Genomic DNA, 57671 nt, shown 5'->3' with positions numbered 1-57671 from the left:
CACGACTTCGCGCGTTGTACGGTCCAGCAACCGTACGCCCATTTCGGCTTCCAGCTCTTTCATACTGTGGCTGACAGCCGACTGGCTTAAACCAATGGACTCACCAGCCCGGCTGAAGCTGCCGTAGCGTGAAACGGTCACAAATACGCGAAGTTGCCTGAGCGAATAATTCATGAATTTTCTGCATTAATGGATTAAATAAATCAATTTTTTAATTGTATCGCAAAGACTCAGAATAGCCGCATTCAGAAACAACAAATCCGAGACTTGTTATGCGCTTCTTACCCGATCGCTTTACCCTGACACTCATCGCTACGGTTTTGCTGGCGACGTTCTTCCCGGCCAGCGGCATATTTGTGGCTTTCTTCAATAATCTGACCATTTTCGCCATCGGCCTGCTGTTTTTCATGCATGGCGCAAAACTCTCGCGCGAAGCTATTTTTCAGGGCAGCAATAACTGGCGTCTGCATTTGTGGGTGATGTTCAGTACCTTCATTTTATTCCCGATCCTCGGGCTGCTTTTCCAGTGGTGGCATCCGGTAGACGTCAGTCCGCAAATTTACAGCGGCTTTGTCTATCTGTGTATTTTGCCTGCGACGGTGCAGTCGGCGATTGCATTTACCTCACTGGCAGACGGGAACGTAGCGGCAGCGGTGTGCAGCGCCTCCGCATCAAGCCTGCTGGGGATTTTTGTTTCGCCGTTGCTGGTCAGCCTGCTGATGCATGTACAGGGGGAAACGGGGAATGGTTTAGAACAGGTCTGGCATATTGTGCTGCAACTGCTGGTGCCGTTTGTCGCCGGGCATTTACTCCGTCCGCTGATTGGCGGCTTTGTCGAACGTCACCGTAAAATGATCGGCAAAACCGACCAGACATCGATTTTGCTGGTGGTGTATTCCGCTTTCAGCGAAGCCGTGACGCAGGGGATCTGGCATCAGGTCGGCATCGGTTCACTGCTGTTTATCGTGGTGTTCAGTCTGGTACTGCTGGCCTTTATCCTGGTGATCAATACCTATATGGCGCGCTGGATGGGCTTTAGCAAACCCGATGAAATTACCATCGTGTTCTGCGGCTCGAAGAAAAGCCTGGCGAACGGTATTCCGATGGCGAACATTCTGTTCCCGGTCAGCGCGATTGGCATGATGGTGCTGCCGCTGATGATTTTCCATCAGGTACAGTTGATGACCTGCGCGGTGCTGGCAAAACGTTATCAGAAAAAACAACAGGAAGCGGCGCTGAAACACGCGCCTGTTACTGAATAAGCTGGCTAAATAGCAGGCAGAAAAAAGGCGCTGAATTCAGCGCCTTTGTTTTATGAGTTGACCCGTTCTCAACAGCGTTTACTCGTCAGTGCCGTCCAGTCCCGGACCATTGCGGCGCAGCGGATTGATCAGGCTTTGCAGCCCTTCGCTTTTAATCGTCAGCGTCAGCTGCATCAGTTCACCCAGTTTTCCTTGCGGAAATTCGTCCTTACGGGCGAACCACAGCAAATATTCTTCCGGCAAGTCGATCAGCACCCGTCCGGCATATTTACCGAACGGCATCACCGTATTGGCTATCTGGATCAGATCTTCTTTTTCCATGATTTATTCACCCAGCAGACGGATCATTTCCGCCTCGTCGATCACCTCAATGCCCAGTTCCTGCGCTTTCGCCAGCTTGGAACCCGCCGCTTCACCGGCAATCACCAGATCGGTTTTCTTCGACACGCTGCCGGAGACTTTCGCGCCCAGCGCAGTCAGACGATCTTTGGCGTCATCGCGGGAAAGAATCGACAGCGAACCGGTCAGCACCACAGTTTTGCCGGCAAACGGACTGTCGATTTCTTCCGGTACAATGACCTGCACTTCCGGCCAGTGAATATTGATTTCAGGGCTTAACAACTCGTCGATGACCTGCTGGTTATGTTCTTCCGACAGGAAATTCACCACGTGTTTCGCCACTACATCGCCAACATCCTGAACGCCTTTCAGCGATTCAATATCTGCCGCTTTAAGCGCCTCAACCGAGCCGTAATGCGCGGCAAGGTTAGCCGCCGTGGCTTCGCCCACTTCACGAATGCCCAGCGCATACAGGAATCTCGCCAGCGTGGTTTCTTTGGCTTTTTCCAGCGCACTGACCACGTTCTGCGCCGATTTCGGCCCCATGCGGTCCAGACCGGTAAGTTTGCCCGCCGTCAGACGGAACAGATCTGCCGGCGTTTTGACATATTCTTTCTCGACCAGTTGATCGATGATTTTGTCGCCCATGCCGTCAACGTCCAGCGCCCGGCGGGAGACGAAATGCTTCAGCGCCTCTTTGCGCTGTGCACCACAAATCAGACCCGCCGTACAACGCGCTACCGCTTCGCCTTCGACACGTTCGACATCAGAATGACAGACCGGGCACTGCGTCGGGAAAACCACTTCACGGGCATCTTCAGGCCGCTCATCCAGCACCACGCCCACCACCTGCGGGATAACATCTCCGGCACGACGGACAATCACGGTATCGCCGATACGCAAGCCAAGACGCTCGATTTCATCTGCGTTATGCAGCGTGGCATTGCTGACCATCACGCCCGCAACCAGAACCGGCTCCAGACGTGCGACCGGCGTGATCGCACCAGTACGCCCGACCTGGAACTCGACGTCTTTCACCAGCGTGATTTGTTCCTGCGCCGGGAATTTGAAGGCTGTTGCCCAGCGCGGCGCACGTGCCACAAAGCCCAGCGTTTCCTGAATATCCAGCGAGTCAATTTTCACTACCACGCCGTCAATATCAAAGCCCAGTGACGGACGGTCGGCTTCAACCTGACGGTAAAATGCCAGCACTTCTTCGCTGCCGGTACACAGGCGGACGCGATCACTGACCGGTAAACCCCAGGCTTTAAACTGTTGCAGGCGGGCGAAGTGGCTGCGCGGCAGTTCACCCCCTTCCAGCAGGCCAACGCCGTAGCAGAAGAAGGTCAGCGGACGTTTGGCGGTGATACGCGGATCGAGCTGACGTAACGAACCGGCGGCGGCATTACGCGGGTTAGCGAACACTTTCCCGCCGGTGCGGCGCGCTTCGTCATTCATCGCCTCAAAGCCCGGCTGTGGCATAAAGACTTCACCACGCACTTCAAGGCGCGCAGGAATGTTGTCGCCATGCAGACGCAGGGGAATGGCGCGGATGGTCCGTACGTTGGCGGTGATGTTCTCGCCGGTGGTGCCATCGCCACGCGTGGCCGCCTGCACCAGTTCGCCATTCTCATACAGCAGGCTTACCGCCAGACCATCAAGTTTCAGCTCGCAGCAGAACGTCAGTGGTTCAGCGGTTTTCAGGCGATCCTGCACGCGTTTATAAAATGCCAGATAGCTTTCTTCATCAAATACGTTGTCCAGCGATAACATCGGTACCCGATGCCTGACCTGTTCAAATGCAGAAAGCGGTGCCGCCCCCACGCGCTGCGTCGGGGAATCCGCGGTGACCAGCTCAGGATGCGCGGTTTCCAGCTCGCGCAATTCGCGCATTAAGCGGTCATACTCGGCATCTGGCACTTCCGGTGCATCCAGAACGTGATACTGATATTCGTGATGGCGCAACTGAGTGCGTAATTGACTGATTTGTTCTTCGATAGTGGCCATGACTCACCGTGGAGATAAAAAACCCCCGGCAAGCGGGGGTCAGGGAAGTGGGTGTTTCACGAACGCCGGACTCAGGCGATCGCCTCGAGGACCTCGCGGATCCGCGCTTTGTACGTTTCGAGCTTCTGCGGCGTAATCATACGACGCTCATCGTCAAGCACCATCGCACCGACATCATCGGCAATACGCTGGGCGGACTGCAGCAACAGTTTGAAGTTCTGATGCGCATCACCGTAGCAAGGTACCATCATAAACAACGTAACGCCTGGGGTGGAGAAGTCAGACATATTGTCAGGGTCGAAGGAACCCGGTTTGACCATATTTGCCAGACTGAACAACACCGGACCACTGCCCGCAGGGCTGACGTGACGATGGAAAATATTCATGGCACCAAACTGGAAACCGGCCTGAAGCACGCTGTTGAGCAACACTTCACCACCGATGACACCGCCCTGATGCGCAGCAACGTGCAATACCAGAACCGTCTCTTTCAGTTTCGCTTTCTCAGCCGGTGCTTCTTCTGCTGGAGCAAAAGGTGCAGCCTGAGGTTCTGCTTTCGCAGCAGGCGCGGCATCAGCATGAATTTCCTGCGGCGGAACCGGTGCGTGCGGTTTAGCTTCAGGCGTGTATTCCTGATGCGCAAAATCTGCGGCAGGTTCGCGACGCGGTGCAGTGACGGGTTCAGCAGCTGAATAACCACTCAGCAAGGGATCAGCATGTTGCTGCGGCTGAGCCGGTTGCTGAGGACGAGCAACAGATGCTGGCGCTGGCTGCGCAGGGGAAACCTGCGGCTGACGTGGCGGTGCAGTCTGTTCGGGCTCGTCATACTGACCTAAAGTCGGTTCATCCTGAGGATAAGCAGGACGCACGCGCACTTCCCCCACTCCATCGACAAAATCTTCGGACGGAGATTGTTCCCGTTCTTTTTTCACACGTTTAGCTGGACGATCGCGGAAAAGCGAAGAGCGTTCTTTACGGCTGGTCCACAAACCGTGTAACAACAACGCTATTATGGCGATCGCGCCAACAACGATTAATATCAGACGCAAATCCTGCATCATTGCTATCTCTGTTGTTCTAATACATTGCCACCACGGCAAACATTCACATGATTAACTCTATTTGCCCACGTAGATAAGTGCAAGTCTCGACTCTACTTTCTGCTAATAAATAGGGCAGTTGCACCTTTTTTTGCTGTTTTTTCAGCCAATCCACCGCTAGCCAGTGGAAAATCATACCGATATGATAGCCCATGTCATTCAACTCAGAGAGAAAATTTCGTTTATGACCTCCTCGCACAGCACCAGACAACAAAATGGTGTGCATTATTTCAAACAAGGCTGGACGCTCATTTCCTTGCCGGGGATACGACGTTTTGTGATTTTACCCCTCGCCGTCAACGTGCTGTTGATGGGCGGCGCATTCTGGTGGCTGTTCACCAAACTGGGTGAATGGATCCCGGCGATGATGAGCAAGGTGCCGTCGTGGCTCAGTTGGCTGGATTATCTGATCTGGCCGGTCGCAGTGCTTTCTGTCGTGCTGGTGTTCAGCTATCTCTTCAGCACCCTCGCCAACTGGATAGCCGCCCCCTTCAGCGGGTTGCTCGCCGAACAACTCGAAGCGCGCCTGACAGGTAAAACGCTGCCTGATACCGGCATCTGGGACATCATGAAAGATTTACCGCGTATCATGAAACGTGAATGGCAGAAACTGGCGTATTACCTGCCGCGCGCCCTGCTGCTGTTCGCGCTGTACTTTATTCCGGTGATCGGCCAGACCGTGGCCCCGGTGCTGTGGTTCTTCTTCAGCGCGTGGATGGTCGTCATTCAATATTGCGATTATCCGTTCGATAACCACAAAGTCAGCTTTGCCGATATGCGCCGTTCACTCGGCAGCAACAAAATCGACAACATGCAGTTTGGTTCGCTGGTCAGCCTGTTTACGATGATCCCGTTGCTGAATCTGGTGATCCTGCCGGTTGCCGTGTGCGGCGCGACGGCCATGTGGTGTGATCGTTATCGCAATATTTACGTTAAAAGCGATGTTTATAACAATAGTATCGACGTGAATTCCAGCCGCAAATAACGCTTTTTATTCACAGCCGCCTGCGGGCGGCTGCCTGCTATGCTTGACTTTTCTCCCTCAAACTTATTTCTTAATAACGTATCGATATAGCAAATACCAAAACCTTACTTCACTGGGAAAGCGGTTCGCGTATGCTTTCCTGATTCCCACTAATTTCATAGTGTTGAAAGCTTCACACCGTGAATATTTCATACAGTTAAAGGACGGGTTATGAGCAAGATCTATGAAGACAATTCATTAACAATTGGCCACACGCCACTGGTTCGCCTGAACCGTATCGGTAATGGTCGAATTCTGGCTAAGGTCGAGTCACGTAACCCGAGCTTCAGCGTAAAATGCCGTATCGGTGCCAACATGATCTGGGATGCTGAAAAGAAAGGCATTCTGACCAAAGATATCGAACTGGTTGAACCTACCAGCGGTAACACGGGTATCGCACTGGCCTATGTGGCTGCTGCGCGCGGTTACAAGCTGACACTGACTATGCCGGAAACCATGAGCGTTGAACGCCGTAAGCTACTCAAAGCGCTCGGCGCCAATCTGGTGTTAACCGAAGGCGCCAAAGGCATGAAAGGTGCGATTGCCAAAGCCGAAGAAATTCAGGCCAGTGATCCGCAGCGCTATCTTATTCTTCAGCAGTTCAGCAACCCGGCCAACCCGGCTATCCACGAGCAAACCACCGGCCCGGAAATCTGGGAAGATACCGATGGCGCAGTGGATGTGCTGATTGCAGGCGTGGGTACCGGCGGGACTATCACCGGAACGGGCCGTTATCTGAAAAGTAAAAAAAGCAGCGTGAAACTGGTGGCCGTTGAGCCAACAGACTCCCCGGTTATCACCCAGACGCTCAACGGTGAAGAAGTGAAGCCGGGCCCGCATAAAATCCAGGGTATCGGCGCAGGCTTTATTCCGGGTAACCTGGATCTGGCATTGCTGGATCGTGTCACGTTAATCACCAACGACGAATCCATTCAGATGGCACGCCGTCTGATGGAAGAAGAAGGCATTCTGGCCGGGATTTCTTCCGGTGCTGCGGTTGAAGCTGCGGTGAAATTATCCAAAGAACCCGAGTTTGCGGATAAAACCATCGTGGTTATCCTGCCTTCTTCCGGTGAACGCTATCTGAGTACCGCATTGTTTGCAGATTTATTCACTGAGAAAGAATTGCAACAATAATGCCACATCCTTAAAAGCGGCTAAAAAAGCACCTCGAGGGGTGCTTTTTTGTGGCCTGCGTCAAACTTTACACCACTTCGTCATTGATTTTACCCGCCAGGTTTAGTATTTAACCGGACAATTATTTCGATGCTCGAAATTAATCGCTTCCACGAGTCTTCCCCGCTGAATCGATTTACTGATTTGTTACACGAGGGGAAAAGACGGCATAATGGAGGAATAACAGAAAAAGCCTGGATCCAGGGCAAAGAGTTTTATCGCTGAGTGCGTTATTTTCTCTTTTCTGTTGCATCTGAACCTGCCCCTGAACCATAGTCAGGCGCGAATCTCTACAGGCTAAAGTGAAGGCCATAAGCTAAACTTTAGCTCCACAACATTACTTTAATAAGTTGGGGAAACAACAATGTTCCAGCAAGAAGTTACTATTACCGCTCCTAATGGTCTGCACACTCGCCCTGCTGCACAGTTCGTGAAAGAAGCTAAAGGTTTCGCTTCTGACATCACCGTGACTTCAAACGGTAAAAGCGCCAGTGCTAAAAGCCTTTTCAAACTGCAAACTCTGGGCCTGACCCAAGGTACCGTTGTGACCCTCTCAGCTGAAGGTGAAGACGAGCAGAAAGCCGTTGAACACTTGGTAAAACTGATGGCAGAGCTCGAGTAATACACAGCCGCTCTTATAAAGTTTAAACCAGTCAAGAGAAAGGTAGGGTTATGATTTCAGGCATTTTAGTATCTCCCGGTATCGCTTTCGGCAAAGCACTTCTGTTGAAAGAAGATGAAATTGTCATCAACCGGAAAAAAATCTCTCCAGATCACGTTGATCAGGAAGTTGAACGTTTCCTGACGGGCCGTGCGAAAGCGTCTGCTCAACTGGAAGTGATCAAGACCAAAGCCGGTGAGACCTTCGGTGAAGAGAAAGAAGCCATCTTCGAAGGCCACATCATGTTGTTGGAAGACGAAGAGCTTGAACAGGAAATCATAGCCCTCATCAAAGACGAGCACGCTTCTGCTGACGCTGCAGCTTTCTCTGTCATTGAAGGCCAGGCGAAAGCCCTGGAAGAGCTTGATGACGAATACCTGAAAGAACGTGCGGCTGACGTGCGTGACATCGGTAAACGCCTGCTGCGCAACATTCTGAACATGACCATCGTTGATCTGAGCTCCATCCAGGACGAAGTTATCCTGGTTGCGACCGATCTGACGCCATCAGAAACAGCGCAGCTGAACCTGAACAAGGTTCTGGGCTTTATCACTGATTTGGGTGGTCGTACTTCCCACACCTCAATCATGGCCCGCTCCCTGGAACTGCCTGCTATCGTGGGTACCAGCGATGTGACCAAACAAGTTAAAAATGATGACTATCTGATCCTCGATGCTGTTAACAATAAAATCTATGTCAACCCGACAGCAGACGTTATTGACGAGCTGAAAGCCGTTCAGAACCAGTACATCACTGAAAAAGACGAACTGACTAAACTGAAAGACTTGCCGGCTATCACGCTTGATGGTCATCAGGTTGAAGTTTGTGCCAACATCGGTACCGTGCGCGACGTCGCCGGTGCAGAGCGCAATGGCGCTGAAGGTGTCGGCCTGTATCGTACAGAATTCCTGTTCATGGATCGTGACAGTCTGCCTACCGAAGAAGAGCAATTCCAGGCGTATAAAGCCGTTGCTGAAGCGATGGGGTCACAGGCGGTTATCGTACGCACCATGGACATCGGCGGTGACAAAGACCTGCCGTACATGAACCTGCCGAAAGAAGAAAACCCGTTCCTGGGCTGGCGCGCAATCCGTATCTGTCTGGATCGCAAAGAAATTCTTCACGATCAGCTGAAAGGTATTCTGCGTGCTTCTGCGTTCGGTAAACTGCGCATCATGTTCCCGATGATCATTTCTGTTGAAGAAGTGCGTGAACTGAAAGCAGAACTCGAAATGCTGAAAGTGCAGCTTCGTGAAAAAGGCCAGGCATTCGATGAGACTATCGAAGTCGGCGTGATGGTGGAAACACCCGCAGCGGCTGTGATTGCGCATCACCTGGCGAAAGAAGTCGATTTCTTCAGTATTGGTACAAACGATCTTACCCAGTATACTTTGGCGGTGGATCGCGGTAACGAGCTGATTTCTCATCTGTACAACCCAATGTCTCCGTCTGTACTTGGTTTAATTAAACAAGTTATTGACGCATCTCATGCTGCCGGTAAATGGACAGGGATGTGCGGCGAGCTAGCCGGTGACGAACGTGCTACACTTCTTCTATTGGGCATGGGGTTAGATGAGTTCAGCATGAGCGCTATCTCTATCCCACGCATCAAGAAAATTATTCGCAATACAAACTTCGAAGATGTGAAAGCGCTGGCAGACCAGGCCCTGGCCCAACCTACGGCGCAAGAGTTGATGAACCTGGTTAACAAGTTCATTGAAGAAAAAACACTCTGCTAATTGCGCGATGCTGGTAAAGCTGCCCAAATTAATGCTTAGGAGAAGATCATGGGTTTGTTCGATAAACTGAAATCATTGGTTTCTGATGATAAAAAAGACGTTGGCACTATTGAAATCGTAGCGCCAATCTCTGGTGAAATTGTCAACATTGAAGATGTGCCAGACGTTGTTTTCGCTGAGAAAATCGTTGGTGACGGTATTGCTATCAAACCATCTGGCAACAAAATGGTTGCTCCGGTTGACGGCACTATCGGTAAAATCTTCGAAACTAACCATGCTTTCTCAATCGAATCCGACAGTGGCATTGAGTTGTTCGTGCACTTCGGTATCGACACCGTTGAACTGAAAGGCGAAGGCTTCAAACGCATCGCTGAAGAAGGTCAACGTGTTAAGAAAGGCGATTTGGTTATCGAGTTTGATCTGGCTCTGCTGGAAGAGAAAGCGAAGTCTACTTTGACTCCGGTTGTCATCTCTAACATGGACGAGATCAAAGAGCTGATTAAACTGACTGGTAGCGTGACTGTGGGCGAAACCCCAATCATCCGTATCAGGAAGTAATTTGCTCAGCGAGAAGTAAAAAAAACGGCGCCTAATCAGCGCCGTTTTTTATTGCCTCACATTTGCCAGTGCGGGACTTGAAGGCTGATGATCAGGCCATGAGGCTGCGCGTTACGGGCATCTACTTTCCCCTCATGCGCCAACATCACTTTGCGGGTGATCGCAAGCCCCAGGCCGTAGCCTTTGCCTGACAGCGGCGATTTCACGCGCACGAACGGGTCAAAGATACTCGACAGCTTATCTTCCTCCACGCCCGGCCCCTGATCGGCCACTTCAATTTGCAAATACTGTTCAACCTGAGCCAGTGAAACACTGATAGTTTGGCCGCGGGCCGAAAAACGCAGGGCATTACGCACCACATTATCCACCGCACGACGCATCAGCTCAGCATTACCCTTCACGGTGTAATCCATATTATCCGGAGACTCGGGGTACATCGCGATTTCGACCTCCGGCAACTGCGCTTCATAGCGGGCATCATTAACGACCGCCTCCACCAATCCGTAGAGATCGAAATACTCTTCATCAGGGATTTCACTGCTTTCAGTACGTGACAACGCCAGCAGTTCGCCAATCATTTTATCCAGCCTGCCCGCTTCGTGTTCTATGCGACTCAGGGAGCTTTCGACATTCGACGGATTCTGCCGCGCCAGACCGATTGCCAGTTGCAAACGCGCCAGCGGAGAACGCAGTTCATGCGAGACATCATGCAACAGCTCTTCGCGCGCTTTGACCAGCACCTGCAGGCGTTCAGCCATAGAGTCAAAATCACGCGCCACTTCAGACAGCTCATCGTGCCGCTTACCCATACTGGTAAACAGGCGGACTGATAAATCCCCCTGCGCCACCCGTCCGAAGGCTTTACGCATTTGCAACATTGGCCGCGTCAGGTTCCATGCCAGTACGGCGCTGAACAGTAAACCGCCCAGTCCACCCAGCCACAACAGTGGCGGCGGCATATTCAGCCAGTCCCTGTGACGTTTCGGGCGATATTCATGCATCAGCCCGTCAACATCATATTTCAGCCGGTAACCCTGCCCGTCCGGTCCCTGCACAAACTGCACGACTTCATGCGGAATTTTACCGGGTTCCAGATCCTTAATCGTATTGCCTTTAGCAGGCAGCAACGACGGCGACACTGAGAAGAATTGTCGGTCATCTTGCGGCCAGTCGGCCATCATGGCGTTAAGAGCAGGCAGACCGCCGTAATGCAGCGTGGAAACAGCCGAGGTAATTTGCAGTTTCACAAACCGGCGGGCAATTCCGCTTTCCGGCGGTTCATGTGGATTGTAGAAAGCAAAAACCACCCACAGGCCCTGAGTGATCGCCACGAAAGTAAACCAGAATCCCAGCAGTATTTTCCAGAACAGTCTGCCGCGCAGTCGTTTAGCGGATTCGATAGCCAATGCTGCGCACCGTTTCAATAGTCAGAATATCGCCACCTTCCAGTGACCCCAGTTTCTGACGGATGTTACTGATATGCACATCAATACTGCGGTCATAAGCTTCGCGCGGACGCCCAAGACCTTTTTCCGACAACTCATCTTTCGATACCACGCGTTCAGGAGAACGTAACAGTAACTCCAGCAGGTTGAACTCAGAAGCCGTCAGATCGAATGGCACGCCGCGCCATTCACTGCTGCGGGTCGCCGGATTGAGCGTCAGATCGCCATAGTTGACCGAGGAATTATCAGAGTGTGATTCCTGCTGCTCTTCCACACGACGCAGCACAGCACGCAGACGCGCCACCAGTTCGCGCGGATAGCACGGCTTTGGCATGTAATCATCTGCGCCCATTTCCAGACCGATGACACGATCAATGTTGTCACCCTTCGCGGTCAGCATGATGATCGGCAGACGGCTGTTTTTACGCACCTGACGCAATACATCAATACCGCTCATGTCCGGCAGCATAATGTCGAGGATCATTGCGGTATATTCGCCAGACATCGCACCTTCCACACCCGCTTTACCGGTCAGCACCAGAGAAGCATCAAAGCCTTCTGCGATCAGGTATTCGCTGAGCATGGTGCCTAATTCAAGATCGTCATCGACTAATAAAATTTTCATTCTTCATTTCCGCCTGGCTAAAATTTTGGTCATTTTTACCACTAAGCCAGCCTTTAGCAGCCGCTTTTACTCTAATTTTACATTCAACAGATGAATATAGGATCAAACATTAAACACACCTGTGGATAAATAACGGTCACCACGATCACAAATAATCGCCACAATCACGCTACCCGGATGATTTCTGGCGACGCGTAAAGCGCCCGCTACCGCCCCCCCGGAACTCACCCCACAGAAGATACCTTCCCTACGCGCCAGCGCCCGCATGGTGTCTTCTGCTTCGCCCTGCCCCATATCCATCACTTCATCGACCAGTTCAGGATTGAAAATGCCCGGCAGATATTCTTCCGGCCAGCGGCGGATACCTGGAATGCTGCTGCCTTCTGACGGTTGCAGCCCGACAATTTTCACGCCAGCATGCTGGCTGCGCAGATAACGACTGACTCCGGTTATCGTGCCAGTAGTGCCCATGCTGGAGACAAAATGGGTGATGCGCCCGTGTGTCTGTTGCCAGATTTCAGGGCCTGTCGTCGTAAAATGTGCGAGCGGATTGTCAGGATTGTTAAACTGATCCAGCACTTTCCCCAGTCCCTGTTTTTCCATTTCCAGAGCGAGATCACGTGCGCCTTCCATTCCCTGCGCGCGGCTGACCAGCAACAGTTCAGCACCATACGCCCGCATTGATGCCTGACGCTCAAGGCTCATATTTTCGGGCATCAGCAATTTAAGCCTGTAGCCTTTCAGCGCCGCAATCATCGCCAGCGCAATGCCGGTATTGCCGCTTGTGGCTTCAATCAGCGTATCCCCCGGATGAATTTCACCCCGTTTTTCCGCCTGCTCAATCATAAACAGCGCGGCGCGATCTTTAACCGAACCGGCGGGGTTATTGCCTTCCAGCTTGACCCAAATCTCGCTGTCCAGCCCCTGCGTCAGACGCTGTAATCTCACCAGAGGGGTATTGCCGATGTAATGTTCGAGCGTACTCACGGGCTTGCCTTATATTAAAAAGGTATATTGACTGATAAAAAACACATAAACAGGTATCAGGCGATAAAAAGGGCGGCCCGATGACCGCCCTGAGAAAAATGCTGATTAAAAAATATCAGGCACTCTTCGCTAACGCAACGGGTTGTAACGGCTGGTCGCCAGCATACAGGCGGCCATTCAGTCCGCCGACATAGAAACGATCGCCGCGCTGAGGTGCGCTATTACCGTGGATTTCGGAAAGCACCACCGAAAGCGGTTCGTCGTGCCAACCCTCGGCCTGCACGATAAGCTGCCAGAAATGGCCACGCGGGCTGACTTCCAGCACCTTCACCGGCAACGGGCAGCGTGCCGTACTGTGCGGCGTAATTTCCATTTCCCAGGGACGCAGGAATAAATCGACCACACCCTGATGCAGTGGCGGGTTATCCAGCGGCCAGTGATATGCACCGACGTACAGCTGAGATCCCCGGATTTCGCCATGAATTTTATTAACTTCACCCATGAATTCCAGCACGAAACGGGTTGCCGGTTCACGCCAGATTTCCTGCGGGGCGCCGACCTGTTCGATATTACCCTGGCTCATGACCACCACGCGGTCAGCGACTTCCATCGCTTCTTCCTGATCGTGAGTCACGAACACGCTGGTGAATTTCAGTTCTTCATGCAACTGACGCAGCCAGCGGCGCAGCTCTTTACGCACCTGTGCGTCCAGCGCGCCAAAAGGTTCATCCAGCAGCAGAATTTGCGGTTCAACCGCCAGCGCACGGGCCAGCGCCACACGCTGTTTCTGACCGCCGGAAAGCTGTGCCGGATAACGGTTTGCCAGATGGCCAAGTTGCACCATCTCCAGCAATTTAGTGACTTTCTGTTTGATGGCTTCAGCATTCGGACGCTCACGGCGCGGCAGCACCGTCAGGCCAAACGCGATATTGTCGAACACCGTCATATGGCGGAACAGTGCGTAATGCTGGAAAACGAAACCGACCTGACGATCACGGGCATGCAGGCGCGTCACGTCTTTACCGTGAAAACTCAGGTGTCCGGCGCTTTGATTTTCCAGTCCGGCGATAATACGCAGCAACGTGGTTTTACCTGAGCCGGAAGGCCCGAGCAACGCCACCATCTCTCCGGAAGCAATATCGAGCGAGATATCATTGAGCACCTTAGTGCGGCCAAAATATTTGTTGATACCGTTAATTTCAATGCTCATGACTTTCCTCCCGCTCAAGACGGTCGTTGTGGCGCTTCAGACGCCATTGCAGGCCGCTTTTCAGAAACAGTGTGACAATTGCCATCAGGGTTAACAGCGCAGCGGCAGTAAACGCGCCTGCGGTGTTGTAGTCCTGATGCAGTAATTCGACTTGTAATGGCAGCGTGTAGGTTTCTCCGCGGATAGAACCGGACACCACCGATACCGCCCCGAATTCCCCAATCGCGCGGGCGTTGGTCAGCACCACGCCATACAGTAATGCCCAGCGGATATTCGGCAGGGTCACACGGCGGAACATCTGCCAGCCGGACGCCCCCAGTAACACCGCGGCTTCATCTTCATGACTGCCCTGACTCAACATCACCGGCACCAGCTCACGGATGACAAACGGACAGGTGACGAATACTGTCACCATCACCATGCCCGGCCAGGCGAACATAAACTGAATATTGTGCGCATCCAGCCAGCCGCCAATCGGGCCGTTGGTGCCGTAAAACAGCAAATACAGTAAACCAGCAACCACCGGTGAAACCGCAAACGGGATGTCGATCAGCGTCAGTAATAACTGACGTCCCGGGAAATTAAAGCGCGCGACCAGCCAGGCCAGCAACGTGCCGAAAATCAGGTTCACCGGCACAGTGATCAGCGCCATCAGCACGGTCAGCCAGATAGAATGCAACATGTCGGAGTCCGACAGGTTCTTCCACACCGCTGCAATGCCGTCGGAAAATGCCAGCACAAAAATGCTGATCATCGGGATCACCAGCAGCAGAATACAAATCAGCACCCCCGTGCCGATCAATGACCATTTCACCCAGTCAATACGCTGACGTCTTTCGCCCACAAAAGCCGGAATATCAGACATTACTGGCCTCCCAGACGACGGCCATAACGGCTCTGTAAGGTGTTAATCGCAAACAGCAGCAGCAGCGATGCGGCGAGGATCACCGAAGCAATAGCGCTGGCTGCCGGGTAATCAAACTCCTGTAAGCGGATAAAAATCATCAGCGAGGTCACTTCGGTTTTCCAGGCAATGTTACCGGCGATGAAAATCACTGCGCCGAATTCGCCCAGGCTGCGGGTGAAGGACAACGCCGTACCCGCCAGCAAGGAAGGCATCACTTCCGGCAACACCACGCGACGAAAACTCTGCCAGCGCGAAGCGCCCAGTGTTTCAGCCGCTTCTTCATATTCCGGCCCTAATTCTTCCAGCACCGGCTGCACGGTACGCACCACAAACGGGATGCTGGTAAATGCCATCGCCACCGCAATACCAAGCCAGGTGTACGCCACTTTGATATCAAAATGCGCCAGCCACTGACCGTAAAAACCGGTGGTAGAAAACAATCCTGCCAGCGTTAAACCGGCGACTGCCGTCGGCAGGGCAAACGGCAAATCCATCAGACCATCGATCAGACTTTTACCCGGGAATTCATAACGGGTCAGGATCCACGCCATCAGCATGCCGAAGAAACAGTTAAAAATACTCGCCACGCCCGCCGCCAGCAGCGTCACTTTATAGGCCGCCACCACCTGACCGTTGGTGATCACATCCCAATATTGCGCCAGTGTCATTTGTGACAACTGCATCACCAGTGCACTCAGCGGCAGCAACAGCACCAGGCACACGAACAACAAACTGCTGCCGAGGCTCAGGGTGAATCCGGGTAATACGCGTTTGCTCGACAACAACATTACTTGTGACCTTGCTCTAACAGTTTATCCAGCTCACCGCCGGTACTGAAATGGGTTTCCATCACTTGTGGCCAGCCACCGAACTGCTCTTCAACTTTGAACAGTTGGGTCTCCGGGAACTGCTCTTTCGCCGCCGCCATCGCCGTTTTGTCATACACGCGGTAGTTAAAACTGGTGATGATTTTCTGCGCCTGCGGGCTCCACAAATAATTCAGATAATCTTTTGCGGCTTTCTCTGTGCCATTTTTCTCAACGTTTTTGTCCACCCAGGCGACCGGGAACTCCGCCAGAATATCCACCTTCGGAACAATCACTTCATATTTATCATCACCGTACTGCTTACGGATGTTGTTCACTTCCGATTCAAAGCTGATCAACACATCGCCCAGTCCACGTTCGACAAATGTGGTGGTTGCGCCACGACCGCCGGTATCAAAGACCTGGACGTTTTTCAGGAAACTCGCCATCTTTTCGCGGGTCTGCGTCTGGTTTTTATTGTCTTCCAGATTGAATGCGCCCCAGGCACCGAGATAGGTATAACGACCATTGCCGGAGGTTTTTGGATTCGGGAACACCAGACTCACGCCCGGACGTGCTAAATCGTCCCAGCTGTGAATGTTTTTTGGATTGCCCTTACGTACCAGGAAGGCCATGGTGGAATAGAATGGCGAACTGTTATTAGGCAGACGGCTTTGCCAGTTGGCCGGGATCAGGTTGCCGCGGTCATGCAAAATCTGCACATCGGTCACCTGATTATACGTCACCACATCCGCTTTCAGGCCCTGCAAAATCGCCAGCGCTTGCTTAGAGGAACCGGCATGCGACTGTTTAATATCGAGTTTATCGCCATTATTTTGATCAGCCCACTGTTTCTGGAATGGCGGATTCAGCGCGGCAAAAAGTTCACGGGACACATCATAAGAGCTGTTGAGCAATTCGGTTGCCGAAACCGCCCCGCTGGCCAGCAACAATGCCGCCACAGAACTTTTCAGCACATTGCCGGTAAATCCGAGTGTTTTCATGCTTAGCCTTAGGTGAGTGAACCGATATGCGACGCTGATATATGTCGCTCAATATCACACAGTGTATTTATAACTGAGGGTCAGGCTGTAACGGTTTTATATACCATTTGGTGATTTTCAAGCATGAAAAGCTATAAGGCATTAACAAGCGATGGGGGAATAACAAAAAGGAAAGAAGCAGGCGCGTCCGCGACGGAACGCGCCGGAAGAACTTAAAGCGCTAACAGCCGGGTCAGTGAAGGGGCGAAATAATAACTGCCGGTCACCGGACGGGTGAAGCGCAGCATGGCATCGCGTTTGCCATCAAGATCGCCAAACATACTCAGCAGCTGTTTCTCAATGTTCCACAAACGGGCGCAATAGCTAATGAAATACAAACCGTGCTCACCGCTGGCCGTACCGTAAGGCAGGCTCTGACGCAGAATTTTCAGGCCTTTGCCGTCTTCTTTCAGGTCAACACGACTGACGTGGGAAGTGTCCGGGCGAGTTTCTGAATCCAGCTCTTCGTCGGTTTCTTTTGTACGCCCGATAACATCTTCCTGCTGCTGCACAGAGAAGCGTTCCCATTGCACCAGATTATGTTTCCAGCGCTGAACCATCACGTAACTGCCACCTGCATCAACACTGCCTTCAGGAATAATCGCCACCTGAGCGCGGGCTTCTGCTTTCGGGTTTTCAGTTCCGTCGATAAAACCGCTGAGGTCACGTTCTTCCAGCGCACGGAACCCGTGGGTTTCTTCTTCGACAGTGATTGAACTGCCGAAGGCTTTCAATGCCGCCTGTGCCAGCGCAAAGTTCACGTCATGACGCAGGGACTGAATGTGCAACAACATATCGCGCTGCGTCGCCGGTGCCAGACCTTTACCCAGCGGCTCGAAAGATTTCAGCTCAGCGGCACCCTGATTTCCGGATAAATCACGCCATACATCGTTGCCAAAGGCCACGACCGCACCAAGATGTTCGGTGGGAAATTTTTTCTGCATGTCTTCCAGTACGGCCAAAAATGCACGGCAGCCGTGCCGGAGCGCATCCAGGTCACCCTGCGCTTTCGCTTCAATGTAAATCGCGAAACGGCAATGTTCGGGTAAAATGCCGCTCTGAACCTGAGTCATTTTCTCATCCTCGTTAATTTGACCGGCGATATCATACCGGATGTCAATAAAAATGCCTTGCGCGAAGGCAAGGCATTGAGGGCTTTTTAAGCGGAGAAACCCGTTTATTGCGCGGCAGCGGCCTGCGCAGGATTAGCACGCCAGATAATTTTGCTGACCTTCCAGTCTTTCAGGGCATCATCCGAAGGCATCAGCGAATCCGGGCCATGCCAGATACCGCTGAACACATACGTCACGTGAGCACTTTGCGGCGCTTTACACTCGACGTTTTCAGCATCGTCCCCTTCGCCCTTCACGCACACATCGAAAGCCTTGCTGTAGAGATCGCTGAAGGGCGTACCGATTTTAACGCCCCATTCACTTTCAACTTTCGTATCAACAACATCGACGCGCTGGACGTTACCTTTCGGCTCACCGCTGATCGACATCTTCACGTCTTTACCGTCCATCGCCTGGAAGAAGCTCAGCATTTTGCCGTTGCTCATCGACATACCGCTGCGCAGGGTATAGTCGCCGTCCAGCGCATCTTTAATGGCCGTTTCTGTCAGCGGGGTGCTGGCCGTAATATCACCCACCCCTTTGTCGCTGACCGTCAGGCTGCTGCCAAACCAGTTAAGCGGATTCATGGCCGACCAGGACACGCCCGGCCATGACATAGATGACATCGACGAACAGCCGGTCAGGATCAGCGGCAGCACCAGTAACATCGGGCGAACCCGCAGGCGAACAGTCATTCGGTACACTCCTATACTCCCCGTTCCCGTTGGCCGGTGCGGCCTGACGGATAAACCGGCAGTGAAATTATTATTTATTTACGCATTATTGTTCAGCGCCAGTTCGAGTACTTTTCTGGTAAAAAAGTTCAGCCTCGAATGGAATATGCATCAGGCCAGACGCCGCGCGGCATCAAAACAAGCGCGCAGACGGCGGCTCAGTAACCAGTAAGCCAGCGCGGCGGCATCCAGCAAGGCCAGCACGATATCCACGCCGGAAATCGTATCTGTGCTTTGCCACAGCCCCAGCCCCTGCAATGCGAAAGTGATAAACATCCCTGCCAGGAGTAACCAGTAACCGGCCTGCCAGATACGCGGCCACAGATGGCGACGGCCACTAAGCAGAAAAACCAGCGCGGGCGGCAACCCGAGCAGCATGCCAGACCAGAAACTTTGCTGATCAGGATAAAACAACGCCAGCAGATCACTCCCCTGCTGGCGCGATGCGCCGGCCATCACAAACAATAACCAGGTCCTCGCCTGCAAAATCAAAATAGTCCAGAACCACAGCGGCAATCGCAACATACCGTGGTCGTTATAATCATCCGGGTTCATAAAAAGGACAACATTCCTGCAAATAAGGTGAAAGTTAACCATCACTCAAGGACATACCCAAAATAATTCATAATCTGCAATTTAAAGTATGCCGGGTATGCGCTTAAGAAACTGTTAAGAACTGTCTGTTTTAATGGTCTCCAGCACGGCAAGACATGCGAAACGATGTCATAGTTGCCGGTACCCGGAAACGTTAAATTAAGGACGACCTATTATGATGAAGAAGATCACTCTGGCAACCCTGATTGCACTTTGTTCAGCGACTGCATTTGCCCAACAGACCGGTGGCTTTAACGGCCCGTCAGCGCAGGAGTCGCAGACCCAGCCAGCAGCACAGGGCGGTTTCACTGGCACCACGGCGCTGAGTACAGTAAAAGACGCGCAAACCATGAAAGATGATCAGTGGGTTATGCTGGAAGGGTTTATCGATCAGCGTATCGACCACGATAAATACATTTTCCGCGACAATACCGGCACACTCAATGTCGAAATTGACGGCAAACGCTGGCAGGGACAGAACGTGTCGCCGAAGGACAAAATCCGCATTGAAGGTAAAGTCGATAAAGACTGGAACTCTGTGGAAGTGGATGTCAAAAGCGTAAAATTGATTAAGTAAATCAGAAAACTAAAAGCCCCGGCAAAGTCATACTTGCCGGGGCTTTTTATTGAGGAAACGACTTCAGTACTCCTGATCTTCGATCAAACGTTTGCCAAGCAAAAGAGTATCCGAAATTTCATAACCCAGTTTTTCATACATACTGACCACTGCATCGTTTTCAGCACGCACCATTAAATTCATCTTCGGGCAGCCGCGGGCGATTAACTTCTTCTCCAGACGGTTAACCAGCGCATTGGCAATGCCACGCCCGCGATAATCCGGATGCACACCCAGATAATTCGCCGAACCACGATGACCGTCATACCCCCCCATCAGCGTGCCTACCACTTCACCACCGACTTCCGCCACCAGGAAAAACTCCGGGCTGTGGTTAATTTTACGTTCAATATCCAGCTCAGGATCATTCCACGGGCGCAATAAATCGCAGCGCTCCCATAAGGTCAGTACTTCTTCAAAATCTTCTTGACGGTATACGCGAATTTCCATCACTGTTCGCCGCTGTTGATAGGGGTTTATATGATTATCGCGTGATCTGTTTGATACGCAACATCAAAATCACAAATTGAGGAGTTTACAAACCATTTTGAACGATAAAATCTTCACATAAAACAACACGACGCCTTTCCTGCAACGGATATTTATTCGGTCATGACATCATTCACGACACAATATTCATAAAAAGTAATAGTTCTCAGATCGAAACTATAAAAAAGATACTCTATAACATAGAGCATTCTGCACTTTTCTGACGGTAACGGACTGATGTTAAACCCTCTGAACAAATTTCTGCATTTCCAGCCTTTGCCTGCCACCGCCACACGTCGCCAGCTATTATTGTCCGGGCTGGGATTAGCGATTGCCGCATTCGGTTCGCGCTCTGCCAGCGCTGCGCAGCAGGAACACATCACCAAATCAGCCCCGGCGCCTAAACCGGCGGGCGCAAAAAAACTGGTGATGATTGACCCCGGCCATGGCGGCATCGATTCCGGTGCGGTCGGTCATGAAGGCTCGGAAGAAAAACACGTCGTGCTGGAAATCGCCAACTATGTGCGGGAATTCCTCGGTGAACAAAGTCATATTGAAGTTAAACTGACCCGTGACTCTGATCACTTTATTCCGCTTTATCAGCGCGTTGAACTGGCGCATCAGCATCAGGCCGATTTGTTTGTCTCGATTCATGCCGATGGTTACACCAGCCCCACCGCTTCCGGCGCGTCTGTTTTCGCCCTCTCTAATCGCGGTGCCAGCAGCACAATGGCGCGGTATATGTCAAAAAAAGAAAACGATGCCGATCTGGTCGCGGGCGCGAAATATGCCAAAGAAGACAACAATTATCTGCAACAGGTTTTGTTCGATCTGGTGCAAACCGACACCATCAAAAACAGTCTGACATTAGGGCATCACGTGCTCGACAGGATCCGCCCGATCCACCATCTGCACAGCCAGCAGACCGAACAGGCGGCGTTTGCTGTTCTGAAATCTCCGTCGATCCCGTCGATTCTGGTGGAAACTTCGTTTATCACCAATCACCAGGAAGAACAGTTGCTCAGCACCACAGCGTTCCGTCGCGAGATCGCACAGGCGATTTCTCAGGGTATTGTGAATTTCTTCAGTTACTTCGATGCCAATGAACGCAAGCCACGGTAAAGTTCTTCCGCCACCAAAAGCAGACGCATCTGGGCGACCCGGATGATTTTGGGTATATAATCACTTCCTCTTTCTGATTCAGCGCCTGCAAAGCGCTGAATGTCTTTTCAGTCAACGTCTGCGAGTTTGCCCGTGAGCCAATCCATTCCCGACATCCAGCAAGTTAAAACTTTCCTGCTTAAGCTCCAGGATCATATTTGCCAGCAACTGGCCGCCGCTGATGGCAACGGCCAGTTCTCTGAAGATCAATGGGTACGGGAAGAAGGTGGCGGCGGCCAGAGCCGGGTGCTGACCCATGGCGCAGTGTTTGAACAGGCGGGTGTAAACTTCTCGCATGTTGCCGGTGCCACCCTGCCTGCCTCAGCAACCGCGCATCGCCCCGAGCTGGCTGGTCGCAGTTTTCAGGCGATGGGCGTTTCACTGGTTATTCATCCGCTGAATCCTTATGTGCCAACCAGCCACGCCAACGTACGCTTTTTCATTGCGGAAAAGCCCGGCGAAGCACCGGTCTGGTGGTTTGGCGGTGGCTTTGACCTCACGCCTTATTACGGTTTTGAAGAAGATGCCCGCCACTGGCACCTGACAGCACAACAACTTTGCCAGCCGTTTGGCGATGATGTGTACCCGAAATACAAAAAGTGGTGCGACGATTACTTCTTTATCAAACACCGCAACGAAGCACGCGGTATCGGCGGCTTATTCTTTGATGACCTGAATTCGCCGGATTTCGACACCAGCTTCAACTTTATGCAGGCCGTGGGCAATGGCTTTACCGACGCTTATCTGCCCATAGTGGAAAAACGTAAAGCCCTGCCGTGGGGCGAACGCGAGCGCCAGTTCCAGCTTTACCGCCGTGGCCGCTACGTCGAATTTAATCTGGTGTGGGATCGCGGAACACTGTTTGGCCTGCAAACCGGTGGCCGTACAGAATCCATTTTAATGTCGATGCCGCCGCTGGTGCGCTGGGAATACGGCTATCAACCTGAAGAAGGCAGCCCGGAAGCCGCGCTTTACAGCGATTTCCTGCCAGTTCGCGACTGGCTGGCTGAAAAGGGCTTATCTGAAAACGGAGCGCCAAACTGATGCAAATCTGGGTTGATGCAGACGCCTGTCCGAACGTCATTAAAGAAGTGCTGTTCCGCGCTGCGGAACGCACCGGCATGATGGTGACACTGGTTGCCAACCAGATCATCCGCACACCGCCGTCAAAATTCCTGCGCACCTTACGCGTAGAAGCGGGTTTTGACGTTGCGGATAACGAAATTGTGAAACGCACCGAACCCGGCGATCTGGTGATCACCGCCGATATTCCACTGGCAGCGGAAGTGATTGAAAAAGGTGGTGTTGCGCTCAACCCACGCGGCGAGCGTTACACCACTGAAACCATTAAAGAACGTCTGAATATGCGTGATTTCATGGACACCATGCGCGCCAGCGGCGTACAGACCGGCGGACCACCCGCGCTTAATCAGCGCGACCGCCAGCAATTTGCCAATGAACTGGATAAATGGCTGCAACACGCTAAAAAATAATCCGATCTGGCTGACGAAACCGACGTACCACTACATTAATTAAAGGAATAAAAAATGGTCAAAAAGATCATCCTTGATTGCGATCCGGGGCACGACGACGCTATCGCGATGTTACTGGCTCACGGTAACCCGGAAATTGAGTTGCTGGCCGTTACTACGGTCGTCGGCAATCAAACGCTGGAGAAAGTCACCCGCAATGCCCTCGCTGTGGCGCGTGTTATTAATCTGACCGGCGTGCCGTTTGCGGCGGGCGCAACCCGTCCGTTAGTGCGCCAGGTGGAAGTCGCTGACGAAATCCACGGTGAGTCCGGCCTGGATGGTTCGGTGCTGCCGGAGGCGGCCATCACCCTTGAACCTGTTCACGCCATCGATCTGATCATTGATTTGATCATGTCACACCCGCCAAAAACTATCACGCTGGTACCCACCGGCGGGCTGACCAACATAGCCATGGCGGTGCGCAAAGAACCGCGCATTGCTGAACGCGTGAAGGAAGTCGTGCTGATGGGCGGCGGTTATCACGTGGGTAACTGGAGTGCGGTCGCAGAATTCAATATCAAGATTGACCCTGAAGCCGCACATATCGTGTTCAACGAAAAATGGCCGCTGACCATGGTCGGACTGGATTTAACCCATCAGGCGCTGGCGACACCAGAAGTCGCCGCGCGCATTGCCGCTGTGGGTACCCGGCCCGCTAAATTTGTCGGTGAGTTGCTGGATTTCTTTGGTCTGAGCTACAAAGACCGTCAGGGCTTTGATTCACCGCCAGTTCATGATCCTTGTGCTGTGGCTTACGTGATTGATCCGAACGTAATGACCGTGAAAAAAGTGCCAGTGGATATCGAACTGACCGGCACTTTAACGCTGGGCATGACAGTAGCCGATTTCCGCGTCCCAGCTCCGCCGGATTGCCATACACAAGTGGCAGTTAAACTTGATCATCAGCGTTTCTGGGATCTGATCGTCGATGCGCTGGAGCGTATCGGCGAAGTAAAATACTGAGCCAGCGATTGAGAAAAACGGGCCTCGCTATGAGGCCCGTTTTTTTCACTATACGGTGTTTATAAAGGCTCTGTTTGTGCTTCAACGACAGCCAGCGCCACCATATTGACTATTCGCCTGACCGATGCAATTGGCGTCAGAATATGTACCGGTTTCGACACCCCCATCAGCACCGGTCCGACGGTCACTCCTTCCGAACACGACACCCGCAGCAGGTTGTAACTGATACGCGCTGATTCCATGTTCGGCATGATCAGGATATTTGCTGAACCTTTCAGCGGGCTGTCCGGCATGATGTCCTGGCGGATGCTTTCGACCAGCGCCGCGTCGCCGTGCATCTCACCGTCAATTTCCAGATCAGGAGCACGCTCATTAATCAGCTCCAGCGTACGCCGCATTTTCAGCGCAGCCGGGCTGTCTGATGTACCAAAACTGGAATGCGACAACAGCGCCACTTTCGGCTCAATGCCAAACCGCCTCACCGTTTCTGCCGCCATCAGCGTGATTTCCGTCAGTTGTTCCGGCGTCGGGTCATCATTGACGTAGGTATCCGCAATAAAAGTGTTGCCGCTCGGCAGCAACAGCGCGTTCATCGCCCCGGCAACATGTGTACCTTTGCGAAACCCGAATACATTCTCCACGATATCGTAATGCTCATGATAGGTGCCAACCGTGCCGCAAATCATCGCATCGGCTTCTCCGCGCAGCAGCATGATGGCAGAAATCAGTGTCGGATTGCCGATCACTGCCCGACGCGCCTGCTCCTGCGATACACCGCGCCGTTTCATCAGCTCATAATATTCACGCCAGTATTCATTAAAACGCGGATCAGATTCGTTGTTCACCACTTCAAAGTCCCGTCCCGCTTCCAGTTGCAGGCCGAGCTTTTTGATGCGCATAGCGATGACACTGGGACGCCCGACCAGAATTGGCTTCGCCAGCCCGAGGGAAATCAGCTCCTGCGTGGCATGCAGTACGCGCTCCTCTTCTCCTTCCGCCATCACCACCCGTTTAGCGTCTTTCTTCGCCTGCGAGAAAATGGGTTTCATGAACAGATTGGTTTTGTAGACGAACTCGGCGAGTTTTTCGGTATACGCTTCCAGATCCTCAATCGGGCGCATGGCCACACCGGAATCCATTGCAGCTTTCGCCACCGCAGGCGCAATTTTCACGATCAAACGCGGGTCAAAAGGCTTAGGAATAATATATTCGGGGCCGAAAGACAGCTCTTCTTCACCGTAAGCGGAAGCCACCACATCACTTTGTTCGGCCATCGCCAGATCCGCGATAGCATGAACGCAGGCCAGTTTCATTTCTTCATTAATAGTGGTCGCCCCGACGTCCAGCGCGCCGCGGAAAATGAACGGGAAACACAGCACATTGTTCACCTGATTCGGGTAATCCGAGCGTCCGGTGCAGATAATGGCATCCGGCCGGACGGCTTTTGCCAGCGGCGGTAAAATCTCCGGCTCCGGATTGGCCAGCGCCAGAATCAGCGGATCTTTGGCCATGGTTTTCACCATCTCCTGCGTCAGCACGCCGGGGCCGGAACAGCCCAGGAAAATGTCCGCATCCGGGATTGCATCGGCCAGCGTACGCTGGCCGTTATCTGCAATGGCATACGCCGCTTTGGTTTCGGCCATATTTTCTTCACGACCCTGATAAATCACACCACGGGAATCGCAGGCCGTGATGTTGTGGCGTTTCAGCCCCAGCGCCACCAGCAAATTCAGGCAGGCGATGGCGGAAGCCCCTGCGCCGGAAACGACCAGCCGCACATCGGAAATGCTTTTCCCAACCACGCGCAAACCATTTAATACTGCGGCAGTACAGATAATGGCGGTGCCGTGCTGATCGTCATGAAACACCGGGATTTTCATGCGTTCCCGAAGCTTTTTTTCAATGTAGAAACATTCCGGCGCTTTGATATCTTCAAGATTGATGCCACCGAATGTCGGCTCTAGTGCGGCAATCACATCGATCAGTTTATCGGGATCGTTCTCATCCACTTCGATATCAAAAACATCGATACCGGCGAATTTTTTGAACAATACGCCCTTGCCTTCCATCACCGGTTTCCCCGCCAGTGCACCGATATTCCCCAGTCCGAGAACGGCAGTACCATTGGAAATCACCGCCACCAGATTGCCGCGTGCGGTGTATTTGTATGCCGCCAGTGGATCTTTAGCGATCTCCAGACACGGGGCAGCAACGCCCGGAGAATAGGCCAGCGCCAGATCACGTTGTGTCGCAAGAGGCTTGGTGGGCGAAACCTGAATTTTTCCGGGCACCGGAAACTCATGGAAATCGAGCGCACTTTGCTTGAGTTGTTCGTCCATTGCAGGATCCTTTTCTTGTTTTTGTAGGGTACGGGGAAATATCAGCATCTGGTTTTCCCGCTGACCAGTATAGATAACCCTGCCACGACTAAACGCGGATCACGACCAAAAATTAGCGGTTACATTGATTACTTTTCATTCATGGAAGACGTCTCGTAAAAATGCACTAAGCTTAAAGTTTGTCCTTGCGCTTTTCTCGCCAGACGCTCAGTTTGACGGGCAACAGGGGCCGCCATTGTTGAGACCCATTGCAGTAATCAGAAAAAGCGCATTCAGTTTGTTAACCGGATGATGCAGGGTAGGAGCCCTACGAAAGAGAGTCGTTCGACCTTATTGCTGTATCGTTTTTTCTCGCCAAGGAGCTAAGAGATGAACCAGTTAGACGCACTAAAAAAAATCACCACCGTCGTTGCCGACAGCGGTGACATTGAATCTATCCGTCATTTCGAGCCTCAGGATGCGACGACCAATCCTTCGCTGATCCTCAAAGCAGCCGACCTGCCACAATACCAAAACCTGATTAAAGACGCGCTGGACTATGCCCGCAAGCAAGGCGGCAGCAAAGAAACTCAGGTGATCAATGCCACAGATAAACTGGCCGTCAATATCGGGGCCGAAATTCTGAAAAGTGTACCAGGGCGCGTCTCGACAGAAGTGGATGCCCGCCTGTCATTTAACCGGGATTTGTGTATCGAAAAAGCCCGCAAACTGATTGGTTTATATCAGGATCATGGCATTGATAAATCGCGAATTCTGATCAAACTGGCGTCTACGTGGGAAGGCATTCAGGCCGCCAAAGAACTGGAAAAAGAAGGCATCAACTGTAACCTGACCCTGCTGTTCTCCTTTGCTCAGGCACGCGCCTGCGCCGAAGCCGGTGTCTACCTGATTTCTCCCTTCGTTGGCCGTATCTACGACTGGTACAAAGCCAAAGAGCCCAATGCCACTTACGACGTTGAAAAAGATCCGGGCGTGAAATCTGTCCGGGATATCTACGAATACTACAAATCCCACGGTTACGAGACCGTCATCATGGGTGCCAGTTTCCGCAAAGTGGAACAAATTCTGGCACTGGCAGGCTGTGACCGCCTGACCCTTTCTCCAAACCTGCTGGAAGAGCTAAAAGCCAGTGACGCGCCGGTTGAACGCAAACTGCAACCGTCCTCTCAGGCGGGTAAAAAGCCTGCACCGCTGACTCAGGCTGAATTCCTCTGGGAACATCATCAGGATGCGATGGCGGTAGATAAACTGGCCGAAGGTATCCGCCAGTTCGCCGTCGATCAGAAAAAACTCGAAGATATGCTGTCAGCACAACTTTAGTTTTAACTCAATTTAAGCGCTGAACTTTAGCTTTGAAAAAAACAGATGGAGTGAATATGCCCTCTCGTAAAGAACTTGCGAATGCGATCCGTGCCCTGAGCATGGATGCCGTTCAAAAAGCGAACTCAGGCCATCCCGGCGCACCAATGGGAATGGCGGATATCGCTGAAGTGCTGTGGCGTGATTACATGAATCACAACCCGACCAACCCGAAATGGGCCGATCGCGACCGCTTCCTGATGTCTAACGGACACGGATCAATGCTGCAATACAGCCTGCTGCACCTGACGGGTTACGATCTGCCGATGAAAGAGCTGGAAAACTTCCGCCAGTTGCATTCGAAAACGCCTGGGCACCCGGAATTCGGCTATACACCAGGCGTTGAAACCACCACCGGCCCGCTGGGTCAGGGTATCGCTAACGCCGTAGGTTTCGCGATTGCCGAGCGCACGCTTGCAGCTCAGTTTAACCGTGAAAATCACGACATCGTGAACCACTACACCTACGCCTTTTTAGGCGACGGCTGCATGATGGAAGGCATCTCACACGAAGCCTGTTCGCTCGCCGGCACCATGAAGCTCGGCAAGCTGATTGCGTTTTATGATGACAACGGGATCTCCATCGACGGCCATGTGGAAGGCTGGTTCACCGATGACACCGCCAAACGCTTTGAAGCCTATCACTGGCATGTGATCCGCGGTATTGACGGGCATGATCCTGACGCGGTGAAAGCGGCTATCGAAGAAGCCCGCACAGTCACCGACAAACCGTCGCTGTTGCTATGCAAAACCGTGATTGCATTCGGCTCACCGAACAAAGCCGGCACCCACGGCGCGCATGGTGCCGCGCTGGGTGACGATGAAGTCGCTGCCACCCGCAAACACATTGGCTGGAACTATCCGCCTTTCGAAATCCCGCAGGATATCTACGCCCAGTGGGATGCCAAAGAAGCCGGTAAAGCGAAAGAGAAAGCCTGGAACGAGAAATTTGCGGCTTACGCAAAAGCCTATCCGGAACTGGCCGCAGAATTTGAGCGCCGTGTGAGCGGCAAACTTCCCGCTCACTGGCAAAACGAAGCTCAGAAATATATCGAAGAATTGCAGGCGAAACCGGCCAATATTGCCAGCCGTAAAGCCTCGCAAAACGCGCTGGAATCCTTCGGTAAAATCCTGCCTGAATTCCTCGGCGGTTCTGCTGACCTTGCGCCAAGTAACCTGACCATGTGGTCTGGTTCAAAATCCATCGGTGACGATAAAGCGGGTAACTACATTCACTACGGTGTCCGTGAATTTGGCATGACCGCCATCACTAACGGTATCGCCCTGCACGGCGGTTTCCTGCCGTATTCGGCGACATTCCTGATGTTCGTGGAATATGCCCGTAACGCCGTTCGTCTGGCGGCACTGATGAAAATCCGCAACGTGTTCGTGTATACCCATGACTCTATCGGTCTGGGTGAAGACGGCCCGACGCACCAGCCGGTAGAACAAATGGCCAGCCTGCGTGTGACGCCAAACATGAACACATGGCGTCCGGGCGATCAGGTAGAATCAGCTATCGCCTGGAAATACGCCATCGAACGTACTGACGGTCCTTCTGCACTTATCTTCTCGCGCCAGAACCTGACTCAGCAGCCCCGTACGGCTGAGCAACTGGCTAACGTAGCTCGCGGCGGTTATGTACTGAAAGATTCTGACGGCACACCGGACGTTATCCTGATTGCCACCGGCTCTGAAGTCGGCATCACGGTGGAAGCCGCAGAGAAACTGACCGCGTTGGGTACCAGGGTTCGCGTGGTGTCCATGCCGTCCACCGATGTCTTCGATCAACAGGACGCAGCGTACCGTGAGTCTGTTCTGCCGAAAACGGTGACCGCACGCGTCGCTGTTGAAGCCGGTATCGCCGATTACTGGTACAAGTATGTAGGCCTTAACGGTGCCATTGTCGGCATGACAACCTTCGGGGAATCCGCACCCGCAGAGCAACTGTTTAAAGAGTTCGGCTTTACCGCTGATAATGTCGTTGCGAAAGCACAGGGGCTATTGAAGTGATAGAAATGAAGTAATTCTCCGCCCTTTGTTCCCTCTCCGCCCCGGGAGAGGGACTTCCTCAGAATTGTACCGCCCATCTGACTTGATGAATCTCGCTCTCTCCGGTAAAGTCCCGTCCCTTCTTTGGCATGGGGAACAATGATGTTTATTGGATTTGACTACGGTACAGCGAATTGCTCCGTTGCGGTGATGCGTGACAATAACGCTCACCTTCTGGCGCTCGAAAATAACGATCCTTACTTACCCTCCATGCTTTGTGCGCCGACACGTGAAGCGGTCAGCGAATGGCTGAACCGTCACGGACAGGTTCCGGCAGGCAGTGATGAAAATCTGGCGCTGCTGCGTCGCAGTATCAGCTTTAACCGCGAGGAAGATATTCCGGTCAATGCCAACAGCGTAAACTTCGGTTTGCAGGCGCTTTCGACCTATATGGAAGATCCGGAAGAAGTGTACTTTGTGCGTTCACCAAAATCGTTCCTTGGCGCAAATGGCCTGAAACCCCAGCAGATCGCTCTGTTCGAAGATCTGGTTTGCGCGATGATGTTCCACATCAAACGCCAGGCTGAATCCGTCTTGCAGGAAAGTATTGAACAGACCGTTATCGGCCGCCCGATTAACTTTCAGGGTATGGGGGGTGAAGAGGCCAATGCCCAGGCGCAGGGGATTTTGCAGCGTGCGGCTGAACGCGCAGGTTTCCGCGATATCGCTTTCCAGTTTGAACCGGTGGCGGCAGGTCTGGATTTCGAAGCCACACTCACCGAAGAGAAAACGGTTTTGGTTGTCGATATCGGCGGCGGTACCACCGACTGCTCGGTGCTGCTGATGGGGCCACAATGGCGTGATAAAGCAGAGCGTCAGAACAGCCTGCTCGGCCATAGTGGTTGCCGCGTCGGCGGTAATGATCTGGATATCATGACCGCATTCAAGCAACTGACACCACAATTTGGTATGGGCAGTGAAACCCAGAAAGGTATCGCTATTCCGGCCCTGCCTTACTGGAATGCCGTCGCGACCAACGACGTTCCGGCACAACTGGATTTCTATAGTGTGGCGAATGGCCGCATGTTGCGTGATCTGATCCGCGATGCAGCGCAGCCTGATTTGATCAAACGCCTGCTGAAAATTCAGCAACAACGTCTGAGCTACCGTCTGGTTCGTGCAGCGGAAGAAAGTAAGATTGCACTGTCTGAACATGAAAGCGTAACGGCGGCAATGGACTTCATTGAATCGGGTCTGGCAGAAACGATCAGCCAGCAACAACTGAGCGAAGCGATTTCTCAGCCACTGGAACGTATTCAGGAGCAGGTCAGTCTGGCACTTGCCAGCAGCGAAATTAAACCGGATGTAATTTACCTGACCGGTGGCAGTGCGCGTTCACCGTTATTGCGTGCTGCGTTGCAGGCTCAGTTACCGGGTATCCCGCTGGTCGGAGGGAATGATTTTGGCTCGGTCACCGCTGGTCTGGCGCGCTGGGCACAAACGTTGTTCCGTTAAGATTTAAAGATGCAGATAAACGCAAACCGCCTGAATCAGGCGGTTTTTTTATATCTCAGATCCCGGATTTACCAGGCACTGGCGTCATTTAAGGTCCTGATATCGGTATCATCGAGTTTCAGGGTTGCGGCCTGCGCCAGTTCATTGAGCTGTTGCAGGGAGGTCGCACTGACGATCGGTGAGGTAATGCCCGGGCGGGCAATCTGCCAGGCCAGTGCAACCTGCCCCGGTTGTGCGCCATGCTTCTCAGCCACCTGATCCAGTCCGGCCAATACTTTCAGGCCGCGCTCATTCAGGCAACGCGCAATCACGTTTTCGCCGCGTTTACTCTTACCGGCATCGGCTTTGGTTCGATATTTCCCGGTCAGAAAGCCGGCGGCCAGGCCATAGAAGTTGATGACGCCCAGACCATTATCTGTCACGACTTTTTCCAGCGCTTCCTCATACACTTTGCGGTCATACAAATTGTATTGTGGTTGCAGCGTTTCATAACGCGCCAGCCCGTTTTCCTGGCTGACTTTAAGCGCTTCTGCCAGACGCGGCGCACTGTAGTTAGATGCCCCGACGGCGCGCACTTTCCCTTCTTTGATTAACGCGTCAAATGCCGCCATAGTTTCGGCCAGCGGTGTATCCGCATCGTCATCATGTGACTGATACAAATCGATATAATCTGTTTGCAGACGTTTCAGAGAGGCTTCTACCGCTTCTTTAATATAGCGCGGCGACAAACCGACTTTACCTTCGCCCATCGGCTTACCGACTTTGGTGGCGAGAATGATCTGGTCACGCTTACCGGCTTTTTTCAGCCAGTTGCCGATGATGGTTTCCGATTCTCCCCCTTTGTTGCCTTCAACCCAGCTCGAGTACACATCTGCCGTATCGATGAAATTCAGTTTATGATCCAGCAAGGCATCCAGCAGGTTAAACGAGGCAGCCTGATCGACAGTCCAGCCAAATACATTGCCACCAAAGGTTAACAGCGGCACCTGAATACCTGAACGACCCAGTTCTCTTTTGCTCATCATTCTCTCCCTTTATAAGTTCAGATTAGACTTACTTTGCGTGCGAACGGTTCATGGTCAAAGGTCAACCTTAGCATTTTGATATAAAATGTCAGGCTGAAAGCTATTCTTTATTGTCAGAGGAATTGTCAAAAAATGGGAAAGACTCTCCTTATTTCCTCCATTTTCTGCTGAAACATTCTGGCTACACTGTGAGCCGGTCTGCAGGTGAATTCCCTCCTGAAATGCCACAAAAATGATTGTGCTGATGCGATGACTCATGAAATCTGAAAACACTGACACCTTATCGCCTTCCACGCCGCTGCCACCTTCGGTTCGCTGGCAATTGTGGATCGTCGCCTTTGGCTTCTTTATGCAGGCCCTCGACACCACGATCGTCAATACTGCCCTGCCGTCCATGGCCCGCAGTCTGGGCGAAAACCCGCTGCACATGCATTCGGTTATTGTCGCTTATGTGCTGACGGTTGCGGTGATGTTACCAGCGAGCGGCTGGCTGGCGGATAAAGTCGGTGTGAAGTGGGTATTCTTTTCAGCCATTGTGCTGTTCACGCTCGGCTCGCTGCTGTGCGCGCAATCGGAAAGCCTGCGTGAACTGGTGATGTCGCGCATAGTTCAGGGGATTGGCGGCGCGATGATGGTGCCGGTCGGACGGCTGACGGTGCTGAAAATTGTCCCGCGCAGCGAATACATGGCAGCGATGACGATGGTGACACTGCCCGGTCAGGTCGGTCCGTTACTGGGTCCGGCGCTGGGGGGTTTTCTGGTACAATATGCCAGCTGGCACTGGATTTTTCTGATCAATCTGCCGGTCGGTCTGGCCGGTTGCATCGCCACATTAATGATCATGCCAAATTATAAAATGCAGACCCGGCGCTTTGATATCAGCGGGTTTGTCATGCTGGCCGTGTGTATGGCGACGCTGACGCTGGCACTGGAAGGCAGCCGCAGCATGGGGCTGACGGCGCTGGAAATCGTATTGCTGGTGGTGGCCGGTGGCGGCGCGCTGGGCATTTACTGGATGCATGCGCGCGGCAATCTCTCGGCACTGTTTTCCCTGCGCCTGTTCCATACACCAACCTTTAAGATCGGTCTGATTGGCAGCCTGCTGGGACGTATCGGCAGCGGCATGTTGCCATTTATGACGCCGGTCTTTCTGCAACTCGGGATGGGCTTTACGCCCTTCCACGCCGGGCTGATGATGATCCCGATGGTGCTGGGCAGCATGGGGATGAAACGCGTGGTGGTCCGGCTGGTAAATCAGCTGGGTTACCGTTCTGCACTGGTCAGCGCCACCTTGCTGCTGGCACTGATTACGCTTATCTTCCCGCTGGTGGCGATTTATGGCGCCATGTGGATGATCCCGATTGTGCTTTTCTTCCAGGGAATGGTGAACTCCCTGCGCTTCTCGTCGATGAATACTCTTACGCTCAAAGATCTGCCGCCGCGCCTTGCCAGCAGCGGCAACAGCTTACTGTCGATGATCATGCAATTGTCGATGAGCCTCGGTGTCAGCGTCGCCGGGTTGCTGATTGGCCTGTTTGCACATCAGCAAGCGATTACGCCTGACAGCAGCACCATGCACACCGCTTTCCTGTATTGCTACATGTCAATGGCACTGGTGATTGCCCTGCCCGCCTGGGTATTTTCCAAAGTGCCGCCTGACACGCAGAAAAATGCCATCATTAGCCGTCGTCGTGCTGAGGCCGGCTCCCCCGATCCGATGAGAAAATCATGAAACCTGGTATCACTGCCAAGCTGTTTATGGCCATCTTTTGTACCTGCGCGCTGGTGTTGATCACCATGAACTGGGGCGTACGGATGAGCTTCGAACGGGGCTTTATTGACTACATCCGCCAAAGCAATGAACAGCGTGTCGAGCTGCTGGCGGACACATTGCAGGAGCAGTACAAGCAGCATGGCAACTGGGAATTTTTGGAAACAAATGACCGGTTAATCTATCAGTTGATGCGCTCATTTGAACAAAACAGCAGCCCGAGAATGCCACCGCAGGGCTGGCGGACAAAATTCTGGATCCTCGACAGTCACGACCGCCGGATCGGTGGTTACGATCAGCCTGTTCCCCCCGATCTGCAGGGACCGCGCCGCGTGATGACCGTTGATGGCGTCGTCATCGGTTCGGTAATTTCCACACCTGCTGAGCGCCTGACCCGCGATGCCGATATCAACTTTGAGCGCCAGCAAAGCCGGACCAGTTGGATGATTGTCGCCTTTACTGCACTGCTGGCCGCCGCCGTAACCTGGGTTTTATCCCGCGGAATGCTCGCGCCGGTAAAACGGCTGGTGAATGGCACCCACCAGCTTGCCGCAGGAAATTTCAGCACCCGCGTGGAGGTCGACAGTGAAGACGAACTGGGGAAACTGGCGCAGGACTTTAACCAGCTGGCAATGACGCTGGAGAAAAACGAGCAAATGCGCCGGGCATTCATGGCGGATATTTCTCACGAATTACGCACCCCGCTGGCGGTATTGCGCGGTGAGCTGGAGGCCATGCAGGACGGTGTGCGAAAAATGACAGTCGGTTCACTGGAATCACTGCAATCTGAAGTATCGATTCTGACCAAACTGGTCGATGACCTGCACCAGCTTTCGCTGTCTGATGCCGGTGCGCTGGCGTACCGTAAAGTCGACACTGATGTGGTACATCTGGTGCAACTGGCAGAGGCCGGTTCGCGCGATCGTTTCCACAACAAACATTTAACGCTCACCAGCCATCTGCCGGAAAGCGCCGAAGTATTTGGTGACCCGCAGCGGTTGTCGCAACTTATCAACAATCTGCTGGAAAACAGCCTGCGCTATACTGACCCAAATGGCGGCCTGGAAATTCTGGGAGAAATTCGCGAAAAAACGCTGCATCTGATGTTCCAGGACAGCGCGCCGGGCATCAGTGATGAACAACTGATCCGTATTTTTGAACGATTTTACCGTACCGAAGGCTCGCGTAACCGCGCCAGCGGCGGCTCGGGTTTAGGTCTGGCGATTTGCCAGAATATCGTCGAAGCCCACGGCGGGCAAATCAGCGCCAGCCACTCTCCGGCAGGTGGCGTGCGCATTACCATCGTCCTGCCCCTTTCTGTTCCACATGGCCTGAGAAACTGAATGAACGACTCTGTACTGTCCGGCCCTGCGCCGTTGAAAATTCTGATCGTGGAAGATGAACCTAAACTCGCCCAGTTGCTGATCGACTACCTGGAAGCCGCCGGCTATGCCACCCAATGGTTGCCGGACGGGCACGACGTGATTACGCTGGTTAAAAATCAGCCACCGGCGCTGATCCTTCTGGATCTGATGCTGCCGGGCAGCAGTGGCCTGTCGATTTGCCGCGATATCCGCCAGTTCTCTGATGTCCCGATCATGATGGTGACCGCCAAAACCGAAGAGATCGACCGCCTGCTTGGTCTGGAAATCGGTGCCGATGATTACATTTGCAAGCCGTACAGCCCGCGGGAAGTGGTCGCGCGCGTGAAAGTGATCCTGCGCCGTTGTGTACGTCCGGATGAGCACGTGGCAAAAGAAACCGGTTTGCACATTGATGAAGCCCGCTTTCAGGCGACATTCCAGGGGCACGAACTGGAGCTGACGCCAGCGGAATTCCGCCTGCTGAAAACCCTGTCCGTCAAACCGGGTTACGTTTTTACCCGCGAAGTGCTGCTCAATAATCTCTACGACGATTACCGCGTTGTGACCGATCGCACCATCGACAGCCACATCAAAAATCTGCGTCGCAAACTCGAATCACTGGACGGCGAAAAGGCGTTTATCCGCGCGGTATACGGCGTCGGTTACCGCTGGGAAGCGGAGCCCTGCCATTTGGTTTAACGCACTTCTGGCCGGCAATTGAGTTTTGTAAAGTTGCTGAAAGTCTGTCGGCCAGTTCACATTTCATGCCTTAAATTTCTCCTGTCTCCGCGAAAAAGTTTCCTTTAACTACACTTATCTCTGGAAAATAACCCCTCTGATGGAGATTACCTTTATGGCTAATGGTCACTATGATCTGAAAAAAGCGAAGAATGGACAGTTTCACTTTAACCTGAAGGCCGGGAACGGAGAGATTATCCTCACCAGTGAAATGTATGCCAGCAAAGCCTCGGCAGAAAACGGCATTTCATCGGTTCAAACCAACGCACCTGACGAAGCGCAGTACGAAGTCAAACCCTCGAAAGACGGCCAGTTCTACTTTGTGCTGAAAGCAAAAAATCATCAGGTGATCGGCGTGAGCGAAATGTACTCCACGGAAAGTGCATCGAAGAAAGGCGTTCAGTCGGTCGTGAAAAACGGTACCAGTACCGATATCCGTGATCTTACCCAGCAAACCGCCTGACCTGATTGTCCTGAGGCTGCCACATTCCCTGTTGGAGCCTCAGGATGCAAAAATTGATCTGCCCCCGTAAAACCTCAAATACCCACACGAACTGGCTGCTTTTGATCAACTCAGACGTTACAATTCCGACCTTTCGTCGCCCCGCATCCGGGACGGCCCTGACTTGTGATCAGACTGAGATTGACTATGTTTACCCGCGATTCTTTTGTTCCGGAACTGCTGTCCCCTGCCGGCTCCCTGAAAAACATGCGTTACGCTTTTGCTTACGGTGCCGATGCAGTTTATGCCGGTCAGCCGCGCTACAGCCTGCGCGTACGTAATAACGAATTTAACCACCAGAATCTGGAGACCGGCATCAACGAAGCCCATGCTCTGGGTAAAAAATTCTATGTGGTAGTGAATATCGCCCCCCATAACGCCAAGCTGAAAACCTTTATCCGTGATTTACAGCCGGTCATCGATATGGGGCCGGATGCCCTGATTATGTCCGATCCTGGCCTTATCATGATGGTACGGGAAGCGTTTCCGCAGATGGATATTCACCTGTCGGTACAGGCCAATGCCGTTAACTGGGCGACAGTAAAATTCTGGAAACAAATGGGGCTGACGCGGGTGATTTTATCCCGCGAATTGTCGCTGGAAGAGATCGCTGAAATCCGCGCTCAGGTGCCGGACATGGAAATCGAAATCTTCGTGCACGGCGCACTGTGCATGGCGTATTCAGGCCGCTGCCTGCTTTCCGGTTACATCAATAAACGCGATCCAAATCAGGGAACCTGCACCAACGCCTGTCGCTGGGAATATAAGGTTCAGGAAGGCAAAGAAGACGCCATCGGCAATATTGTGCATCAGTACGAGCCAATCCCCGTTCAACAGGTTGAAGCCGCCGAACCGACATTAGGCATCGGCCAGCCGACGGATAGAGTCTTTATGCTGGAAGAAGCGATGCGTCCGGGTGAATATATGAGTGCGTTTGAAGACGAACACGGCACTTATATTATGAATTCCAAGGATCTGCGGGCGATACAGCACGTGGAAACCCTGACCAAAATGGGTGTGCACTCGCTTAAAATCGAAGGCCGTACCAAATCCTTCTACTATTGCGCCCGCACCGCACAGGTTTATCGCCGCGCCATTGACGATGCAGTCGCCGGAAAACCTTTTGACCCGACTCTGCTTTCAACGCTGGAAGGCCTGGCGCATCGCGGTTACACCGAAGGTTTCCTGCGCCGTCATACGCATGACGCACAACAGAACTACGAATACGGTTTCTCCGTCAGCGACCGCCAGCAGTTTGTCGGTGAATTCACCGGTAACCGTAAGGATGGTTGGGCAGAAATCGACGTGAAAAATAAGTTCAGCGTCGGTGACAGTGTGGAAATGATGACGCCGCAGGGTAACGTTCAGTTCACACTGGAAGCGCTGCGCAACAAAAAAGGTCAGCCGACCGACGTGGCGCCGGGTAATGGCCACTTCGTATATGTCGCGTTGCCGGAAGATGTCAGCCTGGAATTCGCTATTTTGTTGCGTAATCTGGAAGAAACTGACACCCGGAATCCGCATTCAAAATAAGGAATTCTTCGAAAACAAGAATTCGATCACATCTATTTTTAGGGTGGCTGGTTAATATGCATTCGCAATTTACTTCGAATGCAAAATAAAGCACCGGACTATACCAGGAACCACCTCCTTGGCCAGCTCAATCTCCCTTGAGCTGGCTTTTCTTTTGGTATTCGGGCAATTCTCTGTTCTCCCATTCAGTGAACAAATAACCTCTTCCCGCCCTCAAAATAAAAAATCATTTGCAGATAAATAAGTGTTTTATTGAATGACTTTAACTGCAATTATTTAATACCAGAAAGAATGCTTCACTGATTTATCCGATAGCCAAATACGGTCATAATCATCTATTGTTGTTATGTATAGATAAAAGGAGCGTACATGACCACAGCACTGCTGATTTTAAATGGAAAAGGTGCAGCCATCGAAGAACTGCGCGAAGCAGTGAACGCGCTGCGTGCCGAAGGCGTGAAGCTGGAAGTACGGGTCACCTGGGAACACGGTGATGCCGCACGTTACGTCGCTGAAGCCATAGAACTGGGCTGTGAAACCGTGATCGCCGGTGGAGGTGATGGCACCATTAACGAAGTGGCAGGTGCGCTGGCGCAAATCGACGGTGTCAGACCTGTACTGGGGATTGTGCCACTGGGGACGGCGAACGATTTCGCCACCGCCTGCGGTATTCCCCCGACGCCTGAACAGGCGTTACAACTGGCGGTAAAAGGCCGGGCCGTCGATATTGATCTGGCATGCGTCAACAGCCAGCATTTCTTCATCAACATGGCGACCGGCGGCTTTGGGACGCGTATCACTACGGAAACACCGGAAAAACTGAAAGCAGCTCTGGGTGGTGTTTCCTATTTCATCCACGGACTTTTACGCCTGGATACGCTCAAAGCTGACCGCTGCGAAATTAAAGGCCCTGATTTTCAGTGGGAAGGCGATGCGCTGGTTATTGGCATCGGTAACGGCCGACAGGCCGGTGGCGGGCAACAAATTTGCCCGGACGCGCTGATCAACGACGGCCTGTTGCAGCTACGCCTTCTGACATCAGAAGAGCTGCTGCCTTCATTCCTGCGCAGTCTGCTCAGCAATGAAGAAAATAAAAACATCCTTTCTGCCAGTCTGCCGTGGCTCGAAATCACCGCGCCGCACGACATGACCTTCAACCTCGATGGCGAACCGCTGACCGGCAAACAGTTCCGTATCGAAGTTTTGCCTGATGCCATTCAGTGCCGCTTACCCCCTCAGTGCGAACTGCTCGGCTGATATCCCCCCTTCTCATTGTTCATTCTCTGTACTGTGATCCATCTTGCAGTACAGAGGAATTCTGCCCTTATTTTTGTGATCCCATCCGATAAAACCCATTTCGCATACTTGTATGGTAGAGGTGCATTACCTAATTTTAATCTGCCGATGTCGCTGAATAATTCATTCATGAATTTTTTGCGGGCAAAAACGACGTATTTCTTTTTACGACTCTTATTTATCCGGTGACGGAATGCAGGGGTAGTATGATTAATCACGATAAAGAAAGACCGATATCGGTAAAAAATATGCTGGCTTACGGCGGAGGAGATTTTTTCGGCGGCGGATGTTTTGCGGTTTTGGGTCTGTGGATAATGTTTTTCTATACTACCTATGCAGGATTAAGCCCCGCAGAGGCCGGTGCCGTTATTGCGACAGCACGTCTGCTGGATGCTTTTTTCGATCCGCTTATGGGGTATGTCACGGATAATTTCTATCGTAATCCGCTGGGTAAAAAATACGGCCGCCGCGGTTTCTTCTTCTTATTTGGTGCTCCGCTGATTATGGTGACCTACATTATTATGTGGGTCAGCGGAATGGGATTCTGGTACTACCTGTTCACTTATATTCTATTCTATGCTGCTTATACGCTGGCAATTGTGCCTTATGAAACACTAGCAGCGGAAATGACATCCAGTTTTAAAACGCGCACCAAACTGACCGGCGTCAGAATGTTCTTCTCTACCGGTGCCGCGATATTAGCGGCCTGGTTACCTGGCCGGATCATTGCCTATCTCGGTGAAGATTCATCGTCATCGTTTCTGATTATGGGGGTGATTTTTGGCGTGCTGTTTGCCGTGGTGATCCTGATGCTTTACTTCTACACCTGGGAGCGTCCGATCCCGGTTGACGTCGCTGCGCCGAAACTTTCTTTCCGCCGTGACATGAAACATCTGTTTAAATCACTGATTTCGACGATGAAAATCCGCACCTTCCGTCAGCATGTCGGGATGTATCTTGGCGGTTATGTCGCTCTCGACGTGCTCGGTGCGGTGCTGGCCTACTACATTATTTTTGTCCTCGGGCAAAACGCCGTGACCGCGTCGAATGCCATGACGTTAATGACTCTGGTGCAGTTTGTCTGCGTCGCCTTGTTTATTTTCCTGTGTATGAAATTAGGCAACGGGGCTTCTTACCGCATCGCACAGCTATTTATGCTGGGCAGTGTCGGGTTATTTTTAGCCATTCATTTATTACAATTACCTTTTAATATGGCGCTGCTTTATCTCTCCGTCATTTTAATGGGCGTTGGCCGTTCGGGTACCAGTTATGTTTGCTGGAATATCTACAGTTTTATTCCCGATGTGGATGAAATGCTGACTGGAAAACGGCGCGAAGGGATATTCGCCGGGGTAATGACATTCGTACGCAAAGCCGTTCAGGCGGTGGCATTATTTGGAGTTGGCCTGTTATTACAGCATTACGGATTTACACCGAAAAGCGCAACGCAACCGGTCGAAGCTGTTTACGGCATCACGCTGGTATTTGGCGCAGGTTCCGTCATTTTCCTGCTGGTAGGGTTATACAGCTCAATGAAATTCCGTCTCACCCGACATAACCATGCGTTGCTGGTCAGTGAAATTGAGCGGCTGAAAGCCGGCGGCAGTAAATACGATGTTACACCAGAAGCCCGTTTAGTTGCCGAGCAACTTACCGGCTGGCCATACGAAAAATGTTGGGGTGATAATAATATTCTTATCCAGACAGAAGAATTATCCCCTCTGACGCCTGATGATCTCTCAACCGGAGCCAACCATGCCAAGAATTGAATTCAGCATGATGCAACAGACCATCTTCCGCGCCCTGCAAAAAGCCGGTCTGGATGAAGAAAGCGCACATACCTGTGCACGAATCCACACAGAGTCCAGTTGCGACGGCATTTCATCCCATGGGCTGAACCGTGTGGCGCGCTTTGTCGATTACGTTAAAAAAGGCTGGATTGATATTCATGCCAAACCAGAGCTGGAAAAATCCCTTGGCGCCATCGCCATCTACAACGGTAACCGCGGGATCGGCATTACCAACGCCCTGTTTGCCGTCGAAAAAGCGGCAGAGATGGCAAAAGAATACGGCGTCGGCATTGTCGCACTGAAAAACAGCAGCCACTGGATGCGTGGCGGAAGTTATGGCTGGCATGCGGCAGAACAAGGCATGGCGGCGATTTGCTGGACGAATACTGAATCCTGTATGCCTGCGTGGGGCGGCAAAAACCCCCGCGTGGGCAACAACCCGTTCGTGATGGCCGTGCCCCGGGCCAAAGGCCCGATCGTACTGGATATGGCGATGTCACAATATTCCTACGGTAAATTGCAGGTCACGCGGCTGAAAAAGGAAAAACTGCCGTTCCCCGGCGGCTACGATAAAGAGGGGAATCTCACAGACGATCCTGGCCCAATCGAGGCCTCCATGCGTATTTTACCGACGGGTTACTGGAAAGGCTCCGGCCTGGCAATTGTGCTCGATGCTATGGCCGCGCTGTTATCTGCCGGATCGCCCACCAATGAGATCGACAAAATAGGCAAAGGCAGTTGTACCGGCGCCAGCCAGATTTTTATGGTGTTTGACCCGACACAACTCGGTGGTGCCGAATTCACCGAACGCATGGCCGACAGCGTTGCAGACTATGTGAATCAGTCCGACCCCGCCGAAAACAGCCGCGATGTCCGTTATCCGGGCCAGACTGCCGCTTCCAACCGCGAAGAAAACCGCCGTTTGGGCATCCCGGTCGATGAAGCCGTATGGGATGAAGTGGTACGGCTGGCGGAATAGTTCCCGCTCTTTCACGTTAAATCACGCCTGTTAATAGCAGGCGTTTTGTTTTTAATCCCCGCAACATTTCCCTCACAAAGTGTGATCCTCTCCGGCAAAAAACGATAAACATACTTGTATGGTAGTTAGGATAAGGCGTATTTATAACCACAGAAAATGCTTCCTACTTTTACTGCAGAAGGTCGTAACCGATGAAAATCGTGAATGCTGAAGTTTTTGTCACTTGCCCGGGACGCAACTTTGTTACGTTGAAAATCACCACTGACAGCGGACTGACTGGCATTGGTGATGCCACGCTGAACGGCCGCGAGTTACCGGTCGCGTCATATCTGAAAGATCATGTGTGTCCGCAACTGATTGGTCGTGATGCGCATCAGATTGAAGACATCTGGCAGTTTTTCTACAAAGGCGCTTACTGGCGTCGCGGCCCGGTCACTATGTCGGCGATTTCTGCCGTGGACATGGCGTTATGGGACATCAAAGCCAAAGCCGCCAACATGCCGTTGTACCAGTTGCTCGGCGGTGCATCCCGCACCGGCGTCATGGTCTACTGCCACACCACCGGCCATTCCATTGATGAAGTGCTCGACGATTACGCCAAACATAAAGAGCTCGGTTTCAAGGCGATCCGCGCACAATGCGGTGTTCCGGGCATGAAAACGACTTACGGCATGGCGAAAGGCAAAGGTCTGGCCTACGAACCAGCGACGAAAGGTAACTGGCCGGAAGAGCAGTTGTGGTCGACGGAAAAATACCTCGATTTCACGCCAAAACTGTTCGAAGCCGTGCGTGATAAATTCGGTTTCGACGAACATCTGTTGCACGACATGCACCACCGTCTGACGCCCATCGAAGCAGCGCGCTTTGGCAAAAGCATCGAGGAATATCGCCTGTTCTGGATGGAGGATCCGACCCCCGCTGAGAATCAGGAATGCTTCCGTTTGATCCGCCAGCACACAGTCACACCCATTGCGGTCGGCGAAGTGTTCAACAGCATCTGGGATTGCAAACAGCTTATTGAAGAACAGCTTATCGACTATATCCGCACAACACTGACGCACGCTGGCGGTATCACCGGCATGCGCCGCATCGCTGATTTCGCTTCCTTGTATCAGGTGCGTACCGGTTCCCACGGCCCTTCTGACCTTTCGCCGATTTGTATGGCCGCAGCCCTGCACTTCGACCTGTGGGTGCCGAACTTCGGCGTGCAGGAATACATGGGTTATTCCGAGCAAATGCTGGAAGTCTTCCCGCATAACTGGACGTTCGACAACGGCTACATGCACCCGGGCGAAAAACCGGGGCTGGGTATTGAGTTTGACGAAAAGCTGGCTGCGAAATATCCGTACGAACCGGCGTATCTGCCGGTGGCCCGTCTGGAAGACGGCACTTTGTGGAACTGGTGAGGGAGCGAAAAATGAACAGTGTCGTTATTCAGAAACCTGGAAAGTTAGTCATCGAGCAACGTGCTTTGCCGGTACCTGCCGCCGGCGAGGTACGAATTCGGGTCAGTCACGCGGGCATCTGTGGTTCAGATGTTCATATTTATCACGGTCACAATCCGTTTGCGAAATATCCACGGGTAATCGGCCATGAGTTTTTCGGCCACATCGACAGCGTCGGTGAAGGCGTAGACGTCAAACGTATCGGCGAGCGCGTGGTTATCGATCCGGTCGTCAGCTGTGGACATTGTTATCCGTGCTCGATTGGCCGGCCGAATGTCTGCGCCGAACTGCAGGTTATCGGCGTCCACCGCGACGGCGGTTTCAGTGATTACGCCTGTGCGCCAGCGAAAAACGCTTATGTGGTGCCTGCGGCGATACCGGACAAACTCGCCAGTATGGTCGAGCCGTTTACTATCGCGGCCAATATCACGGCGTTTCTAAAACCGACACCGCAGGATACCGCGCTGATTTACGGCGCAGGCCCGATGGGGCTGACGGTGATTCAGGTGCTGAAAGGCGTTTATGGTGTGCAGAAAGTGATTGTCGCTGACCGTATCGACGAACGGTTGCAGATGGCGCAGGTCAGCGGCGCAGACTGGATCATCAACAATAGCGAACGCAGCGTGGCTGATGAACTGGCCGCTGAAGGTGTGCGACCAACGCTCATCGTCGATGCCGCCTGCCATCCGGCGATTTTGCAGGAAGCTATTCTGCTGGCGTCTCCGGCAGCACGTATCGGTATGATGGGTTTCTCCGGCGAGCCCAGCCTGGTCACGCAGCAAAGCATTACCAGCAAAGAGATTTCACTGTTTTCTTCACGCCTGAACAGTCACCGGTTCCCGCAGGTGATTGAATGGATGGAGCAGGGAAAAATCGCACCCGAAAAACTGGTGACGCACTGGATGCCCGCCAGCGAAGTGGAAGCGGCATTAACGTTGTTTGAGAAAGATCAGCGTTCCTGCTGCAAGGTTTTACTGACATTCTGATTTTTTGATTATTTTTATACAAGACGGGAAGATTTCAAATATCTTCCCGTCGCCCGTACCTCATATTCTACCTATAAAAACGCAACACTATTAAAACGACACCTACAAGTGGAGCATACATTTATGTTTAAGAACCTACGCTGGATCATCGTATTCTTGCTGTTCTTGGTTTACATGATCAATTACCTCGACCGCGTTGCGCTGTCGATTACTGTGCCTATGATAGAAAAAGAACTGACCATTAATCCCGAACAATTCGGCATGATATTTGGCAGCTTCTTCTTTGGTTACGCAATATTTAACTTTATCGGTGGCCTGGCCGTGGATAAATTCGGTCCGACGCTGGTAATGGGATTAGCCGTCGGCTTATGGTCAGTATTTTGCGGCATGACCGCTATCGCGACCGGTTTTTATTCCATGCTTATTTTACGGGTATTATTCGGCATGGCCGAAGGCCCGATCTGCGCCTCAGCAAATAAGATGATTAACGGCTGGTTCCCGAAGAAACAGGCGGCAACCGCGATGGGCTTGCTCAGCGCCGGTTCTCCCCTCGGCGGTGCAGTGGCCGGGCCGATTGTCGGGTATCTGGCGATTTCCTTCGGCTGGCGTCCGGCGTTTATGGTCATTGCCAGTATCGGGATCGTCTGGATGGTCGTGTGGTTCTTTACCGTTGCCGATAATCCGCTGAAAAGTAAACGTGTTTCACCGGAAGAATTGCGTTTAGTTGATGAAATGAAGAACGAGCATTTAAGCGAAGAAGAGAATATGGCGCAGGCCGCACATGGTCTGGGCTATTATTTACGTCAGCCGATTATTCTGGTTACGGCATTTGCCTTCTTCTGCTACAACTATATTTTATTTTTCTTCCTCAGCTGGTTCCCGGCTTACCTGGTTCAGGCACATGGCCTGAATATCAAAGAGATGAGTCTGACAACGGTTATTCCGTGGATTGTCGGTTTTGTCGGCCTGGCATTGGGCGGTTATATTTCTGATAAGATTTTCAATATTACCGGCCGTTTGTTATTGTCGCGTAAAATTATATTAGTGGTCAGCCTGTTAGCCGCGGCTATTTGTGTCGCCCTCGCCGGTATTGTCACCAGCGTGGTGCCGGCCGTCATTCTGATGTCAGTGTCTATTTTCTTCCTGTATACCACCGGTGCGATTTACTGGGCGATTATTCAGGATGTGGTGCATAAATCCCGCGTCGGCGGCACCAGCGGATTTATTCATCTGGTCGGCAGCGTCTCGGGCATCATTGGTCCGGTCGTGACGGGTTTCATTGTGCAAAACACCGGTCGTTTTGACAGTGCCTTTATTCTCGCTGGTGGCGTCGCCGCACTGGGTGCAATGCTGGTGTTCTTCGTGATTAAACCACCAAAACACCTGCCCGACTCCACTCTGTCTCACAACTGATATTCTGAATGCCAATGCTGCTCCCTGCCAAAAGGGAGCGGCATTTTTCCCTATTCGCTGATTGTAATCTTACATTAACGCGGCGCCGTTCATTCCGGGAGCGCCCTTTCCGCCATCCGCACAATCTGTACCCGGTACGCCATGCTTGCCATACTGCCCATCACTCAAAAGCCGTCAGAGCACATTTCAGGCGTAATGCATGAATCTTTGTAACACTGCGGTATTATTTTAATGGCAAGGTAAATTCCTTATTCTTCCTGACGCAACTGAGGGTGTTATGGCTTATATCATGGTGTTTTTGTCTTCGTTATTTATGGTGGGCTCAGTTTATGCGGCATCGGTGCCGGCCACAGCGATCTCTTCTCTCACAACGGCGATGAACGAACGCATGGTGGATATGAAAGACGTGGCGGCTTATAAAGCGGCAAATCATTTACCGGTCGAAGATTTGGTGCGTGAAAAGAAGGTCCTCTCTCTCGCGCAGGCTGAAGCGGAAGAAGCAGGGCTTGACCCGCACTCGGTGCTTCCTTTTATTCAGGCGCAGATGGACGTCGCCAAAGCTATCCAGTACCGCTATTTTGCTGACTGGTTATCGCAGCCCGATATGGGGGACAAACCGAAAAGCCTCGATAAGGTCAGAGACTCCATCTCTGCACAGGATAAGCAAATTTTGAGCGCCATTAGTCAGCGCCTGTTGGCCGGCGGGTTCAGTGAGGAAGATAAATCAGAGATTATGATTCTGCTGCATGCGCCGCAGTTAACCGAAGTGGATAAAGCGCGTCTGGTCCAGGGGTTATCCGGGATCAGACGCGTGAAACAGGCTGAAGGATGACGGCTTTATTCGTCCACCCAAACCCGCATCTCTCCTTCCCCACGATTCGCCCAGGTAAAGTACGGCACAAAGGTTATGGTTTGCGGTACCGTTTCTTGCGCTGGCGGATTGTAGCGATACAGTGGCTGCTGACTGGCCTGAACGGATGTCCGGCGTTCGCCCTGTGTCTGCAATAAGATTTTACCGGCGAACAATCCGCTGCCGGAAATCAGACGGAATTGCGCATCACCCGGCAGGCGGATGTTATGCAGTTCACTGCCGTTGTCAGCCTGCTCAAGGCAATACACCAGCGGCCCGCGCTGCACTGCCACTTTCCCCGCAACATGCCGCAACAGCGCGTTGCCTTTCACCCGCATCACCGGCATCGGCAGCATCATTTCAATGCGATCGCCTTTCTGCCATTCCTGCGTCAAACGCAAATATCCACGTTGCGTCAGGCTGGTCAGTTCAAGCGGGTTGCCATTAAGCGTGACCTGCGGACTGGCGCACCAGTCAGGTAAACGCAGCGCCAGCGTGGCTTCCAGTGGCTGATCGGTATCGATTTCAATCAGCACACCTTCTGCCCACGGATAACCGCCGGACTGTTTCAGTCGCAACGCCTTTCCGCCGATGGTCGCTTCGACATCACTGCCGATATACAGATTGATATCCACACCGTCCGGACGCTGGGTATAGATATAATGGCCGAGCGACGCCAGCAGACGCGCAATATTCGGCGGACAGCAGGCACAGCCGAACCAGCGCTGACGCACCGGTTTTACGTGGTCATAAATATGGTTGAACGGAATGCTTTTCGGATGCACTTCCAGAGGATTCACATAAAAGAAATGTTTGCCATCGAGCGCCATACCGGCCAGCACGGTGTTATAAAGCGCACGTTCCATCACATCGGCATAACGGCTGTCAGAATCCATCTGCAACATACGGTTGGCGAACATCATCAGGCCAATCGATGCGCAGGTTTCGGTGTAAGCCGTGTCGTTGGGTAAATCATAGTCGGAAGAAAACGCCTCACCGCTGCTTTGCGAGCCGATTGAACCGGTGATGTACATCTGCCGCTGGGTCATGTTTTCCCACAATCGCTGGCACACTTCGCGTTTTTCCTGATCCTGACTCAACCGCGCCAGATGCGCCACACCGGCATACAGATACACAAAACGCACCGCGTGCCCGATGGCCGTTGTCTGCAAAGCCACCGGTACATGTGCCTGACTGTAGGCCTTATCTTTCACCATCCACGCCGGACCGTAAGTATTCCAGTGCGAAGTTTTTCCACGTTTTTCATATTCGATATCGTAGAAATGCGGCTGTGTGCCGCGCTGTTCAACAAAATAGCGGGTCAGTTCGAGATATCGCGTTTCGGCGGTTTGTTCATACAAACGCATCAGCGCCAGTTCAATTTCCGGATGCCCCGGATAGCCATGCAGTTGCTGTTCGCCCGGCCCGAAAACGTCTGCGATGTGATCCGCCAGTTTGCAGACAATCTCGAGTAAACGGGTTTTGCCGGTCGCCTGCGCATAGGCCACACCCGCTTCAATCAGATGTCCGGCGCAGTAAAGCTCGTGACATTCAGCCAGATTGGCCCAGCGTTGTTGCGGCTCTTTGACGGTGAAATACGTGTTCAGATAGCCGTCAGGTTGCTGCACCGCGCCGACCAGCTCGATCACCTGATCCGCCGTTGCTTCCAGCGCAGGATCCGGCGTTTTCGCCAGCAAATACCCCACCGCTTCCAGCCATTTAGCCACGTCGCTGTCCTGAAAAACCATGCCATAAAACTCGCCATCACTTTGCCCGGCGGCAATCCGGAAATTTTCAATCGCATGGCTTGGTTCGGCGTCGGCGACGTCATCGTTGAGCGCTTTCCACTGATACGGCACCACCACATCTTTCACCAGTCGCTGATATTCCAGCCAGAACGCATCGGAAACATTCACTTTTTGCAAAGGCACTTCTAAAGAATCAACCGGAGAAAACGGCATACAACCTCCTGAAAAACAGTAAATTAGATTTTTGCGGCCAAATCGTGCGACATCCGCGACAGCAATTTGTTATCGAGTTTGCAAAACATCAGCGTTCCCGCCAGCAGCAGATGCATCGCCGCAGGCAACAATGTTTCCAGCAAAGTGATCCCGCCGAGCGACGCTGCGGTCTGATGCTCTGCGCCAGCCTGATAAGAGACCAGAATGAAGACCAGGCTGATGATCCCGGCACTTGATGCCCAGGCCAGTTTGATAAAGAACAGATTGAAGGCAAAGTTCATGCCGGAGGAACGGATACCATTTTTCCAGTGCCCGTAATCGTCGGCGAACGCCATGATGGAAAAGTGCAGCGGCAAGGTGAACCCGAGGATCACACAGTGTACAAAGATGATACCGAGCCACAGCGTCTGATAATGTTCACCGGCAGGGACAAACCACAGCATCAGGGAAAACACCGCCAGTACCAGATTAGTCAACATATACAGCCGCACGCTGTCGATAAATTTGGTCAGCTGATTGACGATCACCGCGCCAAGAATGGATGCCAGCGTTACCATGCCGAAGAACATAGAGGCGTAGCCCGCCCCGCCTTTCAGCACATAAGTGATGAAATACATGTAGCCGCCGCCACGCAGATTGAACACGTTGATCAGCAGGAAAGACATCAGTAAAACCAGCAGCAACTGATCGTTTTTCAGCATCCCGCGAATGTGTTCCTTAACGCTGAATTGCCCGAGCAGTGCAAGGGGCAGGCGTTCGCGTACCGTGAAGAAGCACCACAGGAACATCACCACAGCAACTGCGCAAAGCAACCCTACGCCCTGCTGATATCCCACCGCCGCATTGCCTTTACCCAACACCTGCACCAGCCACGGCAGCCCGACGGAAACCATAAAGCCCGCCACTCCGCACAGTACAAAGCGCCACGACTGACAAGACATCACTTCGCGATGATCAGTGGTCATGGTGTTAATCAGCGCGCAGTACGGCACGTTGATTGCCGTATAGGACACGGAGAGCAGGAAATAGGTGAAGAAGGCGTAGGCAATTTTGGCATCGCCACTCAGGCCGGGTACCGTAAAAGTGAGAAATCCGACCACGCCAATAGGCAACGCGATCCATAACTGCCAGGGACGAAAACGTCCCCAGCGGCTTTGCGTGCGGTCAGCCAGAATGCCCATCAGCGGATCGGAAATCGCGTCAATCACACGCAGCGAAATAAACAGCGTACCGACAATCGCAGGTGTCAGTCCGAAAACATCGGTATAAAAGAATGTCAGAAAACTGGTGATAAGACAGGTAATTATCGTGCCACCGGCGTCACCTAATCCATAACCGATTTTTTCACTGACAGAAAGTTTGGCATTAGCAGAAAGTATTCTGTCCTCACCGTTTACCGGTGCAGAACCTGTATTAACTGAATCTGTTGGCATTATCTTTCCTCGCTTTTATATCGTTATTTATAAGCTGTAGGAACACAATGAATAAGGCTAATTATTCGTATCAGCCCTGAGATGAAATAAGGTACGCCATAAATCTGGCATAGGGTTCTCATGCCAACAAGAGGAGAGAAAAGTAGTTAAACGGGACAATTCCGACTCACATCCAGAATCTGTGAAGCAGATCAAAACCTCTTCATACCCGGCTGATGGTGCACGTTTCCTGTGCTACTGTCAGGCAAACCTTGCCTGGTGAGTGCCTTAAAATGCCTGAAATGTTTGCGTTCTCCGTAAATTACCCGGTTAAAGTGCAAAACGGTGGCCTGTTCATTTCCAGAGGAATTGGCACACATCCGACCCGACGCCTGAGTTCGCACGAATTAATTTATGTCGTCCGTGGCTCATTGTCTTTACAGGAAGAAAATACGCGTTTTGATTTGCATACAGGAGAAAGTTTACTGTTATTTCCCGGCAGGGAACATAAAGGCGTCACAACCTTTGATCCCGATTTAAAATTTTACTGGCTGCATTTTGATATTGTGGAAGATATAGCAATCATTAAACCACAGCAAAATAGTCCCTCTTTACAGCTAAATATTCCACAGCATTGTAAAGTCAGGGACAGTGAAACCCTGTTAACGCTGTTCAGATTATTTTTATATGAACAGGAACGCGGCGGTAATTCTCTTGAGCTGTTCCTGATTTTGCTGTTAGAGGAAGTCTCGCGCGCCTGGCCGGAGAATATCGAACCCGGCGGCCCCGGCGTGGCGCTGGCCTACAAAGCCCGTCAGCTGATCACCACACAGTTTCATCTACCACTGGGGGCCTCTGAGCTGGCGCAGCGGCTGCACTGTAACGCCGATTATCTCGGGCGGGTTTTCCGCCTGACCTTTCAGATGACGCTGACGGATGCGCTGCATAAACAACGTGTCACTGCAGCAGAAAAGCTGTTACTGGCCAATACCGGCAATGTGGCGGACGTGGCACGCCTGACGGGGTTTAACGATGTGGCGTATTTTCGCCGGGTATTTCGTAAACTGCTGGGTATTACACCAGCGGCCTATAAAAAGCTGTATTGCCGGGAGCATATAAACTCCCAATAATTTGATGAAAGCTTGCGCTAACAATCTCAAAAACATCAGAAAACTCATGTTAGTATTGTCGTTTCCCGACTTTAAAGACAACTTTTGCCCATGACAGACTCCTTTGAATTTCTCAGTAATGTGCCGGTTAATCAGCAGATTTACCGCACCTTGCGTCAGGACATCGTCACCTGTGCCATCGCGCCGGGGGCATTCCTGTCGGAGAAAGAGATTTCCACACGCTTTAATGTGTCCCGCCAGCCGGTTCGCGAAGCTTTTATCAAACTGGCCGAAGCCGGGCTGGTTCAGGTTTTACCGCAACGCGGCACCTATGTAATGAAAATTTCCTCCAAGCGGGTTGCCGACGGACGCTTCATTCGCGAAGCAGTCGAAACCGCCGTGGTACGCCGTGCAGCCATGGTCGCCACCGATAAAGATCTGGCCTTGCTCGAACATAATCTTGAGCGTCAGACGCTGGCGGCAAAGAGTCAGCAAACGCAGGAATTCCTGCTGCTGGATGATGAGTTCCACCGCACGATTGCGCAGATCATCGACTGCCGCCTGGCATGGGAAACCGTCGAGCACATCAAAGCGACAATGGATCGCGTCCGCTTTTTGACACTCAGTAAAGTGTCACCGCCGGAAAATCTGATTGCACAACATTATGCGATTTTTGACGGGCTGAAAGCGCATGACCCGGACGCCGCTGAAAAAGCTATCCGCATTCATTTGCAGGAAATGATTTCCACCATTACCCCCATTGCCGAACAGAACAGTGACTGGTTTGATGCCGAGTAAGTAAAAGGACGTTGTAATACACAAACAGTGAACGACAGCGATCAAATTTTGCGGGTTATCCCTAAAATCTGTATGACAACTTGGTGTAAGCTGTAAACCACATCAATATCGTGGATACTTTTATGCCAGCCGCAGCCGCCCTGAAAAAAAGCTACTACAGTGCCGATCAGTCACTGTCCCTCTCCCAGCTCGATAACGAGAAAATCACCCAGATCGTTCATGATCTGGACGTGGCAGAAAGCGAAAAAGAACATTACGTCACGGGCTGGATGGGACAGAACAGCGTGGTACTGGTGAGAAATTATCAGGACAAACGGGGCACTTCCAGCGGCCTGGTGATGTCACGTGGCAACCGTTACAAACTCACCGTTCAGGCCATCACTTTCCGCATCCCCAAAGTGCTGCTGTGGGTCACATTCCGCCGTAAGCCCCGCACCATGACCGTTATTGCCTATAACAAGCTGGGTGAGCAGGCGACCGGCCTGCAACAGTTCATGCATGTGCAGGATCCTGAACTCAGGGAGAAACTGGAACAGGACTGGCGTGAACTGAACGATTATCTCGGCATGGCCTGCTGGCAGATGGATAACAACCGCCCGCAGTGGCGCCAGTTGTATGCGGATATCACGCCGCAAGCCCTCCTGACGCAGGCTGAATCACCGTGGTTCAGTGGCAAAAAACTGCAAAAGGATGGCGAATTTGAAGGGCTGTGGTCACACGGACAATTTATTGGCCGCCGCAGCGGTGAGCATGCGGCATTGCTGCTGTCGTGGCAGGACGAGGAGAACGACGATATTGCCAGCTATCTGTTTGAACGGATGTCAGCAACTAAAATCCGCGTCATGCTGCGCCCGCGTAAAGAAGAAAAATTCTATCCGCTGAACCCGTTTGATGCCGTTCATTTGCAACAGGCGCTGACGAAATTTCATCAGGTTGAACAGGCGCTGAGCGAAACCCAGCACCAGGCATAATCCGCGGTTACCACCAGCGGTGGAAATGATGCACAGGCCCGATACCGTGGCCGACTTCCAGTGAGTCGGCCTGCATCAGCGCCTGCTGTAAATAGGCTTTGGCTTCGCGTACCGTATCGGCCCAGTTGTGATGACGCGGACGTAACGCGGCCAGCGCGGCCGACAGCGTGCAACCGGTGCCATGAGTATGTCGGGTATTCACACGCGGCGCAGTAAACCGCTCGCGGGAACCGGTCACAAACAACCAGTCAGGGCTTTCCTCATCACTCAGATGTCCCCCTTTCATCAGCACGGCACCACATCCCATCGCCAGTAAGGCTTCTCCCTGCTCACGCATTTCGGTTTCATTCGCCGCCACCGCACATTCCAGTAACGCCGCCGCTTCGGGCAGATTTGGCGTAATAAGGGAAGCCTGCGGGATCAGCAAACGACGCACGGCATCCACGGCCTCCGGCAGCAGTAACGGATCGCCACTTTTCGCCAGCATCACGGTATCCAGCACCACAAACGGCGGCTGATAATGTCTGAGTCGCTCCGCAACCGCCTCCACAATCTGACTATTCGCCAGCATGCCGATTTTCGCACTGTCGATCCGCACATCGCTCAGTACGGAATCGAGCTGTGCTGAAACGAAATCTGGCTCAATGTTATAGACCGACTGCACACCACGGGTGTTCTGCGCCACCAGCGCGGTGATCACACTGGTGCCGTACGCACCCAGCGCCGAGAAGGTTTTCAAATCCGCCTGGATCCCCGCCCCGCCACTCGGATCTGTACCTGCAATCGTCAGTGCATTAATACGTTTCATTGCATTTCCTCGCCATTCAGCCATTCCTCGCCCATTAAATACAGATTATCGAGGTATTCAGGCGTGAAACTGCCCGGCCCCTTCACGACCGCACAGGCGCGCTCGCCGGCACAGGACATCACCCGGCAGGCGGCGGCCACGTTATCCAGGCGATCACCCGGCAAAGCCACAAAGGCCGCCACCACCGCAGATAATGCGCATCCGGTACCCACCATGCGGGTCATCATCGGATGTCCGCCAGCCACCGCCCAACTGCGCATCCCGTCGGTGACGTAATCAGTTTCCCCCGTCACGGCCACTACCGCACCGGTCTCCCGCGCCAGTTGCTGTGCGGCAGGTAAGGCAGAAAGGGAATCATCACCGCTGTCCACGCCGCGCCCGGACGCACTGAGGCCGCTGAGAGCCAGGATTTCCGAGGCATTACCGCGGATTGCGGCAGGTTTAAGTATGATGATTTCACGACAGAATTCTGTACGCCAGCTCAGGCCACCGACGGCAACCGGATCCAGCACCCAGGGCTTTCCGGCCTGACTGGCTGCGTGAATAGCCGCCCGCATCGCATCGGCATGGGGATGTGTCAGCGTGCCGACGTTCACCAATAAGGCATCGGCAATGGCGCCAAATTGCGCCGCTTCGGCGGGATCAACCACCATCGCCGGAGATGCACCCAGCGCCAGCAGGACATTGGCGGTAAAAGATTGCACCACATCGTTGGTCAGGCAGTGAACCAGCGGCGCTGAAAGGCGGAGTTGTTTCAGAGAAGTGGCGGCTAAGGCGCCGGGCAAAAAGGTAGGTCGGGTATTCATAAATCTCCCCACCGGCACTCAGGAAGGCGGTATCAGGAGAGATACCTGACTTCCCTACGCTGGCATAATCCAGATCAGGTAATACGGGTAAAATCTCAGCCCTGCTTTGCAGCGGGCACCCCGAGTCAAGGGAACATTATTGGCGGCGAAGGTCAGAAGATCAATCAGGAAATGCGTTAAAAAAACCGATCAGCCAACGTAATTGAACTCACTCCGCTTCACTGGCAGTATCAGGAAACAGACATGAACAACACACGTTGATGAAAAATTTCCTCAGGAGTTTTACTTGTCCTCATCACTTATTGTCCGTCCTTATGAAGAAGCAGACCGCCCGTTTTTACGCACGTTGTATCTGGCCTCACGCAAGCATACCTGGACATGGCTGGAAGACGATTTTCAGCTGGAAGATTTTGACCACGCAGTGATCGGCGAGACGATTCTGGTGGCAGAACGTGACGGACATTTACTGGGATTCGCCTCAATTTTCACTCAGGAAAATTTCCTGCATAACCTGTTTGTTGATCCGCAATATCAGGGAACCGGTGCAGGTTCAGCATTGCTTCAGGCTGCGGAAGAAGCGTTTACCCGTCAGGGATCGCTGAAATGCTTAGTAAAGAGTAAAAAATCAGTTGCTTTTTATCTGTCAAAAGGCTGGAACATCATCTCTACGGGGGACAGTCCAAAAGGTGAATACTATTTGTTTCATTCATCAAAAAAATAATTAAGGAAGAAATGATTACCTCACAGAACTGTATTTTCGCGATCCTGATGAATATCAATTTTTCTTTGTCGTTAAGAGGTTAAATTCCGCAGCGGTGCTATACATACTTGGTCTTCCTTAAAATATTTCGAGGGTACGAATGAAAACAATAAAACTGATGCAGATCGCCGCAGTGACTGGCGCACTGTTCCTGGCCGGTTGTACCAGCCACATTACCAAGACGGAAAAATACTCAGGTTTTTTAGGCGATTATTCCGGCCTTAAGGAAGTGAAAACGGCTGGAGGAAATCCGGTTCTGCGCTGGATCGATCCTTCGTTTAAGAAAGAAAATTATTCTTACATCAAATACGAACCGATTAAATTCTACCCGGAACCGCAGCCTACGGCGCAGATCGACAAATCCACCTTGCAGGGGGTGCTGGATTACGCCAACAGCCGCATGAAACCTGCACTGGCAGAGCGCCTGCCACTGACAGATCACGCAGGGCCGCGCACATTGATTTTCAAAGGCGCGATCACCGGTGTGAACACGTCGGCAGAAGGTTTGCAGTTCTATGAAGTCGTCCCGGTCGCGCTGGTTATTGCCGGTACTCAAACCGCGACAGGCCACCGCACGCGTGATACTGAAGTGTATTTCGAAGGTGAGCTGATCGACGCCAGTACTGGCAAACCGGTGATCAAAGTCGTGCGTAAAGGATTCGGTAAACAAGTTTCTAATGATAAGCAGAAAGTTACCGCCAACGATTTAAAAGTTGTGGTAGATAGCCTGGCGAATGATACCAAGCTGTTCAACGAATAAGCTCCGGTTTTTCGCACCGTCAGACACAGGCAGTCGTAAGGCTGCCTTTTTTCAGACTGAATCAGCGATAAACTCACGCAGCCACTGATGTGCAGGATCACGATGAGCGCGCTCGTGCCAGACCATGTACATCTCGAACCCCGGGACATCCAGCGGCGGTGTAGTAACCTGCAAAGCAGGATTTCCACGTACCAGACGTTCCGGCAACATCGCCACCAGATCAGTGGTCATCAGCACCTGAACGACAAACAGGAAATGCGGCACTGACATGACGACGCGGCGCGATAATCCAGTGGCCGCCAGCGCGATGTCAGTATTGCCATAGAAACCCCCACCATCGGGTGAAACGATCACATGTTCCAGTGCGCAAAACGCTGAACGCGATATCTCGCCTTTAACCTGCGGATGTCCTTTTCTGCTCACCAAAACATAACGTTCAGCAAACAATAATCGGCTGTGCAGGCCATTCATCACCGCCTCGCCGGTATGGAATGCGAGATCCAGCGTACCCTGCTCCATTTTGCGGATAATCCGCGCAGGTGACGTTTCAAAAATAGCCAGCCGTGCAGAAGGTGCGGCTCTACGTAATGCCCGTAACGCGGGCAGCACAATGGTCGATTCGCCATAATCTGCCGCCCCCAGATTCCAGGTATTCTTTGCCGTCGAGGGGTCAAACACTTCACCCGCAGATACGGCCTGCTCCAGCGCGGCCAGTGCCCGTCGCAGCGGCTCACGTAATTCATCAGCACGCGCGGTCGGCCGCATCCCCCGTGGTCCCGGCAGCAGCAAAGGGTCATCAAAAAATTCCCGCAACTTCGCGAGCTGAACGCTGACTGAAGGTTGTGAAAGATTACGGCGTTGCGCCGCACGCGTGACGTTTTGCTCGGCGAGCAGGACATCCAGCGTCAGCAACAAATTGAGATCCAAACGGCCGAAATTACTCATCGCTATACCTGCTATATGATCAATTCATTTCAACTATACCTGACAACAACCTACTCTGCGTTTACCACTTAGCGGAGAATTCGTCATGAATGTATTGATCGTCTATGCCCACCCTGAATCACAATCACTGAACGGCTCGCTGAAAGATTTTGCGGTCAGTCATTTGCAGGCCGCCGGGCACAATGTGCAGATATCGGATTTGTATGACATGCAATGGAAAGCCGCGCTGGATGCCGGAGATAACACCGGGCCTTCATCAGGGCCTTTTCAACCTTCGCAGGATTCACAGCGCGCTTACCAGAATGGCACGCAAAGCCATGATATTGCCGCCGAACAGGAAAAATTACAGTGGGCT

53 protein-coding genes, 1 pseudogene and 1 riboswitch (2 of these 55 only partly in view) are annotated in these 57671 nt (G+C 52.5%); of the genes and pseudogenes, 32 read left to right on the top strand and 22 right to left on the bottom strand.

Going from position 1 to position 57671, the window contains the following annotated elements; translation table 11 throughout:
• Window positions 1-174, bottom strand: partial view of a LysR family transcriptional regulator gene (locus AACU55_RS12515; protein WP_013574441.1) — the start only. 753 nt of this gene lie to the left of the window's left edge; 174 of the gene's 927 nt are visible here — the first part of the coding sequence; its start codon is at window positions 172-174; its stop codon lies beyond the left edge, outside the window.
• A 98-nt stretch (window positions 175-272) separates the two neighbouring features.
• Here AACU55_RS12515 and AACU55_RS12510 point away from each other — a divergent pair, with 98 nt between their 5' ends.
• On the top strand, window positions 273-1262 hold the full coding sequence (locus AACU55_RS12510; RefSeq protein ID WP_134705541.1) for a bile acid:sodium symporter family protein: 990 nt from the start codon (window positions 273-275) through the stop codon (window positions 1260-1262).
• A gap of 78 nt (window positions 1263-1340) precedes the next feature.
• Here the strand turns inward: AACU55_RS12510 and AACU55_RS12505 are convergent, their stop codons facing one another.
• From AACU55_RS12505 to zipA, 3 genes are all read right to left on the bottom strand, one after another.
• A complete protein-coding gene (locus AACU55_RS12505) occupies window positions 1341-1583 on the bottom strand; it encodes a DUF3820 family protein (protein ID WP_133822869.1) in 243 nt (80 codons plus the stop codon).
• A gap of 3 nt (window positions 1584-1586) precedes the next feature.
• On the bottom strand, window positions 1587-3608 hold the full coding sequence (ligA, locus tag AACU55_RS12500) for an NAD-dependent DNA ligase LigA (protein ID WP_134705540.1): 2022 nt from the start codon (window positions 3606-3608) through the stop codon (window positions 1587-1589).
• Window positions 3609-3679: 71 nt separating this feature from the next.
• On the bottom strand, window positions 3680-4669 hold the full coding sequence (gene zipA / locus AACU55_RS12495) for a cell division protein ZipA (RefSeq protein WP_134705539.1): 990 nt from the start codon (window positions 4667-4669) through the stop codon (window positions 3680-3682).
• A 223-nt stretch (window positions 4670-4892) separates the two neighbouring features.
• Here zipA and cysZ point away from each other — a divergent pair, with 223 nt between their 5' ends.
• The 5 genes and pseudogenes from cysZ (at window position 4893) to crr (ending at window position 9866) form a co-directional block, all read left to right on the top strand.
• Entirely contained in the window at window positions 4893-5693 is an 801-nt protein-coding gene (gene cysZ, locus AACU55_RS12490; protein WP_013574435.1) for a sulfate transporter CysZ, read from the top strand.
• A 210-nt stretch (window positions 5694-5903) separates the two neighbouring features.
• Complete coding sequence (cysK, locus tag AACU55_RS12485; protein WP_013574434.1) at window positions 5904-6869, top strand: cysteine synthase A; 966 nt, start codon at window positions 5904-5906, stop codon at window positions 6867-6869.
• A gap of 403 nt (window positions 6870-7272) precedes the next feature.
• The gene (gene ptsH / locus AACU55_RS12480) at window positions 7273-7530 is read left to right on the top strand and encodes a phosphocarrier protein Hpr (protein ID WP_013574433.1); all 258 of its coding nucleotides are present in this window, start codon (window positions 7273-7275) and stop codon (window positions 7528-7530) included.
• A 50-nt stretch (window positions 7531-7580) separates the two neighbouring features.
• Window positions 7581-9378: pseudogene (gene ptsI, locus AACU55_RS12475) on the top strand (phosphoenolpyruvate-protein phosphotransferase PtsI).
• Window positions 9357-9866, top strand: a complete 510-nt coding sequence (crr, locus tag AACU55_RS12470) for a PTS glucose transporter subunit IIA (RefSeq protein WP_013574431.1) — start codon at window positions 9357-9359, stop codon at window positions 9864-9866. Before ptsI ends, crr begins: the two are co-directional and overlap by 22 nt.
• Before the next feature lie 56 nt (window positions 9867-9922).
• Here the strand turns inward: crr and AACU55_RS12465 are convergent, their stop codons facing one another.
• From AACU55_RS12465 to AACU55_RS12420, 10 genes are all read right to left on the bottom strand, one after another.
• Complete coding sequence (locus AACU55_RS12465; RefSeq protein ID WP_134705538.1) at window positions 9923-11272, bottom strand: HAMP domain-containing sensor histidine kinase; 1350 nt, start codon at window positions 11270-11272, stop codon at window positions 9923-9925.
• A complete protein-coding gene (locus tag AACU55_RS12460) occupies window positions 11253-11936 on the bottom strand; it encodes a response regulator transcription factor (RefSeq protein ID WP_013574429.1) in 684 nt (227 codons plus the stop codon). Before AACU55_RS12460 ends, AACU55_RS12465 begins: the two co-directional genes overlap by 20 nt.
• 102 nt (window positions 11937-12038) lie before the next feature.
• A complete protein-coding gene (gene cysM, locus AACU55_RS12455; RefSeq protein WP_013574428.1) occupies window positions 12039-12923 on the bottom strand; it encodes a cysteine synthase CysM in 885 nt (294 codons plus the stop codon).
• Between the two features lie 115 nt (window positions 12924-13038).
• A complete protein-coding gene (gene cysA, locus AACU55_RS12450) occupies window positions 13039-14133 on the bottom strand; it encodes a sulfate/thiosulfate ABC transporter ATP-binding protein CysA (protein ID WP_013574427.1) in 1095 nt (364 codons plus the stop codon).
• Window positions 14123-14998: a sulfate/thiosulfate ABC transporter permease CysW gene (gene cysW / locus AACU55_RS12445; RefSeq protein WP_134705537.1), complete on the bottom strand. Its 876-nt coding sequence runs from the start codon at window positions 14996-14998 to the stop codon at window positions 14123-14125. The genes cysA and cysW overlap by 11 nt, the downstream gene beginning before the upstream one ends.
• A complete protein-coding gene (gene cysT, locus AACU55_RS12440; RefSeq protein ID WP_013574425.1) occupies window positions 14998-15828 on the bottom strand; it encodes a sulfate/thiosulfate ABC transporter permease CysT in 831 nt (276 codons plus the stop codon). The genes cysW and cysT overlap by 1 nt, the downstream gene beginning before the upstream one ends.
• Window positions 15828-16850 (bottom strand): sulfate ABC transporter substrate-binding protein, encoded by a 1023-nt coding sequence (locus tag AACU55_RS12435; protein ID WP_037036354.1) that lies wholly within the window; start codon window positions 16848-16850, stop codon window positions 15828-15830. The genes cysT and AACU55_RS12435 overlap by 1 nt, the downstream gene beginning before the upstream one ends.
• A 212-nt stretch (window positions 16851-17062) precedes the next feature.
• A complete protein-coding gene (locus tag AACU55_RS12430) occupies window positions 17063-17962 on the bottom strand; it encodes a Dyp-type peroxidase (RefSeq protein WP_037036357.1) in 900 nt (299 codons plus the stop codon).
• 104 nt (window positions 17963-18066) lie between these two features.
• Window positions 18067-18696: an RpoE-regulated lipoprotein gene (locus tag AACU55_RS12425; protein ID WP_183065307.1), complete on the bottom strand. Its 630-nt coding sequence runs from the start codon at window positions 18694-18696 to the stop codon at window positions 18067-18069.
• A 150-nt stretch (window positions 18697-18846) separates the two neighbouring features.
• The gene (locus AACU55_RS12420; RefSeq protein ID WP_013574421.1) at window positions 18847-19290 is read right to left on the bottom strand and encodes a DUF2919 domain-containing protein; all 444 of its coding nucleotides are present in this window, start codon (window positions 19288-19290) and stop codon (window positions 18847-18849) included.
• A gap of 217 nt (window positions 19291-19507) precedes the next feature.
• On the opposite strand from AACU55_RS12420, the gene AACU55_RS12415 reads away from it, so the two are divergent.
• A complete protein-coding gene (locus tag AACU55_RS12415; RefSeq protein WP_041673194.1) occupies window positions 19508-19906 on the top strand; it encodes a YgiW/YdeI family stress tolerance OB fold protein in 399 nt (132 codons plus the stop codon).
• A gap of 63 nt (window positions 19907-19969) precedes the next feature.
• Here AACU55_RS12415 and AACU55_RS12410 read toward each other — a convergent pair whose 3' ends face one another.
• The gene (locus tag AACU55_RS12410; protein WP_013574419.1) at window positions 19970-20395 is read right to left on the bottom strand and encodes a GNAT family acetyltransferase; all 426 of its coding nucleotides are present in this window, start codon (window positions 20393-20395) and stop codon (window positions 19970-19972) included.
• Window positions 20396-20671: 276 nt separating this feature from the next.
• Between AACU55_RS12410 and amiA the strand changes: the two genes are divergently transcribed.
• The 4 genes from amiA (at window position 20672) to uriH (ending at window position 24090) form a co-directional block, all read left to right on the top strand.
• Window positions 20672-21556: an N-acetylmuramoyl-L-alanine amidase AmiA gene (amiA, locus tag AACU55_RS12405; protein ID WP_013574418.1), complete on the top strand. Its 885-nt coding sequence runs from the start codon at window positions 20672-20674 to the stop codon at window positions 21554-21556.
• A 99-nt stretch (window positions 21557-21655) separates the two neighbouring features.
• Complete coding sequence (gene hemF / locus AACU55_RS12400) at window positions 21656-22639, top strand: oxygen-dependent coproporphyrinogen oxidase (protein ID WP_134705536.1); 984 nt, start codon at window positions 21656-21658, stop codon at window positions 22637-22639.
• Window positions 22639-23088: a YaiI/YqxD family protein gene (locus AACU55_RS12395; protein ID WP_013574416.1), complete on the top strand. Its 450-nt coding sequence runs from the start codon at window positions 22639-22641 to the stop codon at window positions 23086-23088. Before hemF ends, AACU55_RS12395 begins: the two co-directional genes overlap by 1 nt.
• 54 nt (window positions 23089-23142) lie before the next feature.
• Window positions 23143-24090 (top strand): uridine-preferring nucleoside hydrolase UriH, encoded by a 948-nt coding sequence (gene uriH / locus AACU55_RS12390; RefSeq protein ID WP_134705535.1) that lies wholly within the window; start codon window positions 23143-23145, stop codon window positions 24088-24090.
• A 59-nt stretch (window positions 24091-24149) separates the two neighbouring features.
• Here uriH and maeB read toward each other — a convergent pair whose 3' ends face one another.
• Window positions 24150-26429: an NADP-dependent oxaloacetate-decarboxylating malate dehydrogenase gene (maeB, locus tag AACU55_RS12385; protein ID WP_013574414.1), complete on the bottom strand. Its 2280-nt coding sequence runs from the start codon at window positions 26427-26429 to the stop codon at window positions 24150-24152.
• 369 nt (window positions 26430-26798) lie between these two features.
• Here maeB and tal point away from each other — a divergent pair, with 369 nt between their 5' ends.
• The 3 genes from tal (at window position 26799) to yegD (ending at window position 31294) form a co-directional block, all read left to right on the top strand.
• A complete protein-coding gene (tal, locus tag AACU55_RS12380; RefSeq protein ID WP_013574413.1) occupies window positions 26799-27749 on the top strand; it encodes a transaldolase in 951 nt (316 codons plus the stop codon).
• A 56-nt stretch (window positions 27750-27805) separates the two neighbouring features.
• The gene (gene tkt / locus AACU55_RS12375; RefSeq protein WP_121019574.1) at window positions 27806-29800 is read left to right on the top strand and encodes a transketolase; all 1995 of its coding nucleotides are present in this window, start codon (window positions 27806-27808) and stop codon (window positions 29798-29800) included.
• 141 nt (window positions 29801-29941) lie between these two features.
• Window positions 29942-31294 (top strand): molecular chaperone, encoded by a 1353-nt coding sequence (gene yegD, locus AACU55_RS12370; RefSeq protein WP_013574411.1) that lies wholly within the window; start codon window positions 29942-29944, stop codon window positions 31292-31294.
• A gap of 68 nt (window positions 31295-31362) precedes the next feature.
• Here yegD and AACU55_RS12365 read toward each other — a convergent pair whose 3' ends face one another.
• Window positions 31363-32316 (bottom strand): aldo/keto reductase, encoded by a 954-nt coding sequence (locus AACU55_RS12365; protein ID WP_134705534.1) that lies wholly within the window; start codon window positions 32314-32316, stop codon window positions 31363-31365.
• A 259-nt stretch (window positions 32317-32575) separates the two neighbouring features.
• Here AACU55_RS12365 and mdtD point away from each other — a divergent pair, with 259 nt between their 5' ends.
• The 12 genes from mdtD to AACU55_RS12305 all read left to right on the top strand — a co-directional run bounded on the left by mdtD (window position 32576) and on the right by AACU55_RS12305 (window position 46968).
• Window positions 32576-34051 carry a multidrug transporter subunit MdtD gene (gene mdtD / locus AACU55_RS12360; RefSeq protein ID WP_037036364.1) on the top strand — a complete coding sequence of 492 codons (1476 nt, stop codon included), beginning with the start codon at window positions 32576-32578 and terminating at the stop codon, window positions 34049-34051.
• On the top strand, window positions 34048-35433 hold the full coding sequence (gene baeS / locus AACU55_RS12355; RefSeq protein WP_112151270.1) for a two-component system sensor histidine kinase BaeS: 1386 nt from the start codon (window positions 34048-34050) through the stop codon (window positions 35431-35433). The genes mdtD and baeS overlap by 4 nt, the downstream gene beginning before the upstream one ends.
• Entirely contained in the window at window positions 35434-36153 is a 720-nt protein-coding gene (gene baeR, locus AACU55_RS12350) for a two-component system response regulator BaeR (protein WP_037036367.1), read from the top strand.
• 154 nt (window positions 36154-36307) lie between these two features.
• Entirely contained in the window at window positions 36308-36655 is a 348-nt protein-coding gene (locus AACU55_RS12345; protein ID WP_013574406.1) for a YegP family protein, read from the top strand.
• Between the two features lie 186 nt (window positions 36656-36841).
• The gene (gene trhP / locus AACU55_RS12340) at window positions 36842-38227 is read left to right on the top strand and encodes a prephenate-dependent tRNA uridine(34) hydroxylase TrhP (RefSeq protein WP_013574405.1); all 1386 of its coding nucleotides are present in this window, start codon (window positions 36842-36844) and stop codon (window positions 38225-38227) included.
• A gap of 369 nt (window positions 38228-38596) precedes the next feature.
• Window positions 38597-39484 carry a lipid kinase YegS gene (gene yegS, locus AACU55_RS12335; RefSeq protein WP_013574404.1) on the top strand — a complete coding sequence of 296 codons (888 nt, stop codon included), beginning with the start codon at window positions 38597-38599 and terminating at the stop codon, window positions 39482-39484.
• Between the two features lie 245 nt (window positions 39485-39729).
• Window positions 39730-41292, top strand: coding sequence for an MFS transporter (locus AACU55_RS12330; RefSeq protein WP_134705533.1), 1563 nt, complete (start codon window positions 39730-39732; stop codon window positions 41290-41292).
• Window positions 41279-42292, top strand: coding sequence for a 3-dehydro-L-gulonate 2-dehydrogenase (gene yiaK, locus AACU55_RS12325; RefSeq protein ID WP_134705532.1), 1014 nt, complete (start codon window positions 41279-41281; stop codon window positions 42290-42292). Before AACU55_RS12330 ends, yiaK begins: the two co-directional genes overlap by 14 nt.
• 191 nt (window positions 42293-42483) lie before the next feature.
• Window positions 42484-43698 carry a D-mannonate dehydratase ManD gene (manD, locus tag AACU55_RS12320; RefSeq protein ID WP_013574401.1) on the top strand — a complete coding sequence of 405 codons (1215 nt, stop codon included), beginning with the start codon at window positions 42484-42486 and terminating at the stop codon, window positions 43696-43698.
• Between the two features lie 11 nt (window positions 43699-43709).
• Window positions 43710-44723, top strand: a complete 1014-nt coding sequence (locus AACU55_RS12315) for a Zn-dependent oxidoreductase (RefSeq protein ID WP_134705531.1) — start codon at window positions 43710-43712, stop codon at window positions 44721-44723.
• 123 nt (window positions 44724-44846) lie between these two features.
• A complete protein-coding gene (locus AACU55_RS12310) occupies window positions 44847-46136 on the top strand; it encodes an MFS transporter (RefSeq protein ID WP_015689485.1) in 1290 nt (429 codons plus the stop codon).
• A 277-nt stretch (window positions 46137-46413) separates the two neighbouring features.
• Window positions 46414-46968, top strand: coding sequence for a chorismate mutase (locus AACU55_RS12305; RefSeq protein ID WP_037036379.1), 555 nt, complete (start codon window positions 46414-46416; stop codon window positions 46966-46968).
• 5 nt (window positions 46969-46973) lie between these two features.
• On the opposite strand, the gene AACU55_RS12300 is transcribed toward AACU55_RS12305, so the two are convergent.
• Complete coding sequence (locus tag AACU55_RS12300; RefSeq protein WP_134705530.1) at window positions 46974-48947, bottom strand: glycoside hydrolase family 127 protein; 1974 nt, start codon at window positions 48945-48947, stop codon at window positions 46974-46976.
• A 23-nt stretch (window positions 48948-48970) separates the two neighbouring features.
• Window positions 48971-50380 carry an MFS transporter gene (locus tag AACU55_RS12295; RefSeq protein WP_015689482.1) on the bottom strand — a complete coding sequence of 470 codons (1410 nt, stop codon included), beginning with the start codon at window positions 50378-50380 and terminating at the stop codon, window positions 48971-48973.
• Window positions 50381-50652: 272 nt separating this feature from the next.
• Between AACU55_RS12295 and AACU55_RS12290 the strand changes: the two genes are divergently transcribed.
• The 3 genes from AACU55_RS12290 (at window position 50653) to AACU55_RS12280 (ending at window position 53237) form a co-directional block, all read left to right on the top strand.
• Window positions 50653-51489 (top strand): AraC family transcriptional regulator, encoded by an 837-nt coding sequence (locus AACU55_RS12290; protein WP_134705529.1) that lies wholly within the window; start codon window positions 50653-50655, stop codon window positions 51487-51489.
• A gap of 90 nt (window positions 51490-51579) precedes the next feature.
• On the top strand, window positions 51580-52266 hold the full coding sequence (locus tag AACU55_RS12285) for a GntR family transcriptional regulator (protein ID WP_013574394.1): 687 nt from the start codon (window positions 51580-51582) through the stop codon (window positions 52264-52266).
• 122 nt (window positions 52267-52388) lie between these two features.
• Window positions 52389-53237 carry a hypothetical protein gene (locus AACU55_RS12280; RefSeq protein WP_134705528.1) on the top strand — a complete coding sequence of 283 codons (849 nt, stop codon included), beginning with the start codon at window positions 52389-52391 and terminating at the stop codon, window positions 53235-53237.
• Window positions 53238-53244: 7 nt separating this feature from the next.
• Here the strand turns inward: AACU55_RS12280 and thiD are convergent, their stop codons facing one another.
• Together thiD and thiM are read right to left on the bottom strand one after the other, a co-directional pair.
• On the bottom strand, window positions 53245-54045 hold the full coding sequence (thiD, locus tag AACU55_RS12275; RefSeq protein WP_134705527.1) for a bifunctional hydroxymethylpyrimidine kinase/phosphomethylpyrimidine kinase: 801 nt from the start codon (window positions 54043-54045) through the stop codon (window positions 53245-53247).
• Window positions 54042-54851, bottom strand: coding sequence for a hydroxyethylthiazole kinase (gene thiM, locus AACU55_RS12270; RefSeq protein WP_134705526.1), 810 nt, complete (start codon window positions 54849-54851; stop codon window positions 54042-54044). Before thiM ends, thiD begins: the two co-directional genes overlap by 4 nt.
• A 34-nt stretch (window positions 54852-54885) precedes the next feature.
• Window positions 54886-54984, bottom strand: a riboswitch (TPP riboswitch).
• A gap of 153 nt (window positions 54985-55137) precedes the next feature.
• Here thiM and AACU55_RS12265 point away from each other — a divergent pair.
• Together AACU55_RS12265 and AACU55_RS12260 are read left to right on the top strand one after the other, a co-directional pair.
• Window positions 55138-55572, top strand: a complete 435-nt coding sequence (locus tag AACU55_RS12265; protein WP_134705525.1) for a GNAT family N-acetyltransferase — start codon at window positions 55138-55140, stop codon at window positions 55570-55572.
• A gap of 139 nt (window positions 55573-55711) precedes the next feature.
• On the top strand, window positions 55712-56371 hold the full coding sequence (locus tag AACU55_RS12260; protein WP_134705524.1) for a DUF3313 domain-containing protein: 660 nt from the start codon (window positions 55712-55714) through the stop codon (window positions 56369-56371).
• A gap of 51 nt (window positions 56372-56422) precedes the next feature.
• On the opposite strand, the gene AACU55_RS12255 is transcribed toward AACU55_RS12260, so the two are convergent.
• Window positions 56423-57316, bottom strand: a complete 894-nt coding sequence (locus AACU55_RS12255) for a LysR family transcriptional regulator (protein ID WP_037036394.1) — start codon at window positions 57314-57316, stop codon at window positions 56423-56425.
• 85 nt (window positions 57317-57401) lie between these two features.
• Here AACU55_RS12255 and AACU55_RS12250 point away from each other — a divergent pair, with 85 nt between their 5' ends.
• Window positions 57402-57671, top strand: the start of a protein-coding gene (locus AACU55_RS12250) for an NAD(P)H-dependent oxidoreductase (RefSeq protein WP_134705523.1). 504 nt of this gene lie beyond the right edge of the window; only the first 270 of its 774 coding nucleotides appear in the window; its start codon is at window positions 57402-57404; its stop codon lies beyond the right edge, outside the window.

Origin of the sequence: Rahnella sp. CJA17(1/100) (assembly GCF_963881615.1) — a bacterium.
Classification (GTDB): domain Bacteria; phylum Pseudomonadota; class Gammaproteobacteria; order Enterobacterales; family Enterobacteriaceae; genus Rahnella; species Rahnella aceris.
The sequence above is the reverse complement of the archived record's forward strand: the minus strand, read 5'-3'. Positions and strand labels throughout refer to the sequence as shown.

Excerpts from the sequence above, each read along its gene's own strand:
- amiA (WP_013574418.1), top strand. The coding sequence starts at position 20,672 with ATGTTAAACCCTCTGAACAAATTTCTGCATTTCCAGCCTTTGCCTGCC.
- AACU55_RS12365 (WP_134705534.1), bottom strand. The coding sequence starts at position 32,316 with ATGAGCAAAAGAGAACTGGGTCGTTCAGGTATTCAGGTGCCGCTGTTA.
- AACU55_RS12315 (WP_134705531.1), top strand. The coding sequence starts at position 43,710 with ATGAACAGTGTCGTTATTCAGAAACCTGGAAAGTTAGTCATCGAGCAA.
- yegS (WP_013574404.1), top strand. The coding sequence starts at position 38,597 with ATGACCACAGCACTGCTGATTTTAAATGGAAAAGGTGCAGCCATCGAA.
- cysK (WP_013574434.1), top strand. The coding sequence starts at position 5,904 with ATGAGCAAGATCTATGAAGACAATTCATTAACAATTGGCCACACGCCA.
- AACU55_RS12310 (WP_015689485.1), top strand. The coding sequence starts at position 44,847 with ATGTTTAAGAACCTACGCTGGATCATCGTATTCTTGCTGTTCTTGGTT.
- hemF (WP_134705536.1), top strand. The coding sequence starts at position 21,656 with ATGTCTTTTCAGTCAACGTCTGCGAGTTTGCCCGTGAGCCAATCCATT.
- uriH (WP_134705535.1), top strand. The coding sequence starts at position 23,143 with ATGGTCAAAAAGATCATCCTTGATTGCGATCCGGGGCACGACGACGCT.
- AACU55_RS12460 (WP_013574429.1), bottom strand. The coding sequence starts at position 11,936 with ATGAAAATTTTATTAGTCGATGACGATCTTGAATTAGGCACCATGCTC.
- AACU55_RS12425 (WP_183065307.1), bottom strand. The coding sequence starts at position 18,696 with ATGACTGTTCGCCTGCGGGTTCGCCCGATGTTACTGGTGCTGCCGCTG.
- ptsH (WP_013574433.1), top strand. The coding sequence starts at position 7,273 with ATGTTCCAGCAAGAAGTTACTATTACCGCTCCTAATGGTCTGCACACT.
- AACU55_RS12290 (WP_134705529.1), top strand. The coding sequence starts at position 50,653 with ATGCCTGAAATGTTTGCGTTCTCCGTAAATTACCCGGTTAAAGTGCAA.
- AACU55_RS12420 (WP_013574421.1), bottom strand. The coding sequence starts at position 19,290 with ATGAACCCGGATGATTATAACGACCACGGTATGTTGCGATTGCCGCTG.
- AACU55_RS12435 (WP_037036354.1), bottom strand. The coding sequence starts at position 16,850 with ATGAAAACACTCGGATTTACCGGCAATGTGCTGAAAAGTTCTGTGGCG.
- AACU55_RS12285 (WP_013574394.1), top strand. The coding sequence starts at position 51,580 with ATGACAGACTCCTTTGAATTTCTCAGTAATGTGCCGGTTAATCAGCAG.
- cysT (WP_013574425.1), bottom strand. The coding sequence starts at position 15,828 with ATGTTGTTGTCGAGCAAACGCGTATTACCCGGATTCACCCTGAGCCTC.
- zipA (WP_134705539.1), bottom strand. The coding sequence starts at position 4,669 with ATGATGCAGGATTTGCGTCTGATATTAATCGTTGTTGGCGCGATCGCC.
- AACU55_RS12505 (WP_133822869.1), bottom strand. The coding sequence starts at position 1,583 with ATGGAAAAAGAAGATCTGATCCAGATAGCCAATACGGTGATGCCGTTC.
- tkt (WP_121019574.1), top strand. The coding sequence starts at position 27,806 with ATGCCCTCTCGTAAAGAACTTGCGAATGCGATCCGTGCCCTGAGCATG.
- AACU55_RS12430 (WP_037036357.1), bottom strand. The coding sequence starts at position 17,962 with ATGACTCAGGTTCAGAGCGGCATTTTACCCGAACATTGCCGTTTCGCG.
- AACU55_RS12305 (WP_037036379.1), top strand. The coding sequence starts at position 46,414 with ATGGCTTATATCATGGTGTTTTTGTCTTCGTTATTTATGGTGGGCTCA.
- AACU55_RS12510 (WP_134705541.1), top strand. The coding sequence starts at position 273 with ATGCGCTTCTTACCCGATCGCTTTACCCTGACACTCATCGCTACGGTT.
- AACU55_RS12300 (WP_134705530.1), bottom strand. The coding sequence starts at position 48,947 with ATGCCGTTTTCTCCGGTTGATTCTTTAGAAGTGCCTTTGCAAAAAGTG.
- AACU55_RS12415 (WP_041673194.1), top strand. The coding sequence starts at position 19,508 with ATGAAGAAGATCACTCTGGCAACCCTGATTGCACTTTGTTCAGCGACT.
- crr (WP_013574431.1), top strand. The coding sequence starts at position 9,357 with ATGGGTTTGTTCGATAAACTGAAATCATTGGTTTCTGATGATAAAAAA.
- manD (WP_013574401.1), top strand. The coding sequence starts at position 42,484 with ATGAAAATCGTGAATGCTGAAGTTTTTGTCACTTGCCCGGGACGCAAC.
- thiM (WP_134705526.1), bottom strand. The coding sequence starts at position 54,851 with ATGAATACCCGACCTACCTTTTTGCCCGGCGCCTTAGCCGCCACTTCT.
- AACU55_RS12260 (WP_134705524.1), top strand. The coding sequence starts at position 55,712 with ATGAAAACAATAAAACTGATGCAGATCGCCGCAGTGACTGGCGCACTG.
- AACU55_RS12395 (WP_013574416.1), top strand. The coding sequence starts at position 22,639 with ATGCAAATCTGGGTTGATGCAGACGCCTGTCCGAACGTCATTAAAGAA.
- cysA (WP_013574427.1), bottom strand. The coding sequence starts at position 14,133 with ATGAGCATTGAAATTAACGGTATCAACAAATATTTTGGCCGCACTAAG.
- thiD (WP_134705527.1), bottom strand. The coding sequence starts at position 54,045 with ATGAAACGTATTAATGCACTGACGATTGCAGGTACAGATCCGAGTGGC.
- cysZ (WP_013574435.1), top strand. The coding sequence starts at position 4,893 with ATGACCTCCTCGCACAGCACCAGACAACAAAATGGTGTGCATTATTTC.
- baeR (WP_037036367.1), top strand. The coding sequence starts at position 35,434 with ATGAACGACTCTGTACTGTCCGGCCCTGCGCCGTTGAAAATTCTGATC.
- AACU55_RS12410 (WP_013574419.1), bottom strand. The coding sequence starts at position 20,395 with ATGGAAATTCGCGTATACCGTCAAGAAGATTTTGAAGAAGTACTGACC.
- maeB (WP_013574414.1), bottom strand. The coding sequence starts at position 26,429 with ATGGACGAACAACTCAAGCAAAGTGCGCTCGATTTCCATGAGTTTCCG.
- AACU55_RS12330 (WP_134705533.1), top strand. The coding sequence starts at position 39,730 with ATGATTAATCACGATAAAGAAAGACCGATATCGGTAAAAAATATGCTG.
- ligA (WP_134705540.1), bottom strand. The coding sequence starts at position 3,608 with ATGGCCACTATCGAAGAACAAATCAGTCAATTACGCACTCAGTTGCGC.
- yiaK (WP_134705532.1), top strand. The coding sequence starts at position 41,279 with ATGCCAAGAATTGAATTCAGCATGATGCAACAGACCATCTTCCGCGCC.
- mdtD (WP_037036364.1), top strand. The coding sequence starts at position 32,576 with ATGAAATCTGAAAACACTGACACCTTATCGCCTTCCACGCCGCTGCCA.
- baeS (WP_112151270.1), top strand. The coding sequence starts at position 34,048 with ATGAAACCTGGTATCACTGCCAAGCTGTTTATGGCCATCTTTTGTACC.
- AACU55_RS12280 (WP_134705528.1), top strand. The coding sequence starts at position 52,389 with ATGCCAGCCGCAGCCGCCCTGAAAAAAAGCTACTACAGTGCCGATCAG.
- yegD (WP_013574411.1), top strand. The coding sequence starts at position 29,942 with ATGTTTATTGGATTTGACTACGGTACAGCGAATTGCTCCGTTGCGGTG.
- AACU55_RS12345 (WP_013574406.1), top strand. The coding sequence starts at position 36,308 with ATGGCTAATGGTCACTATGATCTGAAAAAAGCGAAGAATGGACAGTTT.
- cysW (WP_134705537.1), bottom strand. The coding sequence starts at position 14,998 with ATGTCTGATATTCCGGCTTTTGTGGGCGAAAGACGTCAGCGTATTGAC.
- trhP (WP_013574405.1), top strand. The coding sequence starts at position 36,842 with ATGTTTACCCGCGATTCTTTTGTTCCGGAACTGCTGTCCCCTGCCGGC.
- tal (WP_013574413.1), top strand. The coding sequence starts at position 26,799 with ATGAACCAGTTAGACGCACTAAAAAAAATCACCACCGTCGTTGCCGAC.
- AACU55_RS12255 (WP_037036394.1), bottom strand. The coding sequence starts at position 57,316 with ATGAGTAATTTCGGCCGTTTGGATCTCAATTTGTTGCTGACGCTGGAT.
- AACU55_RS12295 (WP_015689482.1), bottom strand. The coding sequence starts at position 50,380 with ATGCCAACAGATTCAGTTAATACAGGTTCTGCACCGGTAAACGGTGAG.